General features: G+C 68.0%; 44 protein-coding genes and 1 pseudogene (1 of these 45 running past the window's edge). 16 read left to right on the top strand and 29 right to left on the bottom strand.

The window, feature by feature from the left end; all coding sequences use genetic code 11:
• The 5 genes from ACSFBE_RS17990 to ACSFBE_RS17970 form a co-directional block, all read right to left on the bottom strand.
• Positions 1-470, bottom strand: partial view of a TetR/AcrR family transcriptional regulator gene (locus ACSFBE_RS17990; protein ID WP_435491774.1) — the 5' portion only. Its footprint begins 106 nt before the window's first position; only the first 470 of its 576 coding nucleotides appear in the window; the start codon lies at positions 468-470; the stop codon falls past the left edge of the window.
• 62 nt (positions 471-532) lie between these two features.
• Positions 533-1,525 carry a Bug family tripartite tricarboxylate transporter substrate binding protein gene (locus ACSFBE_RS17985; RefSeq protein WP_435491773.1) on the bottom strand — a complete coding sequence of 331 codons (993 nt, stop codon included), beginning with the start codon at positions 1,523-1,525 and terminating at the stop codon, positions 533-535.
• 31 nt (positions 1,526-1,556) lie between these two features.
• Entirely contained in the window at positions 1,557-2,306 is a 750-nt protein-coding gene (locus tag ACSFBE_RS17980; protein WP_435491772.1) for a DUF72 domain-containing protein, read from the bottom strand.
• Between the two features lie 3 nt (positions 2,307-2,309).
• Positions 2,310-3,245 (bottom strand): site-specific tyrosine recombinase XerD, encoded by a 936-nt coding sequence (gene xerD, locus ACSFBE_RS17975; RefSeq protein WP_435491771.1) that lies wholly within the window; start codon positions 3,243-3,245, stop codon positions 2,310-2,312.
• 65 nt (positions 3,246-3,310) lie between these two features.
• Complete coding sequence (locus ACSFBE_RS17970; RefSeq protein WP_435491770.1) at positions 3,311-4,285, bottom strand: tripartite tricarboxylate transporter substrate binding protein BugE; 975 nt, start codon at positions 4,283-4,285, stop codon at positions 3,311-3,313.
• A 97-nt stretch (positions 4,286-4,382) separates the two neighbouring features.
• On the opposite strand from ACSFBE_RS17970, the gene ACSFBE_RS17965 reads away from it, so the two are divergent.
• The 5 genes from ACSFBE_RS17965 (at position 4,383) to ACSFBE_RS17945 (ending at position 10,420) form a co-directional block, all read left to right on the top strand.
• Complete coding sequence (locus tag ACSFBE_RS17965) at positions 4,383-5,300, top strand: AEC family transporter (RefSeq protein WP_435492001.1); 918 nt, start codon at positions 4,383-4,385, stop codon at positions 5,298-5,300.
• A gap of 128 nt (positions 5,301-5,428) precedes the next feature.
• Positions 5,429-5,950 (top strand): hypothetical protein, encoded by a 522-nt coding sequence (locus tag ACSFBE_RS17960; RefSeq protein ID WP_435491769.1) that lies wholly within the window; start codon positions 5,429-5,431, stop codon positions 5,948-5,950.
• A gap of 115 nt (positions 5,951-6,065) precedes the next feature.
• Positions 6,066-8,732 (top strand): DNA mismatch repair protein MutS, encoded by a 2,667-nt coding sequence (gene mutS / locus ACSFBE_RS17955; protein WP_435491768.1) that lies wholly within the window; start codon positions 6,066-6,068, stop codon positions 8,730-8,732.
• 28 nt (positions 8,733-8,760) lie between these two features.
• Positions 8,761-9,600, top strand: a complete 840-nt coding sequence (locus ACSFBE_RS17950) for a proteasome-type protease (RefSeq protein ID WP_435491767.1) — start codon at positions 8,761-8,763, stop codon at positions 9,598-9,600.
• Between the two features lie 13 nt (positions 9,601-9,613).
• A complete protein-coding gene (locus ACSFBE_RS17945; protein WP_435491766.1) occupies positions 9,614-10,420 on the top strand; it encodes an alpha/beta hydrolase in 807 nt (268 codons plus the stop codon).
• Between the two features lie 91 nt (positions 10,421-10,511).
• On the opposite strand, the gene ACSFBE_RS17940 is transcribed toward ACSFBE_RS17945, so the two are convergent.
• From ACSFBE_RS17940 to ACSFBE_RS17920, 5 genes are all read right to left on the bottom strand, one after another.
• Complete coding sequence (locus ACSFBE_RS17940) at positions 10,512-11,336, bottom strand: undecaprenyl-diphosphate phosphatase (protein ID WP_435491765.1); 825 nt, start codon at positions 11,334-11,336, stop codon at positions 10,512-10,514.
• Between the two features lie 87 nt (positions 11,337-11,423).
• Positions 11,424-12,836, bottom strand: a complete 1,413-nt coding sequence (locus ACSFBE_RS17935; RefSeq protein ID WP_435491764.1) for an efflux transporter outer membrane subunit — start codon at positions 12,834-12,836, stop codon at positions 11,424-11,426.
• A gap of 21 nt (positions 12,837-12,857) precedes the next feature.
• A complete protein-coding gene (locus ACSFBE_RS17930; RefSeq protein WP_435491763.1) occupies positions 12,858-16,127 on the bottom strand; it encodes an efflux RND transporter permease subunit in 3,270 nt (1,089 codons plus the stop codon).
• Positions 16,124-19,264 (bottom strand): efflux RND transporter permease subunit, encoded by a 3,141-nt coding sequence (locus ACSFBE_RS17925; protein WP_435491762.1) that lies wholly within the window; start codon positions 19,262-19,264, stop codon positions 16,124-16,126. The genes ACSFBE_RS17930 and ACSFBE_RS17925 overlap by 4 nt, the downstream gene beginning before the upstream one ends.
• 15 nt (positions 19,265-19,279) lie before the next feature.
• Complete coding sequence (locus ACSFBE_RS17920; protein WP_435491761.1) at positions 19,280-20,584, bottom strand: efflux RND transporter periplasmic adaptor subunit; 1,305 nt, start codon at positions 20,582-20,584, stop codon at positions 19,280-19,282.
• Positions 20,585-20,818: 234 nt separating this feature from the next.
• Here ACSFBE_RS17920 and ACSFBE_RS17915 point away from each other — a divergent pair, with 234 nt between their 5' ends.
• From ACSFBE_RS17915 to ACSFBE_RS17905, 3 genes are all read left to right on the top strand, one after another.
• Positions 20,819-22,573 carry an alkaline phosphatase D family protein gene (locus ACSFBE_RS17915; RefSeq protein WP_435491760.1) on the top strand — a complete coding sequence of 585 codons (1,755 nt, stop codon included), beginning with the start codon at positions 20,819-20,821 and terminating at the stop codon, positions 22,571-22,573.
• 169 nt (positions 22,574-22,742) lie between these two features.
• Positions 22,743-23,780: a VWA domain-containing protein gene (locus ACSFBE_RS17910; protein ID WP_435491759.1), complete on the top strand. Its 1,038-nt coding sequence runs from the start codon at positions 22,743-22,745 to the stop codon at positions 23,778-23,780.
• The gene (locus ACSFBE_RS17905) at positions 23,777-24,163 is read left to right on the top strand and encodes a YkvA family protein (protein ID WP_435492000.1); all 387 of its coding nucleotides are present in this window, start codon (positions 23,777-23,779) and stop codon (positions 24,161-24,163) included. Before ACSFBE_RS17910 ends, ACSFBE_RS17905 begins: the two co-directional genes overlap by 4 nt.
• A 72-nt stretch (positions 24,164-24,235) precedes the next feature.
• Here ACSFBE_RS17905 and ACSFBE_RS17900 read toward each other — a convergent pair whose 3' ends face one another.
• The 7 genes from ACSFBE_RS17900 to ACSFBE_RS17870 form a co-directional block, all read right to left on the bottom strand.
• Positions 24,236-26,329, bottom strand: a complete 2,094-nt coding sequence (locus ACSFBE_RS17900; protein ID WP_435491999.1) for a TonB-dependent receptor family protein — start codon at positions 26,327-26,329, stop codon at positions 24,236-24,238.
• A 95-nt stretch (positions 26,330-26,424) separates the two neighbouring features.
• A complete protein-coding gene (locus tag ACSFBE_RS17895) occupies positions 26,425-28,704 on the bottom strand; it encodes an outer membrane protein assembly factor BamB family protein (protein ID WP_435491758.1) in 2,280 nt (759 codons plus the stop codon).
• Between the two features lie 90 nt (positions 28,705-28,794).
• Positions 28,795-29,832, bottom strand: coding sequence for a ThuA domain-containing protein (locus ACSFBE_RS17890; protein ID WP_435491757.1), 1,038 nt, complete (start codon positions 29,830-29,832; stop codon positions 28,795-28,797).
• Between the two features lie 381 nt (positions 29,833-30,213).
• Complete coding sequence (locus ACSFBE_RS17885) at positions 30,214-31,494, bottom strand: TRAP transporter large permease (protein ID WP_435491756.1); 1,281 nt, start codon at positions 31,492-31,494, stop codon at positions 30,214-30,216.
• Positions 31,491-32,075 (bottom strand): TRAP transporter small permease, encoded by a 585-nt coding sequence (locus ACSFBE_RS17880; RefSeq protein WP_435491755.1) that lies wholly within the window; start codon positions 32,073-32,075, stop codon positions 31,491-31,493. Before ACSFBE_RS17880 ends, ACSFBE_RS17885 begins: the two co-directional genes overlap by 4 nt.
• A gap of 21 nt (positions 32,076-32,096) precedes the next feature.
• Positions 32,097-32,540 (bottom strand): type II 3-dehydroquinate dehydratase, encoded by a 444-nt coding sequence (locus tag ACSFBE_RS17875; RefSeq protein ID WP_435491754.1) that lies wholly within the window; start codon positions 32,538-32,540, stop codon positions 32,097-32,099.
• 34 nt (positions 32,541-32,574) lie between these two features.
• Entirely contained in the window at positions 32,575-33,576 is a 1,002-nt protein-coding gene (locus ACSFBE_RS17870; protein ID WP_435491753.1) for a TRAP transporter substrate-binding protein, read from the bottom strand.
• A 163-nt stretch (positions 33,577-33,739) separates the two neighbouring features.
• On the opposite strand from ACSFBE_RS17870, the gene ACSFBE_RS17865 reads away from it, so the two are divergent.
• Positions 33,740-34,525 carry an IclR family transcriptional regulator gene (locus tag ACSFBE_RS17865; protein WP_435491752.1) on the top strand — a complete coding sequence of 262 codons (786 nt, stop codon included), beginning with the start codon at positions 33,740-33,742 and terminating at the stop codon, positions 34,523-34,525.
• Positions 34,526-34,558: 33 nt separating this feature from the next.
• Here ACSFBE_RS17865 and ACSFBE_RS17860 read toward each other — a convergent pair whose 3' ends face one another.
• From ACSFBE_RS17860 to ACSFBE_RS17810, 11 genes are all read right to left on the bottom strand, one after another.
• The gene (locus ACSFBE_RS17860) at positions 34,559-36,439 is read right to left on the bottom strand and encodes a family 2A encapsulin nanocompartment cargo protein cysteine desulfurase (protein WP_435491998.1); all 1,881 of its coding nucleotides are present in this window, start codon (positions 36,437-36,439) and stop codon (positions 34,559-34,561) included.
• Between the two features lie 83 nt (positions 36,440-36,522).
• On the bottom strand, positions 36,523-37,455 hold the full coding sequence (locus tag ACSFBE_RS17855) for a family 2A encapsulin nanocompartment shell protein (RefSeq protein ID WP_435491751.1): 933 nt from the start codon (positions 37,453-37,455) through the stop codon (positions 36,523-36,525).
• Between the two features lie 69 nt (positions 37,456-37,524).
• Positions 37,525-37,806, bottom strand: coding sequence for a helix-turn-helix domain-containing protein (locus ACSFBE_RS17850; RefSeq protein WP_435491997.1), 282 nt, complete (start codon positions 37,804-37,806; stop codon positions 37,525-37,527).
• Positions 37,807-37,844: 38 nt separating this feature from the next.
• A complete protein-coding gene (gene epsC, locus ACSFBE_RS17845; RefSeq protein WP_435491750.1) occupies positions 37,845-38,753 on the bottom strand; it encodes a serine O-acetyltransferase EpsC in 909 nt (302 codons plus the stop codon).
• A gap of 42 nt (positions 38,754-38,795) precedes the next feature.
• Positions 38,796-39,275: a rhodanese-like domain-containing protein gene (locus ACSFBE_RS17840; protein WP_435491996.1), complete on the bottom strand. Its 480-nt coding sequence runs from the start codon at positions 39,273-39,275 to the stop codon at positions 38,796-38,798.
• A 173-nt stretch (positions 39,276-39,448) separates the two neighbouring features.
• A complete protein-coding gene (locus ACSFBE_RS17835) occupies positions 39,449-40,393 on the bottom strand; it encodes an ABC transporter ATP-binding protein (protein WP_435491749.1) in 945 nt (314 codons plus the stop codon).
• Positions 40,390-41,403, bottom strand: a complete 1,014-nt coding sequence (locus tag ACSFBE_RS17830) for an ABC transporter ATP-binding protein (protein WP_435491748.1) — start codon at positions 41,401-41,403, stop codon at positions 40,390-40,392. The genes ACSFBE_RS17835 and ACSFBE_RS17830 overlap by 4 nt, the downstream gene beginning before the upstream one ends.
• Before the next feature lie 4 nt (positions 41,404-41,407).
• Positions 41,408-42,316, bottom strand: coding sequence for an ABC transporter permease (locus ACSFBE_RS17825; protein WP_435491747.1), 909 nt, complete (start codon positions 42,314-42,316; stop codon positions 41,408-41,410).
• Complete coding sequence (locus ACSFBE_RS17820; protein ID WP_435491746.1) at positions 42,313-43,326, bottom strand: ABC transporter permease; 1,014 nt, start codon at positions 43,324-43,326, stop codon at positions 42,313-42,315. The genes ACSFBE_RS17825 and ACSFBE_RS17820 overlap by 4 nt, the downstream gene beginning before the upstream one ends.
• Entirely contained in the window at positions 43,323-44,966 is a 1,644-nt protein-coding gene (locus ACSFBE_RS17815) for an ABC transporter substrate-binding protein (protein WP_435491745.1), read from the bottom strand. Before ACSFBE_RS17815 ends, ACSFBE_RS17820 begins: the two co-directional genes overlap by 4 nt.
• Before the next feature lie 51 nt (positions 44,967-45,017).
• Complete coding sequence (locus ACSFBE_RS17810; protein WP_435491744.1) at positions 45,018-46,643, bottom strand: ABC transporter substrate-binding protein; 1,626 nt, start codon at positions 46,641-46,643, stop codon at positions 45,018-45,020.
• Positions 46,644-46,915: 272 nt separating this feature from the next.
• On the opposite strand from ACSFBE_RS17810, the gene ACSFBE_RS17805 reads away from it, so the two are divergent.
• Entirely contained in the window at positions 46,916-47,743 is an 828-nt protein-coding gene (locus ACSFBE_RS17805) for a MetQ/NlpA family ABC transporter substrate-binding protein (protein WP_435491743.1), read from the top strand.
• A 57-nt stretch (positions 47,744-47,800) separates the two neighbouring features.
• Here ACSFBE_RS17805 and ACSFBE_RS17800 read toward each other — a convergent pair whose 3' ends face one another.
• Complete coding sequence (locus ACSFBE_RS17800; protein ID WP_435491742.1) at positions 47,801-50,821, bottom strand: PAS domain-containing protein; 3,021 nt, start codon at positions 50,819-50,821, stop codon at positions 47,801-47,803.
• A gap of 379 nt (positions 50,822-51,200) precedes the next feature.
• Between ACSFBE_RS17800 and ACSFBE_RS17795 the strand changes: the two genes are divergently transcribed.
• From ACSFBE_RS17795 to ACSFBE_RS17770, 6 genes and pseudogenes are all read left to right on the top strand, one after another.
• Complete coding sequence (locus tag ACSFBE_RS17795) at positions 51,201-53,147, top strand: AMP-dependent synthetase/ligase (RefSeq protein ID WP_435491741.1); 1,947 nt, start codon at positions 51,201-51,203, stop codon at positions 53,145-53,147.
• Between the two features lie 151 nt (positions 53,148-53,298).
• Positions 53,299-54,084, top strand: a complete 786-nt coding sequence (locus ACSFBE_RS17790; protein WP_435491740.1) for an ABC transporter ATP-binding protein — start codon at positions 53,299-53,301, stop codon at positions 54,082-54,084.
• Between the two features lie 2 nt (positions 54,085-54,086).
• On the top strand, positions 54,087-55,016 hold the full coding sequence (locus ACSFBE_RS17785; protein WP_435491739.1) for a branched-chain amino acid ABC transporter permease: 930 nt from the start codon (positions 54,087-54,089) through the stop codon (positions 55,014-55,016).
• Positions 55,017-55,025: 9 nt separating this feature from the next.
• Positions 55,026-56,090 carry a branched-chain amino acid ABC transporter permease gene (locus ACSFBE_RS17780; RefSeq protein WP_435491738.1) on the top strand — a complete coding sequence of 355 codons (1,065 nt, stop codon included), beginning with the start codon at positions 55,026-55,028 and terminating at the stop codon, positions 56,088-56,090.
• A gap of 67 nt (positions 56,091-56,157) precedes the next feature.
• Complete coding sequence (locus ACSFBE_RS17775; RefSeq protein ID WP_435491995.1) at positions 56,158-57,474, top strand: ABC transporter substrate-binding protein; 1,317 nt, start codon at positions 56,158-56,160, stop codon at positions 57,472-57,474.
• An 11-nt stretch (positions 57,475-57,485) separates the two neighbouring features.
• A pseudogene (locus ACSFBE_RS17770) lies at positions 57,486-57,671 on the top strand (ABC transporter ATP-binding protein); the annotation flags it as partial.

The following is a 57,671-nucleotide window of genomic DNA, read 5'->3' as shown; positions in this document are numbered from 1 at the left end:
TAGCCGGCCAAGGCACCGGCCGACACCGGGGGCTTCGCTTCGTGCACCAGCGCACCGAGCACGCCGGTGAGCCACATCACCTGCGTACTGCGCAACTCGCGCACGGTCTGGCGCAAATCTTCATTGATGCAGTCCCAACCCGGTGCCAGCGCCCCCGCGGGACAAACGGCCGCGCCGGCATTCAGCGCGTGCCGGTACATGCGGAAATAGGCGTCGAGCGCGGCATCGGCCGCACGCGGCTTGGCCGCCCAGTCACGAAAGTCCTGCACCGCCTCGCGCAGCACCTCGACGCCCAACGCTTCCTTGGTCGGGAAGTGGTGGTACAGGCTGGCCTTGCGGACGCCGACCTGGTCCGCCAGGTCCTGGAAGCTGAAGCCGAGGTACGAGCGCGTCTGGATCAGTCGTCGCGCGATGCGCAGGATCTGCTCGCGGGTGGATTCGGCCGGAACGGCCGGGGAGGCAATGGGCATGAACCTACTATAAGGTAGTCTGACGCCCTTGACCAGCCTGCGCCGGCGGATGCCCCTGCGCCTCAGTCGGCCTTGATGCTGGATGCGCGGATGATGCGGCCGTCGCTTTCGTACTCGGCGGCAATCGTCTTGGCGAAATCCGATGCGGCACCACCGGTCGGCACGTTGTCGGTGGCGGTCAGCTTGGCGCGCAGATCGGGCGCGGCCAGCGCCTTGTTGACCTCGGCGTTGTAGCGCGCGGCCAGCGGTTGCGGCAGGCCGGCCGGCGCGAACACGCCGAACAGCGACGACAGGTTGGCGGCCGGATAGCCCAGCTCGGCCAGCGTCGGCACGTCGGGCAGGCTGTCGAGCCGCGCCGGGGCGCCCACCGCCAGCGGCCGCAGCTTGCCCGCCTTGACGTGCTGCGACAGCGTGGCCGACGCGTTGGTCGACAGCACCTCGAACTGGCCACCGAGCGCGTCGTTCATCTGCTGGCCACCGCCCTTGTAGGGCACATGCGTCACGTCGATGCGCGCGGCGCTTTTCAGCTGCTCGAGCATGATGTGGCCGAGCGAGGCTTGGCCCGAAGTGGCCCAGCGGATGGCGCCCGGCCGTGCCTTGGCATCGGCCAGCAGCGCGGCGAAATCGCGGGTGCCGGTGGCCGAGGTCGCTACCAGCAGCACCGGCGAGTACATGACGCTGGCGATCGGCTGGATGTCCTTCAGCGGATCGAAAGGCGAGCGGCCCAGGTGCGGGTTCAGCACCAGCGGGCTGATCGCAGAGAAGCCCAGCGTGGCGCCGTCGGGCGCGGCCTTGGCAATCGCGTCCATGCCGATGCTGCCGCTGGCACCGGCCTTGTTCTCGATCACCACCGCGATGTTCATCTGCGCCGCCAGCTTGTCGGCCAGGGCCCGCGCCACCGCGTCGCTGACGCCGCCCGCGGGGTAGGCCACGATGATGCGCAGCGTCTTGGGCAGGGCCTGCGCCGAAGCGACGCTACTGCCTAGCGTGCCTGCGAACAGGGTGGCGGCGACGGAAAAAGCGAGCGCGTCGCGACGCGAAATTCGGGAATTCATTCGATCTCTCTGGGGAAGTGCCAACGTTGGTTCATGCGGATTTTGCTTCCATCCTCTGGAGCACGAGCGCGTTGCCCACCGCCGCGCCGCTGGCGGTGTTGTCGAACACGCACCAGCATTCGGCGCCCTCGTCCCGCGCCCGGCGCAATCGCTCGGCGAGACGCGCGAGCAGCGCGTCGTCGTAGGCCGACCAGTACACCCGCGGCGAGCCGTGCAGGCGCAGGTACACCAGCCCAGGCCAGCCGCCGGGTGCGACTGCGCTGTCGTGCAGCACCGGGTCGGCCAGTACCCGCGCGGCTCCGAAGCGCAACAGCAGCGCATCGGCTTCGGGCGTGAACCAGCTGGCATGCCGCGGCTCGATCGCCAGCCGCCCGTCGTAGCGGCGGCGCAGGTCCGCCAGGAAGCGCCGCGCCACCGCCACGTCGAAGACCAGGCGCGGCGCCAGTTGCACCAGCAGGCAGCCCAGCTTGTCGCCCAGCCCTGCGACCTGCGCGAGGAAGTCGTCGAACGGCAGCATGGCGTCGATCAGTTGGCGCTCATGCGTGACGGACTTGGGAAGCTTGACCGAGAAGCGGAAGTGCGCCGGCGTACTGGCCGCCCAGCGCGCATAGGTCTCGGTACGGTGCGGGCGATAGAACGAGGTGTCGATCTCCACCGCGTCGAAACGCGCCGCATAGCGCTCCAGGTGCGAGCCCTCGACCGGAAAGTGCGGCCACTGCTCGCGCGGCAGGCTCCAGCCGGCGCAGCCGATGCGCAGCGGTACAAGGGGCGTCGCCTTCATGGCTCAGCCGCGCGGATGGTGCTGCGCATGCAGCTGCTTGAGCCGTTCGCGCGCCACGTGGGTGTAGATCGTCGTGGTCGAGATATCGGCGTGGCCCAGCAGCAGCTGCACCGCGCGCAGGTCCGCGCCGTGGTTGAGCAGGTGCGTCGCAAAGGCGTGTCGCAGCGTGTGCGGCGACAGCGGCACGCGGATGCCCGCGGCCTCCGCCTGCTTCTTCACGATGATCCAGAACATGACGCGCGTCATGCCCGCGCCGCGCGCCGTCACGAACAGGTCGGGCGTCTGCTGGCCGCCCAGGATCTCCGGCCGTGCCTCGTCCATGTAGCGCTCGATCCAGCGACGCGCCTCGCCGCCGAAGGGCACCAGCCGCTCCTTGCTGCCCTTGCCCATCACGCGCAGCACCCCGTCGTTCAGGCTCAGCTCGAAGACCTGGAGCGTGACCAGCTCACTCACCCGCAGGCCGCTCGCGTACATCAGCTCGAGCATGGCGCGGTCGCGCAGGCCCAGCGGCGTGCTGACATCCGGCGCATTCAGCAGGTCGTCGACCTGCTTCTCCGACAGCAGCTTGATCGCGCGCGGTTGCTGCCGCGCGGGGGCGAGCCGCAGTGTGGGGTCGGCCGTGATGCGGTTCTCGCGCAGCGCCCAGCGGTAGTAGCGCTTGAAGACGGTCAGCCGCCGGTTGGCGGACGTGGCCTTGCCGGTCTTGCCTTCGCGCCCGCCTTTTTCGAGGCGGGTGGCCATGTAAGCCAGCATGTCGTGCTCGGCGGCGCGGTCGAGCCCGGTATGGCGCTCGGCCTGCAGCCATTGCGCAAACAGGGCCAGGTCGCGCCGGTAGGCCGCCAGCGTGTTCTTCGAGAGCCCGTCCTCCAGCCACAGTGCATCCACGAAATCATCGATCTCGGGCGTGGCAGGCGCGGCGGATAAAACAGGCTCGGACATCGTTCACAAGATAACAAAACGAGAAAGCCGCCCGAAGGCGGCTTGGCGCGAACGGTCGGCGCCGATTATTCGAGCTTGAGCTTCTGCTTGGCCACGACCTGCTTGTAGATCTCGTACTCGGCCTTGATCTGCGCGGCGAACTGCTCGGGCGTGTTGGCCACCACCACCGAATCGGTGTCTTCGATGCGCTTCTTCACCGCCGGGTCGGCCAGCGCCTTGCGCGTGCCTTCGCTGATCTTGTCGACGACCTCCTTCGGCAGGCCCTTCGGGCCGAGGATGCCGTAGTAGGCCATGCGGTTCACAGGCTCCAGGCCGACTTCCTTGAAGGTCGGCACGTTCGGCAACGCGGCCACGCGGTTGGGCGCGCTCACCACGATCGGAATCAAGCGGCCGGCCTTGATGAAGGGCAGCGCCGACGGCAGGTTGTCGAAGATGATCGGCACCTGGCCGGCCACCGTGTCGTTCAGCGCCGGGCCCGCGCCGCGGTAGGGAATGTGCGTGACGAAGGTGTTCGTCAGGCTCTTGTACAGCTCCATCAGCAGGTGGCCGATGCCGCCAGTACCCGACGACGAGTACGAGTACTTGCCGGGGTTCTTCTTGAGTTCGGCGATGAATTCGGCGTAGTTCTTGGCCGGGAAGCTCGGGTTGACCGCGATGATGTTCGGCGTCGCCGCGATGTTGATGATCGGCGTGAAGTCGTTGATCGGGTCGTACGGCGTCTTCGGGTTGATGGCCGGGTTGGCGGCCGTGCTCGACACGGTGGCGATGCCCAGCTTGTAGCCGTCGGGCGTGGCTCGCGCCGTCTCGGCCGCGCCGACGATGCCGCCGCCACCGGCGCGATTCACCACGATCACGGGCTGACCCAGCACCTTGCCCAGCGGCTCGGCCACGACGCGCGCGACGATGTCGGTGGTGCCACCGGGGGCGAAGGGCACGCTCAATTCGATCGGCTTGTTCGGATAGCCCTGGGCCAGCGCCGGGCCGGCGAAAGCGACCAGCGCAGCAGCACCCGCGAGGGCACTCCATTGACGACGTTGCATCTGCAAACTCCTGGTAAGTCGAGAAAGAGGAAAACCCTGATGCTAGCGGGTGGATCCCGCCGACCGAGCCCTGGATTACCCACGAAATCCACGGTTTATCCTCAAAGCGGTGAACTACGCGCAACTCCTCTTCCCCGACTTCTCCCTCATCGCCTGCGGCTGGCTGCTCTGCCGCTACACCGCGCTGGACCGCCGCGTGTGGGACCAGGTCGAGTCGCTGGTCTACTACTTTCTCTTTCCTGTGCTGCTGTTTCATTCGATCGTGCGCAGCCCGATTGACTTCGGTGCCACCTCGAACCTGCTGGCCGCGGGCCTGGGCGTCAGCGTGATCGGTGTCGTGCTGTCGTACGCCCTGCCGCACCTGCCGTGGCTCGGCCGGCACATCGACCGGCGCGAACACGCGGGCGGCGCGCAGATCGCCTTCCGCTTCAATTCCTTCATCTGTCTGGCGATGGCCGACCGGCTGGCCGGGCCGCAGGGCCTGCTGTTGATCGCGGTGCTCATCGGCGTGTGCGTGCCGCTGATGAACGTCGCCGCGGTGTGGCCGATGGCGCGCCATGCGCAGACCGGCTTCGTGCGGCAGCTGCTGCGCAACCCGCTGATCATCGCAACCGCCTCGGGCCTGGTGGTCAACCTGCTCGGCATCACGGTGCCGAGCTGGATGGAGCCAACGCTGAACCGCATCGGTGCGGCCTCGCTCGCACTGGGCCTGATGGCCGCCGGCGCGGGCATGCAGTTCGCGACGCTGGCGCAAGGCAAGGTGCTGGCGACGTCGCTGCTGGCCATTCGCCACCTGATCCTGCCTCTCGTCGGCTGGGTGCTGTCGCGCGCCCTCGGGCTCGATCCGGTGCAGTCGGCCGTGCTGATGGCCTTCGCGGCGGTGCCAACCGCGTCGAGCGCCTATGTGCTCGCGGCGCGCATGGGCTACAACGGGCCCTATGTGGCCGGACTGGTCACGCTCTCCACCATCCTCGGCGTACTGAGCCTGCCCTTCGCCCTGGCATTGCCGCGCTGAGATCGTGCGGCGGCGCACGGTCGGCCTACACCGTTTCGCCAATGGTCGACTGAGAACCAAAAGCCTACCATCGTGTGCCAACGGCAGGGGAGTGGCGCGGGTCGGCGCAGGTGCGCATCGGAGATGGCATGGGTCTGGGTCTCGACGAATTTCAGACAAGGGCGGCCGTGTGGACGGGAGGCCTGCTGCTGCTGATCGCCGTTTGCTGGGCGCTGTGGCACCGCGTCGCTGCGCGTCGGGAGGCCCACCGGCGCATCGAAGCGGCGCGAGTGCGCTCCGGCCACGTGCCGCTCGAGATCCCGACCGTGCGCGGCAACCTCGGCAGCGGCCAGGAAGATGGTGCGCCCGACACGCTGCCGGAGTGGTTCATCCAGGGCAAGGGCGAGCATGCGGTGGTCGACGAACACCCGCGCATCCACCTGCGCTACCGCGATCCGCAGGGCCGCAAGGCCGAATGCACGATGAAGGTCGAGAAGATCGATCTGCGCAAGCGCTATCTGGCCGGCTACGGCGACCTGCCGGGCGAACAGCATGTCGTGCCGCTGCATGCCATCAAGGCGGCCCGCATCGCCGACACCGGGCAGCGCTTCAACGTCGATTTCTGGGTCGACGCAGTGAAGGTGGCACGCCGGCGCCGCGGCGAAGCCTAGTCAGCCCTCCCCGTCTCGCCTCCCTCGTCGGTCGCAGCCCGGATAATCGCTCCGGACGCCGGCCTGCGACGCAGTCCGTCCACAGGGCCGCGGACCGATGGAGAAACGAGAAAAGATGTTGATCGAGAAGGGAAAGTCCGAAATCCCCGAGAAGAATGCCGAGGACTTTGCGGGCCACACGCCGATGATGGTCCAATATTTCCGCCTCAAGGCCGACCATCCGGACACGCTGTTGTTCTATCGGATGGGCGACTTCTACGAGCTGTTCTACGGCGACGCCGAGAAGGCTGCGCGGCTGCTCGACATCACGCTGACGCAACGCGGCCAGTCCGGCGGGCAGCCGGTGGTGATGGCCGGCGTGCCCTTCCACGCCGTCGATGCCTACCTGGGCCGGCTCATCAAGCTGGGCGAGTCGGTCGCCATCTGCGAACAGGTCGGCGAAGTCGGCGCCAGCAAGGGACCGGTCGAGCGCAAGGTGATGCGGGTGGTTACGCCCGGCACGCTGACCGACGCGGAACTGCTCAACGACAAGAGCGAGTCGCTACTGCTGGCGGTGCAGGCCAGCGGCCGCAACGCTGTCGGCCTGGCCTGGCTGAGCGTGACCGGCGCCGAGCTGCGGCTGGCCGAATGCCCGGCCGACACGCTGGAAGCCTGGATCGTCCGCATCGCGCCGAGCGAGCTGCTCTACAGCGCCGAAGTGACGCCGGCCTTCGAGAACCGGCTGAAGGCGGCGCGCGCAGCGCAACCCTTCACGCTGTCGGTGCGGCCGGCCTGGCAGTTCGACGGTGCGCTGGGCGAACGCAAGCTGTGCGAGCAGTTGGGCAGCGCCAGCCTCGCCGCCTGGAACGCCGAGGGGCTGCCGAACGCGCACGCCGCCGCCTCGGCCCTGCTGGGCTACGCCGAACATACGCAGGGGCGCGCGCTGTCGCACGTGCAGCGGCTCACGGTCGAGCGCGACGGCGACCTGATCGAGCTCCCGCCCGCGACGCGGCGCAACCTGGAGCTGGTGCAGACGCTGCGCGGCGAGGATTCGCCCACCCTCTTCTCGCTGCTCGACACCTGCATGACCGGCATGGGCAGCCGCGGGCTCAAGCGCTGGCTGCTGTCGCCCCGGCGCGAGCGCAGCGAAGCGCAGGCCCGGCTCGACGCCATCGGCGCGCTGCAATCGCACGCGCCCGGCGCGGCGGTGGCGCCGTGGCGCGCTCTGCGCGACGCGTTGAAGAACACCAGCGACGTCGAACGCATCGCCGCGCGCATCGCGCTGCGCCAGGTGCGCCCGCGCGAACTGGTCGCACTGCGGCTGGCGCTGGCCAAGGCCGAGCAGCTGTCACCCTTGCTGCCCGCCGGGGCCGCGCTGCTCCAGCAGATCGCGCAGACGCTCGCGCCGCCGGCCGGCTGCGTCGAGTTGCTGGTGAGCGCGATGAAGCCCGACCCGGCCGCGCTGGTGCGCGACGGCGGCGTGATCGCCACCGGGCACGACGCCGAGCTCGACGAATTGCGCGCCATCAGCGACAACTGCGACGACTTCCTGCTCAAGCTCGAGGTGCAGGAACGCGAGCGCACCGGCATCTCCAACCTGCGCGTGCAGTTCAACCGCGTGCACGGCTTCTACATCGAGGTGACGCAGAGCGCACTCGCCAAGGTGCCCGACAACTACCGCCGCCGCCAGACGCTGAAGAATGCCGAGCGCTTCATCACGCCTGAGCTCAAGACCTTCGAGGACAAGGCGCTGAGCGCGCAGGACCGCGCCCTGGCCCGCGAGAAGTGGCTGTACGAACAACTGCTCGACGCGTTGCAGCCGCATGTCAACGCACTCACGCGCCTGGCCGCGGGCATTGCCACGCTCGACGCGCTGTGCGCGCTGGCCGAGCGCTCGCACACGCTGCACTGGAAGGCGCCTGGCTTCGTGGCGCACCCCTGCATCGAGATCGCTCAGGGCCGCCATCCGGTGGTGGAAGCGCGGCTGGCCGAGAAATCCTCGGGCGGCTTCATCGCCAACGACACGCAGCTCGGCCCGCAGCAACGCATGCAGGTCATCACCGGGCCGAACATGGGCGGCAAGTCGACCTACATGCGGCAGATCGCGATCATCGTGCTGCTGGCGTCGATCGGCTCGCACGTGCCGGCGACCGCCTGCCGGCTCGGGCCGATCGATGCGATCCACACGCGCATCGGCGCGGCCGACGACCTGGCCAATGCGCAGTCGACCTTCATGCTGGAGATGACCGAGGCCGCGCAGATCCTGCACAGCGCCACGGCGCAGTCGCTGGTTCTGATGGACGAGATCGGCCGCGGCACCAGCACCTTCGATGGCCTGGCGTTGGCCGCCGGCATCGCGGCGCAGTTGCACGACCGCACCAAGGCCTTCACGCTGTTCGCGACGCACTACTTCGAGCTGACCGAGTTCCCGGCCACGCACCACGGCGCGGTCAACATGCACGTGAGTGCGACGGAATCCGGCCGCGACATCGTCTTCCTGCACGAGATGCAGCCCGGCCCCGCCAGCAAGAGCTACGGCATCCAGGTGGCGCGGCTGGCCGGCATGCCGGCGGCGGTCGTCAACCACGCGCGCCAGGCGCTGGACGCGTTGGAGGCGCAACAGACCCAGACGCGAGCGCAGGTCGACCTGTTCGCACCGCCGCCGGCCGCCGAGGCGCCGACGGTGAGCGCCGTAGAATCCGCTCTGGCCACGCTGGACCTCGACGCGATGAGCCCCCGGGAGGCGCTCGAAGCGCTGTACACACTTCAAAAACTCAACCAGCGCGAAGGCGGTCGAGCCTGAGCCGGCCCGATTCGTGCGAGACCATCCCATGACTTACTGCGTAGGCATCAAACTCAACGCCGGGCTGGTGTTCCTGTCCGACTCGCGCACCAACGCGGGCGTGGACCACATCAGCACCTTCCGCAAGATGATCGTCTACGAGCAGCCGGGCGACCGGGTCATGGTGCTGCTGTCGGCCGGAAACCTGAGCATCTCGCAGTCGGTGCGCGAGATCCTGCAGATCGAAGAACTGCGCGAGACCCAGGAAGACGGCGAGCCGGGCCCGCCGATCTCCATCTGGAACGCCAAGAGCATGTTCGACGCGGCCCGCGTGCTGGGGTCGGCGGTGCGCCATGTGTACGACCGCGATGCCGAAGCGCTCAAGCACGCCGGGCTGGACTTCAACGTCTCCTTCATCTTCGGCGGTCAGGTCAAGGGCGAAGGCATGCGCCTCTTCCTCGTCTATTCGGCCGGCAACTTCATCGAGGCGACCAACGAGACGCCCTACTTCCAGGTCGGTGAATCCAAGTACGGCAAGCCGGTGCTCGACCGCGTGCTCACGCCCGACACGCCGCTGGACGAAGCCGCCAAGTGCGCGCTGGTGTCGATGGATTCGACGATGAAGTCCAACCTCTCGGTGGGCCTGCCGCTCGACCTGGTGGTGTACGAGGCGAACCGCCTGGAAACCGACAAGATCGTCTGCCTGGACGCCAATAACGCCTACTACCAGATGATGCACAACAGCTGGGGCCAGAAGCTGCGCGAGGTATTCGACAGCATCGAAGACCCGGTCTGGGACGGCAGCGAAAGCGCCCACCCGCTGATGATGCCGGCGGCCCGCCACAGCCCGCTGCGCAAGATCTCGACGCCGGACGAGAAACTGATCTAGCGCCGGCGCGCCCGTGACCCTGCCGCCTGTCGTCTTCTCGCACGGGAACAGCTTTCCGGCGAGCACCTACCGCCTGATGCTCGACAGCCTGCGCCAGCGCGGCTTCGACGTTCATGCGATCGAGAAGTTCGGGCACGACCCGAAGTACCCGGTGACCAACAATTGGCCCCACCTGGTGGAGCAGTTGGCGGACTTCACGCGGGGCCTGGTGAAACAGGCCGGGCAGCCCGTCTTCCTGGTCGGCCATTCGCTCGGCGGCTTTCTCAGCCTGATGTGCGCTGCCCGCCATCCGACGCTCGCGCGCGGCGTCGTGATGATCGATTCGCCGCTGGTCGGTGGCTGGCGCGCCAACACGCTGAGCCTGGTCAAGCGCACGCCGCTGATGAAGAGCGTGTCCCCCGGTTCGGTGAGCCGCAAGCGACGCAACAGTTGGGACGACCGCCAGGCCGCCTTCGAGCACTTCCGCAGCAAAAAGGCCTTCGCGCGCTGGGACGAACAGGCGCTGCGCGACTACGTCGAGCACGGCATGTCCGACGGCACCGGCAGCATCGCACTCAGCTTCGATCGCGACGTCGAGACCGCCATCTACGACACGCTGCCGCACAACCTCGGTCCGCTGCTGCGCGCCACGCCGCTGCAGTGCCGGGCCGCCTTCATCGGTGGACGCCAGTCGGTCGAGATGCGCCGCGTGGGCCTCGCGATGACCGAGCGCGTGACCCGCGGGCGCATCGCGATGCTCGACGGCACGCACCTGTTCCCGATGGAGAAGCCGATTGCGACCGCTGCGGCGGTCGAGGCGGCGCTGCGCAACCTGCTGTGATTGCAGCGGGACAGGCTGCGTCACGTCATTGATCGCTACGCGCTCATTGCTCTGTTTGGAAACTAAGCGGTAGATCTGAGCGGCCGCAGTCTCACTCCGCCCACACCACCATCCCCGTCCACGCCGTGACCAGCACCACGATGCCGAACACGATGCGGTAGTAGGCAAAGGGAACGAAGGTGTGCGTGCTGATGTACTTCAGCAACCAGCGCACGCACAGCCAGGCACTCAGGAACGAGAACACCAGGCCGACCGCGAACAGCGGGATGTCGGCGACCGACAGCAGCGCGCGCTCCTTGTAGAGGCTGTACGCACCGGCGCCGATCAGCGTCGGGATGGCGAGGAAGAAGGAGAAGTCTGTGGCGGCCTTGCGGCTCAGGCCGAGCAGCATGCCGCCGATGATGGTCGAGCCGCTGCGGCTGGTGCCGGGGATCATCGCGAAGCACTGCACCAGGCCGACCTTGAGCGCGTCCCAGGGTGTCATGTCATCGACGTTCTCGATGCGGATCGAACCCGGCGGCCGCTTCTCGGCCCACAGGATGATGAAGCCGCCGACGATGAAGGTGGTGGCGACCACCACCGGCGTGAACAGATGTTCCTTGATCGCCTTGCCGAACAGCAGGCCCAGCACCACGGCCGGCAGGAAGCCGATCAGCACGTTGAGCGCGAGCCGGCGGGCCTTGGCCTGGCGCGGCAACGCAACGACGGTCGAACTGATCTTCTGCCAATACACCAGGATGACCGCGAAGATCGCGCCGGTCTGGATCGCGATGTCGAAGACCTTGGCCTTGGCATCGTCGAAGCCCAGCAGGGAGCCAGCAAGGATGAGGTGGCCGGTCGACGAGATAGGAAGGAACTCGGTGAGCCCCTCGACGATGCCCATGATCGCGGCCTTGGCCAGCAAAACGATATCCACGCGTGCTCCTTTGAAAGAGCCTGGATTATCGCGAGCGCGCGAGTCAGGTGACGTTCAGGCGGCCTTGAGGCTGTGCGCCGCGTCGATTCAGTCCGCTGCCTGCCAGCCGCCGCCCAGGCCCTGGATCAGTCCCACCGCCGCAACCTGCCGATTCACCTGCAGCTGCAGCACCGTGCGCCGAGCGCTCAGCGCCGAGGCCTGCGCGGTGACCACTTCGGTGTAGCTCACCTGGCCGGCGCGGTAGCGGTTGAGGATTTGCTGCTCGGTGCGGTCGGCCGCGGCCGAGGCCTCGCGGCGCAGCGCCTCCTGCTCGGCCAGGCTGGCAGTGGCGGTAAGCTGATCTTCGACGCCCTGGAAGGCGGTCAGCACGGTCTGGCGATAGCGCGCCACCGCGGCGTCGTGCGAGGCCTTGGCCGCATCCACCTGCGCGCCGATGGCCCCCGCGTCGAACAGCACCTGCGCCGCCGACAGGCCGATCGACCAGAGCGTGTTCGATGCGCTGAACAGGTCCGACACCCGGCTGGCCGAGCGCCCGAGCGACGCGCTGAGACTGAAGCTGGGGTAGTACGCCGAGCGCGCGATGCCGATCTGGGCGTTGGCCACGGCCACCGCACGCTCGGCCGACGCGATGTCGGGCCGGCGTTGCAGCAGCGTCGACGGCACACCCAGCGGCACGGCCGGCACGATGGGCGTCCAGGCGGCCTCTGCCGGCAGCTTGAAGTCGGCGGGCGCGGCGCCAACCAGCACCGCGATGGCGTGTTCGAAGGTATCGCGGGTGCGCTGCAACGCCACGCGCTCGGCGCGCGTGTTGACCAGTTGCGTCTGCGCCTGCAGCACGTCGCTCTGCGCCGCGATGCCGGCTTCGTAGCGGTTGCGCGCGATGGTGTACGAGCGTTCGTAGCCTTCGAGCGTGGCGGCCAGCAGGGCGAGCTCGGCGTCGGCCTCGCGCAGCGAGAAGTAATTGGACGCGAGCTCGCCCTGCGCCGACAGGCGAGCCGCCGCCAGGTCGGCCTCGCTCGCCTGCGCCTGCGCGCGCGCGCTGTCGACGTTCTGGCCGAGCCGGCCCCACAGGTCGGGCGCCCAGTCGGCACCCAGCGTGGCACTGGCGCTGCCGCGCACATCGCCCGCACCGCGCGTGCCGTTGCGCCCGGCGCTGCCCGACAGCGACACCGTCGGGAACAACGACGCACGCGCCTCGCGCACCAGCGCCTGGGCCTGCGCGTAGTTCGCGACGGCGATCGCGATGTTCTGGTTGGACACCTGCACCCGCTCGGCCAGGGCATTGAGCCCCGCATCGCCGAAGCGCTGCCACCACGGGCCGCGGTCGAACGCATCGGCCGGCGCGGCCGGCAGCCAGCCTTCGGCCGCGGGCGCCTCCTTCCAGGCATCGGGCGACACCATCGCCGGGCGTTCGTAGGCCGGCCCCACCGCGCAGGCCGTGAGCGAGGCGGCAGCGGCCAGCGCCATCAAGGTGGGCAGGAAGGACAATCGGGAACGCATGGCTTCTCTTCTTCTCGGGGTTCAGGCCGCCGCGGCGCCACCTTCGGCGTCGCTACGAGCTAAGTGTTTTTCGTTCGGCGGACGGCGGCGCAGCTTGTCCATCAGCACGTAGACCACCGGCGTGGTCAGCAGCGTGAGCAGCTGGCTCGCGATCAGCCCGCCGACGATCGCCACGCCCAGCGGCTGCCGCAGCTCGGCGCCCTGGCCGAAGCCGATGGCCAGCGGCACCGCACCCAGGATCGCCGCCAGCGTGGTCATGAGGATGGGGCGGAAGCGCAGCATGCAGGCCTCGCGCACCGCCTCGGTGGCCGACAGCCCGCGCGAACGCTCGGCCTCGAGCGCGAAGTCGATGATCATGATGGCGTTCTTCTTCACGATGCCGATCAGCAGGAACAGCCCGATCAACGCGATGATCGACAGCTCCATGCGAAACAGCAGCAGCGCCAGCACCGCGCCCACGCCGGCCGAGGGCAGTGTGGTCAGCACGGTGATCGGGTGGATCAGGCTTTCGTACAGGATGCCCAGCACGATGTAGATCACGACCAGCGCGCCGACGATCAGCAGCATCTGTTGCGCATTCGACTGCTGGGCCGCACGCGCCGTGCCCGAGAAGCTGCCGCGCACGTTGACCGGCATCGCGATGTCGTTCTCGGCCTGCTTCACCAGGCGTTGACCCTCGGCCAGCGTCACGCCATCGGCCAGGCTGAACGACACCGTGCTCGCCAGTTCGGTGTCTTCGTGGCTGATCGAACTGGGCACGGCGCGCTCGCTCAGCTTCGCGAAGGCGGCGAGCGGCACCATGTTGGTCGTGCTCGCCGCCAGCGCCTGGCCGGCCGACGAGTTGCGCGCGCCGGGGTTGGCCGAGGTGGTGGTCGAGGTGCCGGTGGCGGCGTCGGTGGTGTTCTGCAGCGAACTCACCGAAGTGCTGCCGCCGGCCGTGGTGGTGGCGGTCAGGGTCGAGGGCACGTACAGGTCGCGCAGCACGATCGGCCCGGCCTGGAAGCGCGGTGCCCATTCCATGATGACCGAGTACTGGTTCAGGTCGTTGTAGATCGTCGCCACCGATCGCTGGCCGTAGGCGTTGTAGAGCGCGTTGTCGACCGCGCTCGACGTCACGCCCAGGCGCGTCGCCGCGTCGCGGTCGACCTCGACGAAGGTCTCGACGCCGTTGTCCGACGATTCGCCGTCCACGTCGGTCAACTGCGGAATCTCCTTGAGCCGTTCGGCCAGCTTGTTCGACCAGCTGCGCAGGTCGCTCAGGCTGTCGCTCTTGAGCGTGTACTGGTAGGCCGAATTGCTCTGCCGCCCGCCCATGCGCAGGTCCTGCACCGGGCCGAGGAACACCCGCAGCCCGACCAGCTCGTTGAGCTTGGGCCGCAGCCGGTCGATCACCACCTGGGTCTTGACCTTGCGCTCGGCCAGCGGCTTGAGGTTGACGAACATGAAGCCGCCACCCGCGCGAGAGCCGCCGGCGAAGCCCACCACCGTGTCGACCGCCGGGTCGGCGTTGATGATGTCGACCGCCTCCTTGAGCTTGGCGGTGAGCGCCGCCGACGAGATGCTCTGGTCGGCCCGCAGTCCGGCGTTGAGCTGGCCGTTGTCCTGCTGCGGGAAATAGCCCTTGGGCACCGCGATGAAGAGGTACACGTTGAGCGCGATCACCGCCAGCAGTACCGCCACCACCACACCCTTGGCCGCCAGCGCCCAGTCGAGGCTGCGGCCGTACACGCGCAGGCTCCACTGCCACAGGCCCTCGGTCCAGCGCATGAAAGGCCCGCTGATGCGCCCCGGTGGCTTGCGGGCGTAATAGCTCTCGGCGCGCAGCAGCATCGCGCACATCATCGGCGTGGTGGTGAGCGAGATCACCAGCGAGATCAGGACCGACGCCGACAGCGTGACCGCGAATTCCCGGAACAGCCGCCCCACCTGCCCGCCCATGAACAGCAGCGGGATGAACACCGCCACCAGCGACAGGCTGATCGACAGCACCGTGAAGCCCACCTCGCGTGCACCGCGCAGCGCGGCCGACACGCGGTCCATGCCGTTCTCGATATGGCGCTGCGTGTTCTCCAGCACCACGATGGCGTCGTCGACCACGAAGCCGGTGGCGACGGTCAGCGCCATCAGGCTCAGGTTGTTGAGCGAGAAGCCCAGCAGGTGCATCACGCCGAAGGTGCCGAGCAGCGACACCACGGTCGCGACCGCCGGAATGACCGTGGCCCGCGCGCGCCGCAGGAAGACGCCGACCACCAGCACCACCAGCACGACCGAGATCACCAGCGTCAGCTCGACCTCATGCAGCGAGGAGCGGATGGAATTGGTGCGGTCCGACGCCACCTGCACCTCGATGTCCTTGGGCAGTTGCTCGCGCAGCTCGGGGATCAGCTTGCGCACGCCGTCGACCGTCTCGATGATGTTGGCGCCCGGCTGCTGCGTGACCAGCACGATCACCGCCGGCTGGCCGTTGAAGAGGCCCAGCGTGCGGGTGTTCTCGACACCATCGATCACCTCGGCCACGTCGCGCAGGCGCACCGCCGCGTTGTTGCGCCAGGCGATCACCAGGTCACGGTAGTCGGCCGCACGCAGCCCCGGCGCCGGGGTGTAGACCTGCAGCCGCCGGTCGCCGCTCTCGACGGCGCCCTTCGGCCGGTTCGCGTTGTTGGCCTGGATGGCGGCGCGCACGTCCTCGGTGCTGATGCCCAGGCGGTTGAGCGAATACGGCTCCAGTTCCACCCGCACCGCCGGCAGCGAACCGCCACCGATCTCGACGTCGCCCACGCCCTCGACCTGCGACAGGCGCTGGCTCACGATGTTCGACACCGCGTCGTAGATCTGGCCCGGCGTGCGCGTCTTCGAGGTCAGCGCCAGGATGACCACCGGCGCAGCCGTCGGGTTGGCCTTGCGGTAGGTCGGGTTGCTGCGCAGCGTGGTCGGCAGGTCGGCGCGCGCCGCATTGATGGCGGCCTGCACCTCGCGAGCCGCCGCGTCGATGTTGCGGCTGAGGTCAAACTGGAGCGTGACCCGGGCCGAGCCGTTGGAACTGGTCGACGTGAGCTCGTTGACGCCGGGAATCACGCCCAGCCGGCGCTCCAGCGGCGTCGCCACGCTCGAGGCCATGGTGCTCGGGCTGGCACCGGCCAGGGTGGCCGACACCGAGATGGTCGGGAAGTCGACCTGCGGCAGCGGCGACACCGGCAGCACGAAGAAGGCCATGATGCCGGCCAGCGCGATGCCGACGGTCAGCAGGACGGTCGCGATCGGGCGTTCGACGAAGGGCTTCGACAGGTTCATGGCGCCTCGGCCACGGCCTCGGGGTCGTCCGCTTCACGACGACGCGAGAAGCGGCGCCCCAGGCGGTCGAAGGCCAGGTAGATCACCGGCGTGGTGAAGAGCGTGAGCATCTGGCTCAGCACCAGCCCGCCGAAGATGGCCAGGCCCAGCGGCCGGCGCAGCTCGGCGCCCTCGCCCCAGCCGAGCATGAGCGGCACCGCGGCGAAAAGCGCAGCCAGCGTGGTCATCAGGATCGGGCGGAAGCGCAGCAGCGCGGCCTGGTGGATCGCCTCCTGCGGCGACTTGCCCTGGCGCCGCTCGGCGTCGATCGCGAAGTCGATCATCATGATGGCGTTCTTCTTGACGATGCCGATCAGCAGGATGATGCCGATGATGCCGATCACGCCCAGGTCGTTGCCGGTGACCATCAGCGCCAGCAACGCGCCGACACCGGCCGAGGGCAGCGTCGACAGGATCGTGAGCGGGTGCACATAGCTCTCGTACAGCACGCCCAGCACGATGTAGACGCAGATCACCGCCGCCAGGATGAGCCACAGCTGGCTGGAGAGCGATTTCTCGTAGGCACCCGCGGCACCGAGGAAGTTCATGGTGATGCTGGGCGGCAGGCCGATCTCCTGCGCGGCGGCACGGATGGCCGACACCGACTTGCCCAGCGCCACGCCCGGCGCGGTGTCGAAGCCGACGGTCGCGGCCGGGTACTGCGCCACGCGTGTGACCTGCAGCGGCGCCAACTGCTCGCGCACGGTTGCGAAGGCCGACAGCGGCGTGGCCGTGCCGGCGCCGGTGCGCAGCTGCAGCGTGCCCAGCCCCTGGATCGACGACAGGCCTTCGCGCTGCGCTTCGAGGATCACGCGGTACTGGTTGGTCTCGGTGAAGATGGTCGAGACAATGCGTTGGCCGAAGGCGCTGTAGAGCGCATCGTCGACCGAGCTGGCCGTCACCGACAGGCGCGAGGCCGTGCTGCGGTCGATGTCGACGTAGGCGGCCAGGCCTTGCGCGCCGGCATCGGTGGTGGCATTGCGCACCAGCGGCTCCTTCGCGAGGCGATCGACCAGTTTCTTCGCCCAGCCGTTGACCGTCGCGGTATCGACGCCTTCGAGCGACACCCGGAATTCCGTCGGGCCGGTCTCGGCGTCGATGGTCAGGTCCTGCGTCGGCTGCAGGTAGAGCTGCACGCCGGCCACCTCGTGGCGGACCTGCTCGCGCAGCCGCGTCATGACGGCCTGCTGATCGCTGCGGCCTTCTCGCAGGTTGATCAGCACGCTGCCGGTGTTGAGGGTGGTGTTGTTGGCCGCATCCACGCCGGCCACTGCACTCACGCTGCGCACGTCCGGGTCGCGCAGGATCACCTGGGCCGCGGCCTGTTGCAGCTCGGCCATGCGCAGGTACGACACGTCCTGCGCGGCCTCGATGCGGCCCTTGAACTGGCCGGTGTCCTGGGTCGGAAACAAGCCCTTCGGAATGGCGACGTAGAGCAGCACGGTGAGCACCAGCGTGGCCAGCGCCACCAGCAGCGTCAGCGGCTGGTGCCGCAGCACCCATTGCAGCCAGATGTCGTAGCGCGCGATCACCCGGTCGAAGAAGGCCTGCACCTTGCCGGCCAGCCCGCGTGTCGCGTTGTGCGGTTCGCTCTTGAGCCACCGTGCCGACATCATCGGCACCAGCGTGAGTGACACGACCGCCGAGATCAGGATGGTGATGGCCAGCGTGACGGCGAACTCGCGGAACAGACGGCCCACCACGTCGCTCATGAAGAGCAGCGGGATCAGCACCGCGATCAGCGACACCGTGAGCGAGATGATGGTGAAGCCGATCTGCGTCGCGCCCTTGAGTGCCGCGGCGAAGGGCTTCTCGCCCTCCTCCAGGTAGCGCGCGATGTTCTCGATCATCACGATCGCATCGTCGACCACGAAGCCGGTCGCGATGGTGAGCGCCATCAGGCTCAGGTTGTTGAGCGAATAGCCCAGCAGGTACATCAGTCCGCAGGTGCCGATGAGCGAGATCGGCACCGCGATGCTGGCGATGACCGTGGCGCGAATGTTGTGCAGGAAGAAGAAGATGACCAGCACGACCAGCACGACGGCCAGGACGAGTTCGAGCTGCACGTGGTGCACCGAGGCGCGGATGCCGGTGGTGCGGTCCGACAGGATCTCGACCCGCACCGCGCCGGGCAGCGAGGCCTGCAGTTCGGGCAGCTGCTTGCGGATGGCATCGACCGTGGCGATCACGTTGGCGCCGGGCTGGCGCTGCACGTTGAGGATGACTGCGGGCCGCAGTGTCCCCTCGGCATTCGCCTCTTCACCCTTCAATGCCGCCCAGGCGCCGAGCTGCGAGTTCTCGGCCCCGTCGACCACGCGCGCCACGTCGGTCATGCGCACCGGCGCGCCGTTCTTCCAGGCGACGATCAGGTTCCTGTAGTCGGCCGCGGTGACCAACTGGTCGTTGGCGTTGATGGTGTAGGCGCGCTTCGGGCCGTCGAAGCTGCCCTTGGCGCTGTTGGCGTTGGCCGCGGTGATGGCGCTGCGCAGCGTGTCCAGCCCGATGCCGACCGACGCCAGCGCGTTGGTGTCGGCCTGGATGCGCACGGCGGGCCGTTGCCCGCCCGACAGCGTGACCAGGCCCACGCCGGCCACCTGGCTCATCTTCTGGGCGATGCGCGTGTTCACCAGGTTCTGCACCTCGGTGAGCGGCATCGTCTCGGAACTGATCGCCAGCGTGAGGATGGGCGAATCGGCCGGATTGACCTTGGCGTACACCGGCGGCGCCGGCAGGTCGGCCGGCAGGAAGGAGCCGCCCGCGTTGATGGCGGCCTGCACCTGCTGCTCGGCCACGTCGAGGGTCTCGTTCAGGTCGAACTGCAGCGTGACGATCGACACCCCGGCAGCGCTGACCGAGCTCATGCGGTTGAGCCCCGACATCTGGCCGAACTGGCGTTCCAGCGGTGCGGTGACGGTGCGGCTCATCACCTCGGGGCTGCCGCCCGGGTAGAGCGTCTGCACCTGAATGGTCGGGTAGTCGACCTGCGGCAATGCGGCCAGCGGCAGGAAGCGCAGGCCGACGAGGCCGGCCAGCACGATGGCGAGCATCAGCAGCCCGGTCGCGACTGGGCGTTCGATGAAGGGACGGGAGGGGCTCACGGGATGCGCCTCCGGTCAGGGAGGCGGCCCGCCGCCTTCGCGGCGGCGACGCTCGCCCTGCGGACCCGACCCGGCGCGGCGCGGGCCCGAGGCACCGGCGCGCGGGCCGGCCGCCGGGCGCTCGCCCTGCAACTGCACGCGCGAGCCTTCGCTGAGGCGGTCGCCGCCTTCGGTCACCACCAGCTCGCCGGCCTTCAGTCCCTCGGTGATGGCGACCACATCCACCGTCGACTCGCCGCGCTTGACCGTGCGCATCTGCACCGTGCGGTCGTCGCCGATCACATAGACGTACGGCCCTTTCGGCCCGGTGCGCACCGCGGTCACCGGCACCACGATCGAATCGAGCGTGCGCAGCGTGAGGCGCACATTGACGAACTGGCTCGGGAACAGTGTCGCGGCCGTGTTCTCGAAGCGCGCCTTGGCCTTCACGGTGCCGGTGGTCGTGTCGACCACGTTGTCCAGCGTGGAGAAGGTCCCGGTGTCGAGCGTGGCGCTGCGCGTGCGGTCGAAGGCAGTCACGGCCAGTGGCTTGCCTTGGGCGAGCTGCTGCTGGATCTCGGGCACCCGGTCCTGCGGCACCGAGAACTGCACGTCGATCGGATTCATCTGCGTGATGACGGCAATGCCGGTGGTCGAATTGGCCGTCACCGTGTTGCCTTGGTCGACCGCCCGCAGACCGATGCGGCCGGTGATCGGCGCCGTGATGCGGGTGAACTCGACGTTCACGCGGGCTGCGGCTTCCGACGCCTTGTCGGTGATGACCGTGCCTTCGAGCTGCTTGACCAGTGCGGCCTGGGTGTCGACGTCCTGCCGCGCGATCGAGTCCTGGCCGAGCAGCGTGCGGTAGCGCGCCAGGGTGACGCGCGCCGCTTCGAGCTGCGCCTCGTCGCGCACCCGCGTGCCCTGGGCCTGCATCAGCGCCTGCTCGTACGGCCGCGGGTCGATGCGGGCCAGCAGTTGGCCCTTCTTGACGGTCTGGCCTTCGGTGAAGAGCACGTCGGTGAGCACGCCGCCGACCTGCGCCTTGAGCGTGATGGTGGCCAGCGGCGTGACGGTGCCCAGCGCATCGAGCGTGATCGGCAGCTCGGCCTGACGGGCCGCGGCGCTGCCGACGGTGACCATGCCGCCACCGAAGGCGCCGAACCCGCCCGTCGGGTCCGCCGGCGGCCGCTTGATCAGGTACCAGCTGCCGGCCGCCAGCAGTCCAACCGCCAGCAGCGCCACCAAGCTGCCGACCCAGCGCCGCCGGCGCGGGGGCGACGGGTCCGGCACGGGTTGAGGATCGGCATGGGCGGTGGCGTGTGGGTGGGGGTGGTCCATGGAGGGCAGCGTCGGCACAAGTCGGGTGCGAGTAGAGCCCGGCATCGTAGCTGGCATCACTTCCGCCCCGTAAACGCCACGTAAAGGGGCGCCGGCGCACCGTGCGCTGCCGGCTGACGCGGGCATCGGCGGCAACCTACCGACAGAAGTGAAAACGTCACATCCAATGCCGCCACGTCGAGACGGAGCGACCGCGCAGTGCGGCTCGCCGCCGGCGGAGAAGGATGCCCTCCCATGCGACCCCACGATGACAAGAAGAAGCTCGAGACAATCCCGACGGCCGATTCGGGCGCCTGCGAAGCCTGCACGCTGACCGGCACCAGCCGTCGCTCGCTGCTGCGAAGCGCGGTGATGTTCGCGATGTTCGCCGGCAGCGGCGTTGGCCTGACGGCCTGCGGCGGAGGCGGAGGCGATGACGGCGGCAGTGGCAGCCCGCCCGACAGCAGCGGCTCGGTCTTCCAGCACGGCATCGCGAGCGGCGACCCGCTGCCGGGCCGCGTGATCCTCTGGACCCGCGTCACGGCCGCTGCGCCGGGCACGATCAACGTGGTGTGGGAGGTGGCGAGCGACGAGCGCTTCGGCGCCATCGTCGCCCGCGGCACCACCAGCACCGGCCCCGAGCGCGACTACACGGTCAAGGTCGACGCCACCGGCCTTCAGCCTGGCAGCAGCTATTACTACCGCTTCTTCATCGGCAGCGACACCTCGCCCGTCGGGCGCACCAAGACGCTGCCGGTGGGCGGCGTGGCACAGGCCAAGCTGGCGGTCGTGTCCTGCGCCAATTTCCCGAGCGGCTACTTCAATGCCTATGCCGACATCGCGCGGCGCACCGACATCGACGTGGTGCTTCACCTGGGCGACTACATCTATGAGTACGGCCGGCTGGGCTACGCCTCCCAGCTCGCCATTGCCATCGACCGCGTATCGACGCCCGACCATGAGATCCTGACGCTGCAGGACTACCGTCAGCGCCATGCGCAGTACCGCACCGACGCCGACCTGCGCACCCTGCACGCGCGGCTGCCCATGATCGCGGTGTGGGACGACCACGATCTGGCCGACAACGCCTGGTCGGGCGGTGCCGCCAGCCACGACGAAGCGACCGAGGGCAGCTTCGCAGCCCGGCGCGCCGCGGCCGTGCAGGCCTACCACGAGTGGCTGCCCACACGCCTGCCCGACCCGGCCAACCCGCTGCAGATCTACCGCTCCTTCGACTTCGGCACGCTGGCGTCGCTGCACATGCTCGACACCCGACTGGTCGGGCGCGAGAAGCAGCTGACGCTCGACCAGTACATGGCCGGCGAGGCCGCATCGCCGACCCGGCAACTGCTCGGGCAGCCGCAGCTCGACTGGCTGGCGGCCCGCATGGCGGCGTCCGCCGGCACCTGGCAGGTGCTCGGCCAGCAGGTGCTGATGATGCGCATGGCCGTCCCGCTGAGCGTGGCCACCGCCATCACCGTCGAGACCCTCACCGCCTACGTGGTGGCGCAATCGACGCCGGAGGTCGCGCGCAGCGACAGCCAGCGCGCGCTGCTGGCGCAGGAGAAGGCGCCCTACAACATGGACGCCTGGGACGGCTACCCGGCCGCGCGTGACGCCGTGCTGGCGCTGGCGCGCAGCCAGGGGAAGAACCTCGTCTCGCTGGCCGGCGACACGCACAACGCCTGGGCCGGCAACCTGACCGACACCAGCGGCCAGCGGGTCGGGGTCGAGTTCGCCACCGCCTCGGTGTCCTCGCCGGGCTTCGAGCGCGCACTGCCGCTGGTCGCGAACGATCTGCTGTCGGATGCCTTCCGGCGCATGGTCGACGACCTGCGCTACGCCGAGACCAGCAAGCGCGGCTATGCCGTGCTGACCCTGACGCCGGCCGAAGCCCGCTGCGAATTCATCGAGGTGAGCACGGTGCTCAGCCGTGACTATTCGGTTCGGACGGCCGCGACGCTGCGCGCGCTTCCGGGCACCGGCCATCTGCAGGTGCTGACCGCCTGAGCGGGCCGCAACGGCAGAGTCGCGCGTTCCCCAGCGCAGCGACGCGCCACCGGTTGCGCAACGAAGCGGTCACAGGCACGATGTTGCTGCACTGCAGAGAACCTCGTGCGCCCGCGTCGCGGCGCTTGGCCGTGCGGCCGAGTTGCACGAGGACCACCACGCGCCGCCGATGATCTTCCTTTGGCCCGAGTCCCTCTGGATCCTGCTGGCGCTGGTGCCGCTGCCGGCGCTCTACCTCTGGTTGCTGCGGCGGCGCGCCCGGGCGGCCCTGCGCTACAGCAGCTTGGGGGTTGCGCGCGCAGCGACGGCCGGCCGCCAATGGCGGCGGCACCTGCCGCCTGCCCTGCTGCTGCTCGCCTGCGCAGGCCTGCTGCTGGCGGCGGCGCGGCCGGTGGCGCGGGTGCCGCTGCCCTGGGCGCGCTCCTCGATCATGCTGGCGATGGATGTGTCGCTCAGCATGCGGGTGAGCGACGTCAAGCCCACCCGGCTGGTCGCCGCACAGGAGGCCGCGAAGTCCTTCCTGCAGGAACTGCCGCGGAACATCGAGGTCGGGCTCGTCACCTTCGCCGGCAGCAGCCAGGTCGCGCAGCGCGCGACCCTCGACCGGGCGGCGCTGGTCGCCAGCATCGACGCCTTTCAGATGCAGATCGGCACGGCAGTCGGCAATGCCATCGTGCTGTCCCTGGCGGAGCTGTTCCCGGAACAGGGCATCGCGCTGGACGACCTGGGCATCGGCAACAAGCCGGCCGGGCGCAGCCTGGACGAGAAGCCCAAGGCGCGCCCGCCACCGATCACGCCGGTGGCACCCGGCTCCTACGACGCCGCCGCGATCATTCTTCTGAGCGACGGCCGCCGCACCACCGGCGTCGACACGCTGGCCGCGGCGAAGATGGCGGCCGACCGCGGCGTGCGCATCTACGTGGTCGGACTGGGCACGGTGGACGGCCCCGCAGCCACGCCCGAGGGGATGGAAATCTACATGCGGCTGGACGAGCCGACACTGCGCGAGGTGGCGCGCATGACCGGGGGCGAATACCACCACGCCGGCAGCGCCGAAGCGCTGCGCACCGTCTACGAACGCCTCGGTTCGCGCCTGCAGGTGACGACGCGCGAGACCGAACTCAGCGCTGTGCTGGCGCTGCTGTCGGCGGTGGTGGCCATGGCAGCAGCCGCGCTGTCGTTGCTGTGGTTCGGCCGCATCGCCTGACGATGCAACCCCAGCTGAGCGCCTGGGCCCGGCGCGTCAAGCGGGACGGAGTGACGCTGTGGTTCGCGATCAAGCACCCCGGCACGCCCTGGTACGCCAAGGCCCTGGGCGCCTTCGTGGTCGGTTATGCCTTGAGTCCGATCGATCTCATTCCGGACTTCATTCCTGTCCTGGGCTACCTGGACGATGTTCTGCTGCTGCCCGTGCTGATCTGGCTGACCGTCCGCCTGATTCCTGCGGCGGTCCTTGCCGAGTGCCGCAGCGAAGCCGACGCGTGGATGCAGACCGCAGGCGCCAAGCCGGTCAGCCGGGTCGCGGCGGTCGTCATTGTGGGCCTGTGGATCGCCATCGCCGGGCTGGCGTGGTACGGATGGACGCACTGAGAGTCGATGCCGACGGGTGAGCATGGCGTGGCTTCCAGGCCCCTCCGAACTGCGGGATCGAGGACCCCGCGTTCAGAAGGCATAGGTCGCGCCCGCCCCCACCGTCCAGTTGCGCCCCGGTGCCGGCTCGAAGTAGCGGGCGTTGCCTTCGTTGACGATCACCGAGCCGACGGTGCGACGGTCGAACAGGTTGTCGACGCGGGCGAAGGCGTTCCACTCCCAGCCGGCCCAGCGCTGCACATAGCCCGCCTGCAGGGCCACGACGACGTAGCCCGGCGCACGCGCGGTGTTGGTGTCGTTGGCCTCGATACGGTGCAGCGCGCGCAGCTCGGCGCCCGCGCGCCAACCCAGCGGCGGCGCATAGCCGAACGATGCGAAGAAAGATTGTCGCGCGATGCCGGGGATGCGGTTGTCCGGCGCGACCGCATTGCCGCCGGTGCAGGGCGCGGGCGAACAGAAGCCGTCGCGGTAGCGCGCATCCAGCCAGGTGTAGGCCAGCTGGGTGCGCCAGTGGCTGCGCGTCTCGTGCAGCCAGGCGAGTTCGACGCCGTCGCGCCGCGTGCGGCCCGCGTTCTGGAAGGTGGCGCGACCGCCGCTGTTGGTGGCGGTCACGATCTCGTCGTCGGTGCGGGTCTGGAACAACGCGGCGGTCAGCAACCCGTCGGCCACACGCGCCTTGGCGCCGACTTCCAAGCTGCGGTTGACCGACGGCTGCAGCGCGAAGTTGAGCCCGCCGACATTGCCCGGGCGGTACGAGAGTTCATTGAGTGTCGGCGTCTCGAAGCCGCGCCCGCCGCTCAGGTAGAGGTTGAGGTCGCGTGTGGCCGCGAAGCGCACCGCGGCCGCCGGCAGCAGCTTGCGGTAGCGCGCGTCGCCGCTGTCGTCGCCATTGATGCCGCGCTGGTAGCGGTCGTTCGAGTCGAAGCGCACGGTGCTCTGGCGCAGGCCGGCTTCGAGCGACCAGCGCTCGGCGAAGTCCCAGCGCGTCTGCACATAGGGGTCGACGTTGCCGACCTGGTTGCGTTCGTCGCGCCGCAACGCGCCCTGCACGCCCAGTCGCTGCCCGGCGCCGGTGCCCATGAAGTTCTCGTAGCCGCGGCGGGTCTCGTGCAGCGTGTCGTAGGCCAGGCCGGTCGACAGCTCGAAGGGCCGGCCGGCCAGCGCGGTGCGCAGCGTCCAGCGCGCGTCGAAACCGGCATAGCGGCGCTGCAGGTCGATCACGCCGCCGGCGCTCAGGGCGCTCGCCTGCGCCGACGGAGGGATCGACTGGAACTGCGTGGTGCGGCGGTCGCCGCCGTAGAGCATCAGCCGCAGGTCCTGGTCGGCATCGATGCGGCGTTCGTACAGCAACCCGACCTGCGTCTGATCGACCGTCTTGCGGGTGTCGTACTGGGTCGCGAGCGGCGCCGCGCGCGGGTCGGCGTCGCGTTGCGCCTGCGTCAGGCCCAGCGGGTCCTGTGCATCGATGCGCACGCTGTTGGCAATGAGCGTGAGCCGGCTGCCGTCGTCGAGCTGCACGCCCAGCTTGCCGTTGGCGATGTCGCGTGTGGCGGCGCTGTGGTCGCGGTAGCCGTCGGTGCGGAAGCGACTCGCGCTCAGCACGTAGTCGACGGCGCCGTTGGCGCCCGAGGCCTTGGCGCCGATGCGCGTGCTGCCGAAGCTGCCGCCTGCCACCGAGAAGCCCAGGCGCGGCGGCGCTTCACCGTCTTCGGTGAAGACCTGGATCACGCCGCCCGACGAATTGCCGTACAGCGCCGAGAACGGCCCGCGCAACACCTCCACGCGGTCGGCCGAGCCGAGGTCGATGTTGGTGCTCTGCCCTTGCCCGTCGGGCAGCGTGGCGGGAATGCCATCCACGTAGAGCCGCACGCCACGCAGGCCGAAGGTCGAACGCGCGCCGAAGCCGCGGATGGAAATCTGAAGGTCCTGCGCATAGTTCTGCCGGTTCTGCACCTGCAGGCCGGGCACGCTGCCCAGGCTCTCCGACAGGTTGACCTGCAGTTTGCCGTCGCGCAGTTGCTGGCGGTCGACCCGGTCGACCGAGCCCGGCATGTCGAAGGGCACGACCTCGCCGCGTGGGGTCGAGACGGTGACTGCGCGCAGGCTCGGGGTCGCGTCGTCGGGCGCAGGATCCGGCGGGGCCGGCGACGGCGTCTGCGCATGCAGCGCGGCGGCAAACAAGGTGCCGGCCAGCCCGACCGTCCGCCGCCCGCCGACGCGAAAGACAGCGGGCCGACGGGTGTGTTTCAAAGGTGCTCTTCTCAAGGCGGGTTGCTCGCTCGATACGCGATTGAATCTGCTTCAGTGCCGCTGGCCCCGGCTCGGCGCCCGTGCGTACGGGGTACCTCACTCAGGCCCAGCGGCGCTGCCTCAGTACACCACGATCTTCCCGGTGGGGCGCGGACTGTGGCAGTCGTTGAGAAGTACTCGCCCGGCGTCGTGAAGGTGTGGTTGGCCGAAGCGCCGGGGTTGAGCCTGAAATTGAAAGCCCCCTCGAAGAACTGGGTCGCGCAGTGGGCGTTGGCATTGTCGGCCGGGTTGCGGAAGGTCACGGTGGTATTGACCGGCACCCGCATGAAGGTCGGCGTCATGGCATTGACCGCGGTCGACTCCGTCGTGCCGGGCTGGTTGGCGGCGGTCTGCACGCGTGCGAGGAAGACGGTGTTGGGCGTCGGCAGCGCGGCGCCTTCCACCGCCGTGCCGGACACCGGGCGGCGCACGATCGGCGGCTGCGGCGTCGCTGCCGGCGGCACCGTCCCGCCGACCTTGAAGGCCCACAGGAAGTCGCCGCGCGCGGCCGAGTCACCGTAGGGAATGCCGGTGCCGCCGGCGTACACGGCGACGTACTGCTCGCCGTCGATCTCGTAGCTCACCGGACTGGCGCTGATGGAGGCACCGGTCTGGAAGCGCCAGAGCTCGTTGCCGTTGTTGCCGTCCATCGCCAGCAGGTTGCCATCGGGCTGGCCGATGAACATCAAGCCGCTCGCCGTGGTGAGGATGCCGTTGCCGTGCGCCAGCGAATACGGCATGTACTTCTTCCACTTGACCAGGTTGGTGCCGGGGTCGACGGCCACGATGCCGCCGGTCATGTACTCGCCCGGCGGGCGCAGACCGTTCGCCGCCTCGGTGAGCGAATGCGCCGCGGCGACATAGCCGGTGCCGGTGTAGACCAGGCCGGTGGCGGGGCTGAAGGACTGATGGTTCCAGTTCGCGCCGCCGCCATGGCCCGGTGTGGAGAGCGTCGGGATGTCCCAGTGCGGATCGTAGAGGCAGCCCAGCGCGTAGTTCGGCACCGCCCGGTTGGGGTCGCCGGGGATGGCCGTGCCGAGTGGCTGGTTCACCACGCAGGTTTCCGTCCAGGCCCCCTGGCGCGGGATCGGCTGGGTGGGCCAGGTGGCCTGCCGGGCGTCCTGCTTCACCGGCACTTCGTCGATGCCCAGCGGCGCGCTGCCGTCCTTGCGATCGAGGATGTAGTACATGCCGGTCTTGCTGCCGTAGATCACGACCTTGCGGTCTTGCCCATTGATCTTCACATTCGCCAGCACCGGCGACATCACGTTGTCCATGTCCCAGATGTCGTGGTGGACCGACTGGAAGTGCCACTTGTACTCGCCGGTCTTCAGGTCCAGCGCGACGATCGAGTTGGCGAAGAGGTTCATGCCGGGGCGGGTCGAGCCGTTCTGGGACGAACCGCCACGTGCGTTGCCGAAGGTCCAGTACACCATGTTCAGCTCGGGGTCCACGGCCGGATGGATCCACGGCGTGGCGCCGGTGCGGTCGGATTCGGGGGCATTGCCCCAGGTGTCGTAGCCGCGCTCGCCGGGACGCGGCACGCCCCAGAACACGGTGAGGACCTTGCCGTCGGTCGCATCGGCAGAGAACGCCGCGCCGCGGTTGCCGTCGTTGGTGCCGATGTACAGCCGCTTGTCGTGGTAGACCAGGGCGACCTTCTGGACGGCACCCACGAACTGCGGGTCGGCGCTGGTCGGATATTCCTTGATCCATGCGACCTCGCCGGTGTCCTTCTTCAGCGCAACCAACCGGTTGCCGTTGGCCACCGTGTAGACCAGTCCGAGGTCCTTGGCGACGGCGACCCCGCGGCGGGTGATCACGCCGTAGGGCGTGGTCCACTTCCACTTGGTGGCGCCGGTCTTTCCGTCGACCGCGATCACGTTGCCCACGGCGGACTCGATGTAGATCACACCGTCCACCACCACCGTGGTGCTCTGGTTGGTTCCAGTCGTGAGGCCGCCCTCGATGCGGTTCAGCCAGGCACCGCCAAGCTGGCCGACCTGCGCCTTGTCGATCTTCTTCAGGCTCGAGTAGTTCTGGTTGCCCAGGTTGCCGCCCACCTTGGGGAAGTCCTTGTCGCCGGGGGTACAGCAATCCTTCAGGTCGGCCGCCGTCGGTGCCGGTGCCGGTGCTGGTGTCGGTGCCGGTGCTGGTGGGCGGTCGTCTCCGCCGCCGCAGGCGTTGAGCAGGAAGGGCGAGGTGATCACGCCACAGGAAAGCAGCAGCGCTGCCAGTGATTTGCGTTGCATGGTGTCTCTCTCGAAAGAAGATGAGAAGGCGGCGCTCACCGCCCTGCCCTGCAGCGCGGGCGGTACGGCCGAACGCTGGGCAGGAAGGACCTATTCGGTGCAGAAGGGGGTCAGGCCCATGGCGGACTTCACGCCCTGGACGACCAGCTTCTGGAAGGCAGCGGAACCCGGCCCGGTCGAATTGGCTTCGAACGAGTGGGTGTTGTGGCCAAGGGTGGAGAGCCAGGCCCGTCCGCCGTCGTAGTACTGGCACCAGGCGACCGGATGGAAGTCCCTGTGGCCCGGATGCGGTGCCGCCGTCAGCGGCAGCAGCGTGGATGTGTCCACCTTCGCCAGGAACTTCACCTTCGTCGGGAAGGGCTCCAGGTTGTACCACTCGTCCTGGAAGGTGAAGCGGGCCGGCACGCCCTCGGTGGACGGGTCCTTCGCCATGATCTCGACGTCGCCGGCGCGGTTCGGCGCGTGGTTGTAGAAGTTGGCGTTGCCCAGCAGGCCCTCGTAGTAGGGCCAGTTGTATTCCGCGCCGAAGGCGTTGTGCAGTCCGACGAAGCCACCGCCGCGGCGCATGTAGTTCCTGAGCGCGGTACGCGCCGCGTCGTTGCTGGTCGCCACATCGGCGTTCCACAACGTGTCGCGGTTGGAGCTGGCGAAGATGACCGCCTTGTAGTTGTTGACCCGGCTGCCCAGCACCGCCACGTCCTCGGTCCAGTCCACGGTGATGCCCTCGGCACTGAGCATCCGCACCAGACCCGCTTGCATCACGTTGTCGGGGTTCATGGTCGGGTTCAATCCGGCGCCCATGGGCGTGCCCAGGTTGGCATGCCGGGGCCCGGCGGTGCGCGAGTAGACGAGCACACGGTTGGGCGTGGTCGCGAAGGCGCCCCAGTCGTGATAGCACTTCGGGTCGGTGCCGCGGCAGACGTTGTAGTAGGTGTCGAAGCTGGTGTCTGCTTCGACCGGGTCCGGCACCGGTGCAGGCGTGTTGACGGGCGCCGTGGACGTTGGCGGCGGCGTGGTGCCGCTGCCGCCCCCCGAATCATTGCCGCCGCCGCCACCGCAGGCGGTGAAAGCCAGGGTGAGAGCGATCGCGAACAGGATCTTGACTTTGTGCGAACCGGCAACTTCCATGAATGTCTCCTTCTTGGGTTGAAGCAAGAGCCACCGCGACCCAGGTGGCTCGTGTCTGGCAGACGGACAGGCAGGCGGACAGGCAGGCGGACATCGATCGCCGCCACACCGAACAGATCGGACCGCCTGACTTCTGGCTGACGAAGTCCATGCTAAGTTTTTTGGAAAGTGTTTTCACTATGGAAATCCCTTCCTTTTTTCTCGTTGCAGGCGTTTTTCTTTTCGGATGCGTTGCGCAAGCCGCCTCGCAGGTGGCTTTCGCGGCACGAAGGGTCGGGGTCGTGAGCCGCGCGCAAGGGGCGATGGGTTCAGTGACTGGAAAGGCGGCTGCGCGGCGGCCGCCCGCGTGGCGGGCAGACGCATTCGCCAATGCGGGTGGCGCTACCCGTGGAAGAAGCGCGCGGGGCCGGTCACCAGCCAGGGGAACAGCACCATCAGGAACATGACGGCGAACTCCGCAAGCATGAAGGGCACGACGCCGCGGGTGACGTCGTCCATTTTCATGCGCCCCACGCCGGCCACCACGTTCAGCACCGTGCCCACGGGCGGCGTGATCAGGCCGATCGAGTTGTTGATGATGAACATGACGCCGAAGTAGACCGGGTCGATGCCCGCGGCCTTGACCACCGGCATCAGCACCGGCGTCAGGATGAGGATCGTCGGCGTCATGTCCATGGCGGTGCCGACGATCATCACCAGCACCATGATCGCGACCATCAGCAGGATCTTGTTGTCCATGAAGGGCTGCAGCAGGCCGATGACTTTCGCGGGCAGGTCGGCGACGGTGATCAGCCAGGCGCTCACCATCGCCGCGGCAATCAGGAACATCACGATGGCGCTGGTCTTGGCGGCGCTGACGAACACGGCGTACAGCTCGCGCCACGACAGCTCGCGGTAGATCGCCGTCGACACGAAGAGCGCGTACACCGCGGCCACCACTGCCGCCTCGGTCGGCGTGAAGACGCCCAGGCGCAGGCCGACCAGGATGATCACCGGCAGCATCAGGGCCCACAGCGCCTGGCGGAAGGCGGTGGCGATCTCGGCGCCCGACTTGCGCGGCGGCGGCACGATCTTTTCGCGCCGCACCAGCCAGGCCCAGGTGACCCACAGCGCGCCGCCGATCAGCAGGCCGGGCACGATGGCCGCGAGAAAGAGCTTGGAGATCGACACGTTGGCGGCCACGCCGAAGATCACCAGCCCGATGCTCGGCGGAATGACCGGCCCGATCACACCGGTGGCGGCGATCAGCCCCCCGGCGCGCGCCTTGTCGTGGCCCGCGCTCACCATCATCGGCAGCAGCAGCGCCGTCAGCGCGGCCGCATCGGCGACGGCCGATCCGGACAGCGCCGACAGCAGGCAACCCGCCATGATCGTGACGTAGCCGAGCCCGCCCTTCACATGGCCGACCAGCGCCAGTGCGAAGTCGACGATGCGCTTGGAAAGCCCACCGGCGTTCATGATCTCGCCGGCCAGCATGAAGAAAGGCACTGCCAGCAGCGGGAAGCTGTCGGCACCGCCGATGACGTTCTGCGCCAGGATCTGCGCGTCGAACAGGTCGAGATGCCACATGAGCGCGACGCCGCTCGCCAGCAGGGAGAACGCGATCGGGATGCCGATCGCCATGGCCAGCAGCAGCGCGCCGACGAACACGAGAATGGTCATGAGGACACCTTGGGCTGCGCCGGGGCGGGCGGGGATTGTGCGGCGACTTCACCCAGGATCTGCTGCAGCTGCACCGCCTCTTCCGACTCCTGCACCATCACCAGCTCGGCATCGGCCAGCTGGCCGCTGAGCATGCGGTACAGGTCGAGCAGCAGGATCAGCCCGGCCAGCACGGCGAACACGATGCCCGCGGCGTAGACGATCGCCATCGGCGCCCCGGTGGTCGGCGCGGTCACGTCCCAGTTGATGCGGGCCTGCGCGACGCTGCCCTGGAACAGCAGCCAGACGATGTAGAGCATCACGACGTGGCCGGCCAGCAGACAGGCCTTCTTGCCGGCCCGCGGCAGACGCTGCACCACCATGTCGACGCCCAGGTGGCCGTGCTCGCGCAGCGCCACCACCGCGCCGAGGAAGGTCATCCAGATGAAGAGCCAGCGCGATACCTCTTCGGACACGGTGATGCCCGAATTGAAGCCGTAGCGCAGCACCACGTTGCCGAAGACAAGCACGACCATCACGGCCAGCATGAAGGCGATCACCGCCTCGATCGCCCGACACGCGCCATCGATCCCGCGGTTCATGTTCCTGCTCCTTGCTACGGCTCAGGCGGCGGGCGCGCGCAGCGTTTCGACCAGCGCGCGCAGCGCGGCCAGGTACGACACCGGTCCGAGGCCCTGGATGGTGGCCTTCACCGCCGGCGAAATGATCGAATGCGCCCGCCAGGCCTCGCGCGCCGCGATGTTCGACATGTGGACCTCGATGGTTGGAAAGGGCATGGCCTTGATCGCGTCGTGCAGCGGCACGCCGTGCTGCGTGAGGCCGGCCGGGTTCACCAGCGCGCCCTGCGCAGTGTCGATGTTCTCGTGCAGGAAGTCGACCAGTGCGCCTTCATGGTTCGACTGCAGGATCGCCAGCTCGACCTGGAGTTCGCCGGCCAGGCGCTCCAGCCGTTCGTTGATCTGCACCAGCGTCGTGGTGCCGTAGATGTGGGGTTCGCGGCGCCCGAACAGGTTGAGGTTGGGGCCGTGGAGGACGAGGATCTTCATGGGGGATGCGGGGCTCGGTTGGGCGGTTCGCTCGTCACTTGCGGATGCGCGCCAGCTCGTCGTTGTAGAGCTTGACGGTCGCGGGGTCGTAGCTGGCGGCGAACTTCTCGGTGACCGGCTTGGCGATCTGTCGCATGCGGGCCTGTTCGGCGGGCGCCAGTTCGTTGTACTGCAGGCCCTTGGCCTGCAGGTCGCCGACGGCACGCTGGGCCGCGGCGCGGCTCACCTGCCGCTGGTAGCCGCGGGCTTCGTTGGCGGCATCGTTCATCATCTTCTGTTCCGCGGGCGTGAGCGAATCCCAGAACTTCTTGCTCACCAGCACGATGTTGGCCGCATACACATGGTTGGTCGCGCTGACGAACTTCTGCACTTCGAAAAACTTGTTCGACAGGATCACCGCATACGGGTTCTCCTGCCCGTCGACGGCCTTGGCCTCCAGCGCGCCGTACAACTCGGCGAAGGGCATCGGCACCGGGTTGGCCTTGAAGGCCTTGAAGGTCTCCAGGAACACCGGGTTGGGAATGACGCGGATCTTCAGGCCTTCCAGGTCTTCCGGTTTGGTGATGGGCCGTTTGCTGTTGGTCACGTTGCGAAAGCCCAGGTCCCAGTAGCCGAGGGCGACCAGGCCCTTCTCGGGCAGCTTGGCGATCAGCGCCTGGCCCAGCGGCCCGTCGAGCAGCGCATCGGCCTGCGCGAAGCTGCTCACCGCGAAGGGAAAGTCGACCAGACCGAACTCCTTCACGATGCCCGCCAACGAGGTCGTGGCCGGCGCCGACATCTGCTGCACCCCGCCCTGCAGTGCCGACTGCTGCTGCATTTCGTTGCCCAGTTGCGAGGCTGGGAACTCCTGCACCTTCATCTTGCCGCCGCTCTTGGCAGCGAGCAGTTCGGCAAAGCGCTTCACGCCGAAGCTCACCGGATGGTCGGCATTGTTGAGGTGGCCGAAGCGAATGACGCGCTCCTGCTGGGCCAGCGCGGGCGTCGCGAACAGGACCACAGCGCTCATCGCAGCCAACCAGCGGAGGGTGGATTTCATGGAGACTCCTTCATGCGTATTAACAATGGCATTCACCAAAGCGTCGATCCTATGGGTTTCATGGAAATCTTTTCCATAGTGGAAACCCTGTCCGGTTGTTGCTACAGTTCACCCATAGTCGGGCTGAGTTGCCCCACTGCGTCCCTTCCCGCGAGATCCCGACATGAGTGCCATCCTCGAGCGCAGCTTCAAAGTCCTCGAACACCTCGCCGCCAGACCCGACGGCCAGGCGCTGTCCCTGCTGGCCTCGGAGCTCGACATGCCCCTGAGTGCCACCCATCGCCTGTTGTCGGAGCTCGTGCGCTGCGGCTACGTGCGACAGGAGCAGAGCCATGGCAATTACGTGCTCACCATCAAGCTCGTGTCTCTGGGCCTGGGATTTCTGAGCGCCAGCGGCATCGTCGACGTCGCCCAGCCGCTGCTCGACCGCCTGGCGGCCGAGTCCGGCGAGCTGGTGCGTCTTGCGGTCGTCGATGGCGAGGAACTCACCTTCGTCGCCAAATCTCAGGGGGCGACGAGAGGATTGCGCTATGACCCCGACATGGGCCTGTCGGTCAACCTCTCCTGCAGCGCGGCGGGCCATGCCTGGCTTGCGACCATGAGCGACGAGCGGGCGCTGGAGCTGGTCTCTCGGCAAGGCTTCGGCAGCCCCGAGGATTTCGGCCCCCGAGCCGTCACGTCGGTGAAGTCCCTTCTCAACTATCTGAAGGCCACCCGAAGCCGGGGCTTCAGCATGATCGTGGAAGTGTTTGCGCCGGCCATGGCATCGATGGCCGCACCGGTTCGCGACAGCAGCGGCGCCGTGATCGGCGTGGTGACGATCGCCGGGCCGCTCGTGCGTCTGACCGAAGACCGAATGCTTGCGGTGGCACCGGCCTTGCTGGCATCCACCGAGCAGCTTTCGCTGGCCAGTGGTGCATCGGCTTTGCTGAAGAAGCGGGCCGCCTGAGACGCCCCGCCGCCCCGCCGTCTCGCCGTCCCTTCAGCCGACGCGCCGCTGGCTCGAGAGCCGCCGGACCACCGCGACCAGGCGGTCGATCTCGTCGAAGGTGTTGTAGAAGGCCAGCGAGGGCCGCACCGTCGTCTCGACACCGAAGCGGCGCAGGATCGGCTGCGCACAGTGATGGCCCGTACGCACCGCGATGCCCTCCTCGTTGAGCGCGTGGCCCACCTCTTCGGTGCTGTAGCCGGCCAGCACGAAGGACATCACGCTGGCCTTGTCGTCGGCCGTACCGATCAGCCGCACGCCGGGCACGGTACGCAGCTTCTGCATGCCGTACACCAGCAGCTCGTGCTCGTAGCGCGCGATGTTCTCGATGCCGACCTTGTTCACGTAGTCGATCGCCGCGCCCAGGCCCACCGCATCGGCGATGTTGCCGGTGCCGGCCTCGAACTTGTTCGGGATCGGCTGGAACACGGTCTTCTCGAAGGTCACGTCGGCGATCATGTTGCCGCCGCCCTGCCAGGGCGGCATGTCCTCGAGCACGTCGCGCTTGCCCCAGACCACGCCGATGCCGGTCGGCCCGAAGACCTTGTGTCCGGAGAACACGAAGAAGTCGGCACCGAGGTCCTGCACGTCGACCCGCATGTGCGACGCCGACTGTGCGCCGTCGACCAGCGCCTTCGCGCCGGCGCGGTGCGCCAGCTCGACGATCTCCTTGACCGGCACCACCGTGCCCAGCGCATTGGAGACCTGCGTCACCGCGACGATCTTGGTGCGGTCGTTGAGCAGCTTGCGGTACTCGTCGAGCAGCACCTGGCCCGAGTCGTCCACCGGAATCACCCGCAGCTTCGCGCCCTTGGCGGCGGCGAGCTGCTGCCACGGCACGATGTTGGCGTGGTGCTCGAGGTTCGACACGATGATCTCGTCGCCCTCGCCCACGTGCTGGCCGCCCCAGCTCTTGGCCACCAGGTTGATGGCCTCGGTCGTGCCGCGCATGAAGATGACTTCTTCCACTTCGGGTGCGTTGATGAATTTGCGAACGCGCTCGCGCGAGCCTTCGTAGGCATCGGTCGCGCGCGCCGCCAGCTCGTGCGCGGCGCGGTGGATGTTCGAGTTCTCGTGTTCGTAGAAGTACGCGATGCGGTCGATCACCGATTGCGGCTTGTGGGTGGTGGCGGCATTGTCGAACCAGACCAGCGGCTTGCCGTTGACCCGCTCCTGCAGGATCGGGAAGTCGCGGCGCACGGCGTGCACGTCGAAGGGCGGGTGCTGGCCGCTGCCGGCCAGCGGCACCGCCTCGGGTGCGCGCGCGCCGGGCTTGGCCGGCGTGACAAAGCCATTGGTCAGGCGTACCGCGTCGACGAAGTAGAACTGCGCGTCGCTTCCGGGCGCGGCCGAAGGCGGGCTGGGTGGCGATGCGGATGCGGCGGTCTGCGGCCGGGCCAGGCCTTCGAGCGGATCGTGGATCGCGATGGCATCGCTCGCGCCGGCCGATGGGTGGCCGTAGTGGCTGCCGACGAAGTAGAAGGGCGAAGCGGCCGTGGACGGCGTCACGGGTGCATTCGCCTGCGGCACACCGAGCAGCGTGCCGCCCGAGCGCGGCTCGAAGGCCGGCGCCACCGACAGCGCGAGGTCCGGCACGCCGTTGCCGGCCACCGCGTGCGGCAGCAGCGCGGGCGCCCGGTTCGCGAGCGAGGGTAGCTGGGTCGGCGATGCGGGCATCAGGTTGGCGCCGGGGATCTGTCCCTGCGGGATCGGCGTGCCCGGCACGCTGGGCCCGAAGCCGGCCGGGCTCACCAGCGGCGAGCCGGGCGGCGCGACGTTGGCCGGAAACTGCGCGCCCGGCGTCAGGCCGTTCGCCACGCCCGGCAAGGACGTGGGCGGCGTGCCCGGCAACGCAGCGAACATGGCGCTCGCCATGCGCGCGAGGAGCGCCGGATCGAATGGCGCCTCACCCGCTTGCGACGGCAGGCCGCCTGGAGTCAGTGGGGTGCTCACTGCGTTTACTTGTAGGTGTCGGCGTAGTCGTGGTACTTGCCGATTTCCACGTCGTCGAGCACGGCGAGCGCATCGGTGGTCAACACCGCCAGCGAGCAATACAGCGAAATGAGGTACGAGGCGATCGCATGGTTGTTGATGCCCATGAAGCGCACCGACAGGCCCGGCCCCTGCTCGCCCGACAGGCCCGGCTGGAACAGCCCGACCACGCCCTGGCGCTTGTCGCCCACGCGCAGCAGCAGGATCTTGCTCTTGCCGTCGGCCACCGGCACCTTGTTCGACGGGATCAACGGGATGCCGCGCCAGGTGATGAACTGCGAACCGAACAGGCTCACGGTCGGCGGCGGCGTGCCGCGGCGGGTGGCTTCGCGGCCGAAGGCGGCGATCGCCAGCGGGTGGGTCAGGAAGAAAGCCGGCTCCTTCCACACCTTGGTCAGCAGTTCGTCCAGGTCGTCGGGCGTGGGCGCGCCGGTCAGCGGGAAGATGCGCTGCTCATCGGTCACCTGGGCCAGCAGGCCGTAGTCGGGGTTGTTGATGAGCTCGCTCTCCTGGTTCTCCTTGATCGTCTCGATCGTCAGGCGCAGCTGTTCCTTGATCTGGTCGTGCGGACTGCTGTACAGGTCGGAGATGCGGGTGTGCACGTCGAGCACGGTGCTCACGGCATTCAGGAAGTATTCACGCGGGTTTTCTTCGTAGTCGACGAAGGTGCGCGGCAGCTGGTTCTCGCTCTCCTTGGCGGTGCACACCACCTGGATCGACTCCGGGTTCTTCACCTTGTTCAGGCGATAGATGCCGGCCTCGACCGGCACCCACTGCAGCAGGTGCGTGAGCCAGCGCGGGCTGATGGTCTCGAGCTGGGGGACCGTCTTGGTGGCGTTGGCGAGCTGGCGTGCGGCGCTGTCGCCGAGAGCGGTCGTTCCGCCCACTGTTGCTGTCATGAAAACTCCGTGGAAGGCTGAAGGGAGGGGTGAAGTGCCGCGGAGTGTCTGTCGGGGGAGGGTTTCCCCTCAACAGGCTATAGCCGCCAAGTTGATGCGGCGCACCGTGCGCTGCCGCTCGATCTGATCGCAGCGCGTGAGAAGCGACGCAATGTCGATGTCCAGCGCACGCGCGAGCTTCTGCGCCGTCAGGATCGACGCAATGACGCGACCGCGCTCCACCTCGCCGACATAGGAGCGGTTGAGGTTCGATCGCTCGGCCAGCTGCTCCTGCGACCAGCCGCGCACCTCGCGCAGTTGACGCACGGCGATACCGAAGGTTTCGATCAGGTCCTCGACGGGGGGCGACATCGCGGGCAAGTCCACGCGTGCCGCCTCGGCCGCCCGGCTCATGCGATGGGCCTGGCGTTCTGCAGGCTAGCCTGGGTCACGCTGGCGCCGGCCGGCACGTGATCGGTGATCCACACGTTGCCGCCGATGGTCGCGCCCTGCCCGATCGTCACGCGACCGAGGATCGTGGCGCCGGCGTAGATGACCACGTCGTCTTCCACCAGCGGATGGCGCGGCAGGCCCTTCTGCAGGTGGCCTTCGGTGTCCAGCGGAAAGCGCTTGGCACCGAGCGTGACCGCCTGGTAGATGCGCACCCGGCGCCCGATGACCGCGGTCTCGCCGATCACGACACCGGTGCCGTGGTCGATGAAGAAGCCCGGCCCGATCTGTGCGCCGGGATGGATGTCGATGCCGGTCTGCCCATGCGCCAGCTCGGCCACGATGCGCGCCAGCAGCGGCAGGTCCAGCGTGTAGAGCGTGTGCGCGAGGCGGTGGTGGATCATCGCCAGCACGCCGGGGTAGCACAGCAGCACCTCGTCGACGCTGTGCGCCGCCGGGTCGCCCTGGTAGGCCGCGAGCACGTCGCTGTCGAGCAGGCGCCGAACGTCGGGCAAGGCGGCGCCGAAGGCACGCACCGCCGCGGTGGCGAGCGCCTCGACATCCACCTCCGGCCGCGGATCGCGGCGCGCGTAGTAGTTCAGTTCCAGCAGTGCCTGGCCATGCAGCGCATGCAGCGCCGCGTCGAGCGTGTGGGCGACGTAGACATCCTCGCTCTCCTGGCGCAGCTCGATGGGCCCCAGGCGCATCGGGAACAGCACCCCCTGCAGCGCGAGGACGAACTGCGCCATCGCGTCGCGCGACGGGAATTCGCGCCCGAGAGGTTCGCGCGAGCGCCCCTGCGCGTCGCGCCACTCGTTGCGGGCCGCGTGCAGCGCACCGGTGATCTCCGCGATGTCGAATCTGGCCATCCGTTCACCCTCTGCGTGTGTCGTCGCTTGCGCTCGGCACGATCAGTCCTGCACCCAGGGCAGATCGTGAAAGCGCCAGCCATCGGCGGTGCCGCGGTGCTGGTGCGCATCGATCTCGCCCTCGAAGCCTTCGCGAACATTGAACACGCGCGTGAAGCCGGCCTTGGCAGCCGCTTCTGCCGCGAGGGCGGAGCGCTTGCCGCTGCGGCACAGCAGCAGGACAACCGCGTCCTTGCCGCCGGCCTTCGCCACCTTGGCTTCGAGCTCACGGACGAAGCGCGGGTTGCGCGTGAGCGCGGTGCCCGTGGCCCACGGCACGTGCAGGCTCTCGGGCACATGGCCGACGAACTTCCGCTCTTCGGCCGAGCGCACATCGACCAGCACGGCGGCCTGTTGCTGAACCAACTGCCACGCCTCGGGGGGACTGACACCGCCGGCGTAGGACAGGTTCTGTTCGACGGCTTCCGCATGCGCGCGCTCGAGGGCTTCGGGCAAGGTGATCTCTTCGACTTCGATGGACATGGACATGGACAACGGACTCCTGGATGCGTCGGCGGCCTTCTGGATGGCCATAGGCATCAATCTAGGTGGAAGCGTCCGGCTTACCAACGAATAAAAAGTGGAATCCAAACAACCGGTACGTCTTTGCAGCCGGCCGCGGCGGGCGTATGGTCGCCTCCCCTCAAGCAGCCCCCTTAGGCGAAGTGGCAGGCCACCCACTGGGCGGCCACCGGGCGCAGCGCCGGCGCCTCCTGCCGGCACCGGTCGGCGGCCTGCGGGCAGCGCGGATGAAAGCGGCAGCCCACGGGCGGCTGCAGCGGATCGGGCAGGTCGCCCTTCAACACCGTGCGCGCGCGGTGCGCCGCACCGGGCTGCGTGCGAGGAATGGCGGACATCAACGCGCGCGTGTAGGGATGCAGCGGCGCGCGCCACACCGCGTCGCTCGGCCCCTGCTCGACCACCAATCCGGCGTACATCACGGCAATGCGGTCGGACATGTGCCGCACCACCGACAGGTCGTGCGAGATGAAGAGGTAGGACACGCCGAACTCCTCGCGCAGCCCGAGCAGCAGGTTCAGCACCTGCGCGCGCACCGACACGTCGAGCGCGGACACCGCCTCGTCGCAGACGATCAACTCCGGCCGCAGCATGAGCGCACGCGCGATGCCGATGCGCTGCCGCTGCCCGCCCGAGAACTCGTGCGGGTAGCGCGTGGCCATCTCGGGCCGCAGGCCGACCCGCGCCAGGGCCCAGGCCACATGCTCGCGCCGCTCGGCCGCGGTGCCGCGCTGCTGCACGACCAGCGGTTCTTCGAGTGCGCGGCCGACATTGACGCGCGGGTTGAGCGAGGCATACGGGTCCTGGAACACCATCTGCAAGCGGCTGCGCACCGCCTGCAGGGCCTTGCCTTCCCGCTTCGTCACGTCCTCGCCGTCGAAGTCGATCCGGCCCGCGGTCAACGGCGTCAGCCGCAGCGCGACGCGCGCCACGGTCGACTTGCCGCAGCCGCTCTCGCCGACCAGGCCCAGCGTTTCGCCGCGCCCGACTTCGAGGTCGACCCCGTCGAGCGCGTGCACCGTGCCGGCCTGGGTGGGGTAGTGCTTGATGGCCTTTTTGAGGCTCAGCAGCGGGGTGCTCATGCGACCTCCCGCAGCAACTCGCGCGGCGCGGCCGCATCCGACAGCGGCAGGAAGCAGGCAACGCGGTGCGCACCGCCCGGCCCCACCGCATCGAGCGCGGGCCGCGCGCTGAGGCAGGTGGCGCGCGACTGCGGGCAACGCGGCGCGAAGGCACAGCCGGGCGGCATGTCGAGCAGTGACGGCACGGTGCCGGCGATCTCGGGCAGCCGGCTGCCCGGCACCAGGTCACCCAGCGCCATCGACGCGAGTAGGCCGGCCGTGTACGGGTGCGCTGGCGCATCGAACAACTGGGCGACGCTGCCCTGCTCCACCACGCGCCCGGCGTACATGACCGCGGCGCGGTCCGCCACCTCGGCCACCACGCCCAGGTCGTGCGTGATCAGCAGCAAGCCCATGCCGCGCTCGGCCTGCAGTTCCTGCAGCAGCTCGAGGATCTGGGCTTGCGTCGTCACGTCCAGTGCCGTCGTCGGTTCGTCGGCGATCAGCAGCTCGGGCTCGCAGGCGAGCGCAATCGCGATGACCACGCGCTGCCGCATGCCGCCCGAGAGCTGGTGCGGGAAATCGTCGGCGCGGCGCCGCGCCATCGGGATGCCGACGCGGTCGAGCAGCTGCACCGCCTGGTCCCACGCCGCGGCACGGTCGACCGGGCGGTGCAGGCGGATCGCCTCGGCGATCTGGCTGCCGATGCTCAGCACCGGGTTGAGCGCCGACAGCGGCTCCTGGAAGATCATGGAGATGCGGTTGCCGCGCAACGCGCGGATGCCGGCCTCGGGCAGCGTCACGAGGTCGGTGCCGTCGAAGACGATGCGCCCGCCCGCGATGCGCCCTTGCGTGCGCGGGATCAGCCGCAGGATCGAATAGGCGGTGACGGACTTGCCGCTGCCGCTTTCGCCCACCAGCGCGACGGTCTCGCCGCGGTCGACGCTGAGCGAGACGCCGTCCACCGCCTTGACCACGCCGGCGCGGGTGTCGAACCAGGTCTGCAGTTCATGGATGTCGAGCAGTGCCATGCGTCTACCTCCGCCGCAGGTGCGGGTTCATGGCGTCGTTCAGCCCTTCGCCCAGCAGGTTGAAGGCCAGCACCGTGATGACGATCGCGAGGCCCGGCAGGCCGCAGATGTACCAGGCGTCGGTGACCTGCTCGCGGCCACTGCCGATGATGGTGCCCCAGCTCATCACGTTGGGGTCGCCCAGGCCGAGGAAGGCCAGCGCGGCCTCGGTCTGGATGGCATGCGCCACGGCCAGCGTCGACACCACGACCACCGGCGGCAGCGCGTTCGGCAATATCTGCGTGAGGATCAGCCGCGCATGGCTCATGCCCGCCGTGCGCCCGGCCAGCACGAACTCGCGCTCGCGCAATTGCAGGAACTGCGAGCGCACCAGCCGCGCGGTGGGCGGCCACGACACGATGCCGATGGCGAACACCACGGTCGCCACCGAGGGCTTGAAAAGCGCCACCAGCACGACGGCCAGCACGAAGCTCGGCACCGTCTGGAACACCTCAATCACGCGCAGCAGCACCGCGTCGACCCGGCCTCGGTAATAGCCGGCCAGCGCACCGATGGTGATGCCGACGAAGGCGGAGATGAAGGTGCTGACCAGGCCGATCAGCAGCGAGACGCCGGCGCCCGACACCAGCCCGGTCGCGAGGTCGCGGCCCATGAAGTCGGTGCCCAGCGGATGGGCGGCTTCGTCGCCGGGCCACAGCATCGGCGCGCCAGCCATGTCCCACGGGTCGCCGGGGAAGAACCAGCGGCCCAGCGTCGCGGTCGCGACCACGAGCAGCATCAGCACCAGGCCGACCAAGGCCGGACGGTTGCGTGCGACCTCACGGGCGAAGTCCACCGCACGCGCGAGGCGGCCGCCGTCGTAGCGCACCGCGGTAACGGCGCCGTTCGTGCCGTTCACCAGGACGGGCTTCATGCGTGCGCTCCCGACGACGACAGCTGCACGCGCGGGTCGAGCCACGCATAGAGCACATCGACAAGGATGTTGATGAGCGTGACCAGGATCGAGCTCAGCAGCAAGATGCCCAGCAGCAGGTTGAAGTCGCGCGCCAGGATCGCCTCGAAGGCCAGGCGCCCGAGCCCCGGCCAGCTGAAGACCGACTCGACCAGCACCGCGCCGCTCAGCAGCGAGGCGATCTGGAAGCCCAGCATGGTCACCAGCGGCAGCAAGGCGTTGCGCAGCGTGTGCACGAGGGTGATGCGCGTCTCGCCGGCGCCCTTGGCGCGTGCGGTGCGGATGAAGTCGGCGCCGTACAGCTCCAGCATCGAGGAGCGCACCAGCTTGGCGTAGACCGCCAGGTAGAAGGTGGCGAGCGTGGTCGCGGGCAGCACCGCATGGGGCGCCACGTCGACCACCCAGGCGAAGCCGGTGTGGTTCGCGCTGATATCCACCATGCCGCCCGAGGGCAGCCAGCCCAGCCGCGCCGAAAACAGCACGATCGCCATCAGGCCGAGCCAGAAGGTCGGCATCGCGTAGGCGGCCAGCACGAACAGCGAGGCGAGGTTGTCGACCCAGGTGTGCACCTTGAGCGCCGACAGCACGCCCAGCGTGACGCCGAGCACCAGCGCGATGACGATGGCCGCGACCATCAGCAGCAGCGTGGCGGGCAGCCGGTCGATCACCAGGTCGAACACCGGCATGTTCTGGCGGAACGAGAAGCCGAGGTCGAGCGTCGCGATGTTCCAGAGGTAGTGGCCGAGCTGCAGGTACAGCGGCTGGTCGAGCCCGAAGCTCGCCCGAAGCTGCGCCATGTACTCCGGCGTCGCCGCACCGGCCTCCCCGGCCATCACGTCGACCACGTCGCCGGGTGCGACCTGCAGGATGAGGAAGTTGAGCAGCGCGATGCCGAACACCACCGGCAGCACCTGCAGTAGCCGCTTCTTCAAAAAACCCCAGAGCGGCGCCGATGCCTTGCGCGCACTCATTTCTTCGCGTCGAGCCAGGCGTCGCCGTACGACGCGAAGAGGCCGTCGCCCTGCAGCACCTGCTTGTGCAGGCGCGCGGTCGACACCGTGACCCAGGTCTGCTCGACCAGATCGAGCACCGGCAGGTCTTCCTGCACGATCTGCTGCCACTCCTTGATGAGTGACTTGCGCTTGCCCACGTCGGCCTCGCCGCCGGCCGCTTCCATGATGCGGTCGAGCGCCGGGTTGGAATAGCCCGAGCCGTTGGTCCACGGCGCGCCCTTGACGATGTTCTTGGTCCAGAACAGCCGCTGCACGCCCAGCGTCGGGTCGGGCAGGCGGTGCAGGCTGGAGATCATCAGGTCGTAGTCCTGGTCGTTGAAGATGCGGCGCAGATAGGTGGCGGTGTCGCCTGCGCGGAGCTCCACGTCGACGCCCACGCGCGCGAGCGACCGCTTGATGAACTCCGCCGGGCGGGTCGCCGTGACGCCGCCGCCGGCGTCGTAGTCGAGCGTGATCTTCAGCCGCTTGCCGTCCTTGCCGGGCTTCAGGCCCGCCTCGTCGAGCAGCGCCGCCGCCTTCTTGAGGTCGTACGGGTACTGCCGGGTCTCGGGCGAGTAGTAGTTGACGACCGACGACGGCACCGGGCCGGTGGCCGCCTTGCCGTAGCCGAGGAACACCACCTTGAGCAGCGCGTTGCGGTCGATGGCATGCGCGAAGGCCTGGCGTACGCGCTTGTCCGACAGGGCCGGCCGACGCACGTTGAACTGCGTGAGGAAGATGGTCGCGAGGTAGCGGCCGTCGTCCAGGTTGATCGTGTACTTCGACTTGTCGGCGAACTTGTTGAGGTTCGACAGCGGGATGCTCGAACCGAGCGCGACGTCGATCTCGCCGGCCTCCAGCGCCACGGTGCGCGCGGCGGCGTCGGGGATGAACTTGAACACCACGCCGTCGAGGTAGGGCTGCTGCTCGCCGCTCGGTCCGCGGCCCCAGTAGTTCGGGTTGCGCTCGAGCCGCACATGGCTGCCCTTCACCCATTCCTTGAACACGAAGGGACCAGTGCCGACCGGCGCGTTGTTCGCCGGGTTCTTCAGCACGTCGGTGCCTTCGTACACGTGCTTGGGCAGGATCTGCGCGCCGTAGGTGTTGATGTAGTTGAGCAGGTACGGCGCCGGCGATGACAGCCGCACGATCACCGTGTGCGGGTCCGGCGTGTCGACCGCCGTCACGTTGGCGAAGGCCGCGCGGCCGAAGGGATGCAGCGGCTTCCAGACTTCGAGCAGCGTGTACTTCACGTCGGCCGCGGAGAAGTCCTTGCCGTCGTGCCACTTCACCCCCTTGCGCAGGTGGAAGGTCACCGTCAGGCCGTCGGGCGCGACCTCCCACGAAGTCGCGAGTTCGGGCACCGGCTGCAGCTTCAGGTCGTAGCTCAGCAGTCCTTCGAGCACCTTGCTCGACACCTGGCCGATGTTCATCGTGGTGATGAAGGCCGAGGTCAGCAACGTCGGCTCGGGCGAGACCGCGACGTTGAGGATGCCGCCGCGCACCGGCTTCGTGCCGGTCGTCTGTGCGAAGGCCGAGAGGGCGAACAGGCTGTCGGCCAGCGCGATGGCGCCGAGCGTGGCGGTGGAATGAATGAAGTGTCGTCGGTTCGAATGCATTGGGAATCGGTCGCAGCAGAAGGTCGAGGGAGAAATTGACAGGAACGCGGCTCAGTCGGCCGAGACGAGATAGGCATCGGCCAGCGAGGCATAGAGCCCGTCGCCCTGCGCCCGCACCTTGCGGTAGCGGCTGCTGGAGACGGTGGTCCAGTCGAGCTCGATCAGGTCGAGGATCGGCACCTCTTCCTGCACGATGGCCTGCCACTCGTCGATGAGGCCTCGGCGCCTGGCCGGGTCGAGTTCGATGGCGGCCGCTTCCATGACGCGATCGAGCTCGGGGTTGACGTAGCCGGAACCGTTGGTCCAGGGCACGCCCTTGGCGATGTTCCTGCTCCAGTACCAGCGCTGCACGCCCAGGCTCGGGTCCGGCAGGTTGTGCAGGCTGGTGAGGAACAGGTCGTAGTCGCCGTCGCCGAACACGCGGCGGATGTACACGCCGGCGTCGGACGCGCGCAGTTCGAGGTCGATGCCTACGCGGCCGTAGTACTGCTTCATGAACTCGGCGGTGCGCGTGGTCTCGAGCGAGCCGCTGCCGTAGTCGAGCGTCAGGCCGAGCCGCTTGCCGCCGGCCTTGCGCGGGAAGCCGGCGGCCTCGAGCAGCGCTTCGGCCTGCTTGGGGTCGTGCTTGTACTGGCGGCCCTTGGCGCTGTGGAAGGCCGGCACCGTCGACGGGATCGCGCTGCCCGCGACCTTGCCGTAGCCGCCGAACACCACGCGCAGCAGCGCTTCGCGGTCCAGCGCATACATCAGCGCCTGCCGCACCCGCTTGTCGGCCAGCGCGGGCTTGCGCACATTGACCGCGGCCAGTTGGATCGACGCGAGGTAGCTGCCGTCGGTGGTGTTGATGTTGAACTTCTTCTTGTCCGAGAACTGCTTCAGGTTCGACACCGGGATGTTCGACGCCAGCGCCACCTGCACCTCGCCGCTGGCCAGTGCGACCGAGCGCGCGGCGGCATCCGGGATGAACTTGAACACCACGCCGTCGAGGTACGGCAGCCCCGGGCGCCAGTAGTTCGGGTTGCGCTCCAGCGCGATGTGGCTGCCGCGCACCCACTCCTTGAAGCGGAACGGGCCGGTGCCGATCGGCGCCGTGTTGGCCGGGTTCTTGAGGAGGTCGGTGCCTTCGTAGAGGTGCTTGGGCACCACCTGCGCGCCATACACGTTGAGGAAGCTCAGCAGGTAGGGCGTCGGGCGCGACAGCCGGAGGATGGCGGTGTGCGGATCGGGCGTGTCGACCGCCTGCACCGACGCGTAAGCCAGCCGGCCGCCGGGATGGATCTTCTGCCACACGTTCAGCAGCGAGAAGGCCACGTCGGCCGAGGTGAAGTCGTGCCCGTCGTGCCACTTCACGCCGCGGCGCAGGCGCAGCCTGAGTGACAGGCCGTCCGGCGCGAAGGCCCACGACTCGGCGAGCTCAGGTTGTGGCTGCAGCTTGTCGTCGAACCACACCAGGCCCTCGCTGATCTTGCCGGCGATCATCGTGACCTGCATGGTCGTGAGGAAGGCCGCCGTGATGATCTGCGGCTCGGGCGCCAGCGAGATCACCAGCGTGCCGCCGCGCTGCGGCGATGCAGACGAGGACTGCGACTGCTGCGCATGGCCCGTGCCGAGCATCGGCAAGGTGGCGGCGGCAAGGCTGCCCTGCAGCAGCAGACGCCGATTCAATGAGGACACCATGGCGTCGAGATCTCCGTGGACATGCTGAGCCCACCGGGACAGCGATCGTGAAAGCGCCGAAGGTTAGGGGCGGCGACGGCCACGCCCAAGCCAGAAAAACGAGGATCGTTATGCGTGCGGCGCACCCACGAGCAAGTGCATAAGCAAGCGCGCAAATCTTCTTTCGCCGCAGGTCCCGCGCCTCTTAGAGTGCGCACGCCGCAGGCTCACGAACGCGGTCCTCTTTTTTTCTCTTGCGCTTTCAGTCGCGCTTTCTGCCGGAGTTCCCCCCCTTGCTTTCCCTTTCACCCCGCACACCCGGCCGCCGGCCTTCCCGCCTGGCACTCGCCCTCCTCTCGCTGCTGGTCGCTGGGGTGGCGCAGGCCGCGGACCTCAGCGTCGGCTTCATGCCCGGCCCCTACCGCGACGCCTTCGCCAAGGGCATCGAGCCGCTGCTCAAGCAACAGGGCTACACGATCAAGTACGTCGAGTTCAGCCAGGGCGTGCAGCCCAACGATGCGGTCGAGCGCGGGCAGATCGACGCCAACATCTTTCAGCACACGCTCTACCTGGAGGCGACCAACCAGCGGCAGGGCTTCAACCTGGTGCCGGTGGTTCATGTGCCCACGCCGCCGATGGGCCTGTACTCGCAACGCCACAAGACACTCGATGCAGTGCCCGACGGCGCCACCGTCACGCTGCCGGCGGACCCGGTCAACGCGGCGCGTGCGCTCAACATCCTGGCGGCGCTCGGATGGGTCCAGCTCAAGCCCGGCGTGAGCCCGCTGAGCGTATCGGAGCGTGACATCACCACCAACCCCAAGCGCCTTCGGCTGGTGTCGCTCGACGCCGCCCAGGCACCGCGTTCGCTGGCCGATGCCGACCTGGCGGCGGTGCAGGGCAATTTCGCGGTCGCGTCCGGCCTCAAGCTCACCGATGCGCTCAAGCTCGAAGACATGACGCTGCCCTACGTCAATGTGGTGGCCGTCAAGCGCGGCAACGAGAACGCGCAGTTCGCCAAGGACATCGTGCGGGCCTACCAGTCGCCCGAGTTCCAGACCGTCTTCAAGGCCAACCCGGTGTGGGCCGGCTACCGGCTGCCGGACTACTTCGCCAGGTAGGGCCATGGCCGCTTTCGACCCCGATCCCACCGACCCGTGGGTCGAAACCCGCGAGGACTAGGACGGATCGCCTTCGATCGGCAGCGCTGCTGTCTGGACGTTGTTGCGCCCCGCCCGCTTGGCCCGATAGAGCATCTCGTCCGCCTGCTTCACCAATGCGGCGGCCGTCGCAGCGCCACCCTGGTAGAACGCCAGACCGATGCTCGCGGTGACCTTGATCCTTCGCTGCTCGATGGCGAACGGCGTCTGCATGGCCCTCACGAGCTTGGCGGCGGCTGAGACGGCGATGTCGGCGTTGGACAGCCCTTCCATGACGACCGTGAACTCATCGCCACCCAATCGCGCACGCATATCGCTCGAACGCAGGCCCTGAGACAACCTGCTCGAGAAAGCCTTCAGCAGCTCGTCGCCCGCCTGGTGCCCGAACTGGTCATTGATCTGCTTGAAACCATCGATGTCCAGATACATCAGCGCCATCAGCGCAGCTGCGCTCCGGCTGCGGTCCATGGCCTCGCTCAGCCGCACGTCGAAACCCGCGCGATTGGCAAGGCCCGTGAGCGGATCGATCTGCGCCAGATTCAGCAGGCGCTTCTCCTCGAGCTTTTGTCGCGTGATGTCGGTGATCACGGCATGGAAGCCAACGACGGCTTCTGTATTGGCGGCCGTCTGGGGAATGTACTGAGCCTCGTAGCAGTTGTACCTGTCGCTGTGGCTGATCTCGCTCTGGAAGGTGACGGGCTCGCCAGCCAAGGCCGCGCGGATGTGGGCTTGCACGGACTGGTACGCAGGCTCTCCCAGGAGCTCCTTGACGGTATGCCCCTGGATCTGATCCCGGGAGAGCCCGAATTCGCGTTCGTAGGCCAGATTGTTGAATCGGTAGCGCTCGTCCGAATCGATGTAGGCCACGCGCATCGGCAGCGCGTCGGCCACCGTGCGCAGGCGGGCCTCGCTTTCCTGCAGTGCTTCCTCGGCCTCGTGATGCTCGGTGATGTCGCTGTCCAGGGTGTAGAGGCCCATCACCTCCCCCTGTTCGTTGCGCTCCGGGACCAGCGTGGTCTGGATATCGCGACGGCCACCGGGCGCCGCCACCCTGCGCTCGTAGGTCATCTGGCGCCCGGCCAGGGCCGCCCGAATGTATGGCTCCATCTGTGCCCATGCCTCGTCGCCGTAGAACTCGCGCACGCTCACGCCGAGCAGCTGCTGGGGTTCGACGTCGAACCAGTCCTGATAGGCCTTGTTGACGAACCGGAAACGCAGGTCTCGGTCCAGGTAGGAGATCAGTGCCGGTAGGTGGTCCGTCACCATGCGCAGGCGATGCTCGCTCTCGCGCAGTGCCTGCTCCGCGGCCTTGGCCGCGGAGATGTCGCGCATCAGCCCCGAGAAGTACTCGACCTTGCCGTACTTGTCGCGGTGTGCGATCACCATGTGGCTGACCGGAAACTCGCGCCGCCGGTTGTCCCACACCAGCGACTCGCCGACCCAGACGCCGGCGGCGACCGCGGTCGGCACCATCTCCGAGCTGAATCGCTCCAGCGTTTGCGGTGGACTGAAGTCGGACACGCTCAGCGTCTCTATCGGGGCATCGAGGTCCACACCCGTGCGACGGCGCGCGGCCGGATTCATGTAGATGAGCCGCCCCTTCGCATCGCTCTGGATGATGTAGTCGGTCGTCATGTCGAAGATGGCCGTGAGCGTACGAAGGGCCCGCTCGGCGCGGGTGCGCTCGGTGATGTCGGTCACCGTTCCCACGTGGCCGAGAACGCGGCCGCCGACGAGCACGGGCCGGCTTCGCAATGCCACCAGCACCTGGGTGCCGTCCTTGCGGTGCAGCCGGCGTGTCGCGTTCAGCGGCTCGGCCGCGCTGGCGACGTGAGTCCAGTCCTGGCGGACTTTCTCGCGGATCTCCTCGCGTACGAGCGTGAGCCAGCCCTCTTGCGCTTCCTCACGCTCGAGTCCGTGGATGGCCAGGTACTCGTCGTTCACGTAGGTCATGCGACCGCCACTGTCGCAACGGAACAAGCCCACCGGCGATGCGTCGGTGACCGCCGCCACCTCGAGCCGCTGCTCGCGCAGCTCGGTCATCAACCCGTCGAACTCGCGCGCCAGATCGCCGCGCTCGTCGTTGGCGATGACATCGAGCCTGACCTGGCTGTCCGGCGAGCGGCGCAGGATGCGGATCGCATTGCTCAGCGCTTCCAGCGGACGCATGACCCAGGCCGTGCCCAGCCAGACCAGCAACGCGCAGCCCAGGCCCAGCCAAAACAACTGCAGCAGGAGGTTTCGCCTCGCCTGCTCGAGCGGTGCATAGGCGGCACGGGCCGGCACGATCAGGCGCAGATCCCAGTCGGCGCTGCTCACGGTGGCGTGGGTGGCCAGGTCGTTCTCGGTGCCGCCGGCGAAGGCGACGGCGGCTGCGGCGGCGGGCTTGAGCAGCAGCTCCGAATCGGGATGCATGACGACCCGCGGCGACTCGCCGCGCGTAACGATCTCGTAGTAGCCCGCGCGGCCGACCGTGGTGCGGCTGAGATCGCCGAGCACATTGGCCCGCTGCAAGTTCAGCGCCGCACCCAGCACGCCGACCAGCTGGCCATCCGGTCCTTCGACGGGGACGGCCATGACCACGGCTGGCTCCAGGCGGCCTTTGGTGAGCAGGGGCGCCGAGATAGCCGGCTCGCGCCGGTCGCGCACCCGCTTGAAATAGTCGCGATCGGCCACGTTCGGCGGCTGGCCCGCAGGCGGGTGGATGGCAACGATATCGCCGTCCAGCGCCGCCAGCGCGGCGTTGTCGAACATCGCGCGCAAGTCCCTGTCCGCCAGAAACCGCCGCCGGGCCGCGGGATCTGCAAAGCCGTCCGCGCCGAGTTCGCGGGCTGCACGCGCCAGGGCAGCCAAGTGAACGCCCAGCTTGTAGTCGAGGTCCGCCGCGGCGCTGTCTGTCAACGCCTGCTGCTGCTCGCGCATCAAGCCGACGTACTCGCTCGACAGGCTCCGGTACTGCCACCAGCCCGTTGCACCCACCAGCGCGAGCAAGAGCGAGGTGATGAGCAGCGCCGTCTTCGTTCTCAGCTTGAGCCGCACGGGCTTTCCTTCTCGCGCACGGCGGCGGCGGTGGTTCGGGGCTGCATTTTCTGATGATAGCAACGGCTTTCATAGGCCGCGGCCTCGCGATGGAGGCAGTTCAGGCAACCGTTCGCGCGACGGTGACTCCGTGCGCGCCGCGCCCGTACAGCGAAAATTTGCCTCGATACCGGCGCTCCTGGGGGCAAACCCCTAAATGTCATGACCAAGACATTGGCCGTTCTCCAACAAAGCAAGACTGCGAGCAACCGGCCAGTTGACATGCAGCCATGGCCCCAAAACGGAGACAGCAGTGAACCAAACGCAGGCGCCGCAAGCATCACGGGGAGACGCCAACCCACAAAAGGCAGACCGGAACGGGTCGCCCCCCAGCCAGACCTTGGCCACGACATTTCCGTCCCTGCTCAGACAGCTCGCCGCCACGCAGCCTGCGAAAGTCGCTCTGCGTGAGAAGAAGCTGGGCATCTGGCAAACATCGTCTTGGAAGGACTTCGCGGATCTCGTGCAGGTCCTCAGTTGCGGCTTGGCGCAAGCAGGCGTCGCTCGGGGCGACCACGTGGCCCTGATCGGTGGCAACAGGCCGCGGCTGCAAGCGTCGCTGGCGGCCGTGCAGGCGTTGGGGGCCATCCCGGTACCGCTCTACCAGGAGGCGCCGAGTTCTGAATACGTCCACCCTCTGAACAGCGCGCGCGTCGCCTTTGCCATCGTGGAAGAGCAGGAGCAGGTCGACAAGCTTCTTGAAATACAGCCGAGGTGTACGGGCCTGCGCGCCATCTGGTTCGACGACCCTCGCGGCCTTCGGGCCTATCCGCAGGCGCACATCCGGTCGCTCGATGCCCTCGTCGAAGAAGGTCGCCGCCTCGACGCGTCGGACCCTGCTTTCTATGACAAGAAAAGCTCGCTCGTGCAGCCCGATGACGTGGCCGCGATGTTCTTCACCTCCGGCACCACCAGCCTGCCGAAAGGCGTCGTGCACACGCATCGATCGTTGATCAGCAGCGCGAGGTCGGGGGCTGCATTCGACCAGATATCCGACAGCGAGGAAGTGCTCGCATTCCTGCCTCCGGCATGGCTCGGGCAGAACATCTTCTCGTATGCCATGTGGCTGGTTTGCGGCTACACGATCAACTTTCCGGAGTCCCAGGAGACGGTGGCCATCGACCTCAAGGAGATCGGCCCGACCTACTACTTCGCACCGCCCCGGACCTTCGAAGACATGCTTACCTCGGTGACGGTCCGCATGTCGGATGCGAGCAGCCTCAAGCGGCGCGGCTTCGACGCGCTGCTCGGCCTGGCTCGGCGCGTCGGTCCGGCGATCCTTGCCGGCGAGCCGGTTCGCTGGGTGGACCGCGCCGCCTATTTCGTCGGTGACCTGCTGCTCTTTCGCCAGCTCCGCGCGCAGCTCGGGCTCAGCCGGCTGCGCCTGGCCTACACCGCCGGCGAAGCCATCGGCCCGGATCTCTTCACCTTCTTTCGCTCCGTCGGCATCAATTTGAAGCAGCTCTACGGCACCACCGAAACCGCGGTGTTCGTGTGCATGCAGCCCGACGGCCGAGTCAAGCCGGACACCGTGGGCGTCCCGGCTCCCGGCGTGGAGATCCGCGTTTCCGACAGCGGCGAGTTGCTCGTCAGAACCCCGGGCGCGCTGAAGGAGTACTACCAGAACCCGCAGGCGACCGAAGAAGTGATGGATGCCGCTGGCTGGTACCACACCGGCGACGCCGCCCTGCTCGATCCGGAAGGCCAGGTCCGGATCATCGACCGCCTCAAGGACGTGGGGCGCCTGGCAGGCGGCCCCCACGACGGCGCGACCTTCGCACCGAAGTACGTCGAGAACAAGCTGAAGTTCTCGGCCTTCATCAAGGAGGTCGTGGCGTTTGGCAATGGGCGCGACCGCGTGTGTGCGTTCATCAACATCGACTTCGAGTCCGTGGGCAATTGGGCCGAACGGAAGAACCTGTCTTATGCCGGCTACCAGGACCTGGCGCAGAAGGAAGCGGTCGCCGACCTGATCCGGAACTGCGTTGAGACCGCCAACGCCGAGCTGGCACAGGACAGCCTCGTCGCAGGCAACCAGGTTGCGCGCTTTCTCATCCTCCACAAGGAGCTGGACCCTGACGATGAAGAGCTCACGCGAACGCGCAAGGTCCGCCGAGGCTTCATCGCCGAGCGCTATCGCGTGCTCGTCGATGCCCTGTTCGACGGCCGCTCGTCGCAGTACGTCGAGACGGAAATCGGCTTCGAGGACGGCCGCAAAGGCGTCGTGGCGGCAACCGTGGCGGTGCACGACGCGAAGACCTTCCCTGCGTTGAAGCGCGCCGCGTGATGGCGCTTCGCACACCCGAACAACGACACAAGGAAACAGCGTGCTCTCAACAATCAAGCGCGAGATGACGACGGCGGCAGGGGCCGCTCTGGCGCCGAACCCGGACGCAGGTCAGCGGTCTGCGACGGCCCCCCAGATCGACAACCCGGCCATGGACGCCAACACAAAGCCCTTGCTCGACGTGCGCAACATCACCTTGCGCTTCGGCGGCGTGAAGGCGCTGACGGACATCAGCTTCGACGTGCGCGAGCATGAGGTCCGCGCCATCATCGGCCCGAACGGCGCGGGCAAGAGCTCGATGCTCAATTGCATCAATGGCGTGTATCAGCCGCAGGAAGGCGCGATCACCTTCGAGGGTCGAACCTTCCGCCACATGAATTCGCGCCAGGTGGCGGAGATGGGCATCGCGCGCACCTTCCAGAACCTTGCGCTGTTCAAAGGCATGAGCGTGCTGGACAACCTGATGACCGGCCGCAACCTGAAGATGACGGTCAATCCGCTGCTGCAGGCCGTGCGCTGGGGACCGGCCGCGCGCGAGGAACTGGCACACCGCGAGCGCGTGGAGGAAATCATCGATTTCCTCGACATCCAGCCGTACCGCAAGACGGCCGTCGGCAAGCTGCCTTACGGACTGCAGAAGCGCGTCGACCTCGGCAGGGCGCTGGCCATGGAGCCCAGGGTGCTGCTGCTCGACGAACCGATGGCCGGAATGAATGTCGAGGAGAAACAGGACATGTGCCGCTTCATCCTCGAAGTCAACCAGGAACTTGGCGTGACGGTGGTGCTGATCGAGCACGACATGGGGGTGGTCATGGACATCAGCGACCGCGTCGTCGTTCTCGACTACGGCAAGAAGATCGGCGACGGATCGCCCAGCGAAGTCATGGCGAACGAAGACGTCATCCGCGCCTATCTCGGCGCACAACAGGAAGCATAGACATGGCATTTTTTCTGGAGACCGTCATCGGCGGCCTGATGGCTGGCATGCTGTATTCGTTGGTCGCCATCGGCTTCGTGCTGATCTACAAGGCCTCGGGCGTGTTCAATTTCGCGCAGGGTGCGATGGTGCTCTTCGCAGCGCTCGCGATGGCGCGCTTCTCGGCGTGGTACCCGCTGTGGTTCGGGTTCGAGAGCCTGCTCCTCGCGAACCTGCTGGCCTTCCTCACCGCCATGGTGATCATGGTTGTCGTGGCATGGCTCATCGAGCGCCTGGCGCTGCGCCACCTGGTCAACCAGGAGGGCGTCACCCTGCTGATGGCCACGCTGGGCATCGCCTACTTTCTCGACGGGCTCGGTCAAACGCTCTTCGGCAGCGACATCTACAAGATCGACGTGGGCATGCCGAAGGAACCGCTGATGGCGTTTCAAGGCACCTTCGAAGGCGGGCTGCTTGTCAGCCAGGAGGACCTCGTTGCCGCGGGCATCTCGATCGTGCTGGTGATCCTGCTGGCGCTGTTCTTCCAGAAGACCGACACGGGCCGCGCCCTGCGCGCCGTGGCCGATGACCACCAGGCTGCGCAGTCGATCGGCATTCCGCTGAACCGCATCTGGGTGATCGTCTGGTCGGTGGCAGGGTTCGCGGCGCTCGTCGCAGGCGTCATCTGGGGCTCGAAGCTCGGCGTCCAGTTTTCGCTCTCCCTGGTCGCACTCAAGGCGCTGCCGGTGGTGATCCTCGGCGGGCTCACCTCGATACCTGGCGCGATCGTCGGCGGCCTGCTGATCGGCGTGGGCGAGAAGGTCTCCGAGATCTACCTCGGGCCGCTGCTGGGCGGCGGGATCGAGATCTGGTTCGCCTACGTGCTGGCGCTCCTCTTCCTGCTGCTGCGCCCGCAAGGGCTGTTCGGCGAAAAAATCATCGACCGCGTCTGAGGCTCCGCAATGATCTACAACGAAAACGGTCAGTTCAAGACCAGCTACCGGGCGGACCAGCAGATCTTCACGCTCTCGCAGGACCGGGCGTTCATGTTCTGCGTGTTGGCACTGGTGTTCGTCGCCGTGCCGCTGGTCGCATCGGAATACTGGCTGCGCGCCATCCTCATCCCATTCCTGATCCTGTCGCTGGCGGCGATCGGGGTGAACATCCTGGTCGGCTACTGCGGGCAGATCTCCCTGGGAAGCGGCGCCTTCATGGCCGTGGGCGCCTATGCCGCCTACAACCTGCAGGCGCGCATCGAAGGGATGCCGCTGGTGTTCTCGCTGCTCGTCGGCGGGCTGTGCGCCACCATCGTGGGCGTGTTGTTCGGCATACCGAGCCTGCGGATCAAGGGTCTGTACCTCGCGGTCGCCACGCTGGCGGCGCAATTCTTCGTCGACTGGTCGTTCCTGCGCATTCGCTGGTTCACCAACTACTCCGCGTCGGGCTCGGTGAGCGTCGGCAATCTGCAGGTCTTCGGCATGCCCATCGAGACGCCGGTCCAGAAATACCTGCTGTGTCTCGTGATCTTGGCAACCTTCGCATTGATGGCGAAGAACCTCGTGCGCGGCGCCATCGGACGCGAGTGGATGGCCATGCGCGACATGGACGTCGCGGCGGCGGTGATCGGCATTCGCCCGGTGTACGCGAAGCTCACGGCGTTCGCGGCGAGCAGCTTCATCGTGGGTGTCGCCGGCGCGCTGTGGGGGTTCATCCACCTGGGGAGCTGGGAGCCGGCGGCGTTCAGCGTGGACCGCTCGTTCCAGCTGCTCTTCATGGTGATCATCGGCGGCCTCGGCTCGATCGTCGGCGCGTTCTTCGGCGCGGCGTTCATCGTGCTGCTGCCCCTGCTGCTGAGTCAGCTGCCCATGCTCTTCGGCGTGCAGATCCCGACCACGCTGGCCTCGCACCTCGAGGCCATGATCTTCGGCGCCCTCATCGTCTTCTTCCTGATCGTCGAGCCGCACGGACTGGCCCGCATGTGGGCGACGGTGAAGGAGAAGCTGAGGCTGTGGCCCTTCCCCCACTGACTGGATTCGCAAACACAACCGGAGACTGGAAATGTCGATCAAGAGAACCTTCACCCTCCCACTGGCCATGGCACTCGGGCTGCTCTGCGCAGCGCAGAGCCATGCCCAGCCGAGCGGCGCCGCAGCGCTGGTCAAAGAGCAGTTCATTCCGCTCCTCGTTTACCGCACCGGTCCCTATGCGCCCAGCGGCACGCCCTGGGCGAACGGCAAGCAGGACTACCTGAAGCTGGTCAACGAGCGCGACGGCGGCATCAACGGCGTGAAGCTCACCTACGAGGAGTGCGAAACGGGCTACGCGACGGACCGCGGCGTCGAATGCTACGAACGCCTCAAGGGCAAGGGCCCGACAGGCGCCACGGCCTTCGATCCGCAGGCGACCGGCATCACCTTCGCCCTCACGGACAAGGCGCCGCTCGACAAGATCCCGCTGATCACCCCGGGCTATGGCCGCTCGGAAGCGGCGGACGGCGGTGTGTTCCCGTGGAACTTCCCGATCGCCGGCTCGTACTGGACTGCGGCCGACATCCTGGTCCAGTACCTGGGGCGCAAGGAGGGCGGCCTGGAGAAGCTCAAGGGCAAGAAGGTCACCCTCGCGTACCACGACTCCCCGTACGGCAAGGAACCTATTCCGGTCCTGCAGGAACGCGCGCGGATGCATGGCTTCGAGCTGCAACTGCTGCCGGTCACCGCGCCGGGCGTGGAGCAGAAGGCGACCTGGCTGCAGATCCGCCAGTCGAGGCCCGACCACGTGATTCTCTGGGGCTGGGGCGTGATGAACTCGACGGCGCTGAAGGAAGCGCAATCCACCGGCTTCCCACGCGAGAAGATGATCGGCGTCTACTGGTCGGGCACCGAGCCCGACGTCAAGGACGTGGGCACGGGCGCGAAGGGGTACAGCGCCCTCAACATGCAGAACCTGCTGGGTGGCACGAAGGTCACCGAAGAGATCCTCAAGCACGTGCATGCCAAGGGCCAGGGCAGCGGCCCCAAGGAAGAGGTCGGCTCGATTCTCTACAACAACGGGATGATCATCTCCATGATCACGGTGGAGGCGGTGCGCCGCGCGCAGGAGCGCTTCGGCAAGGGCAAGCCGATGACCGGCGAGCAGGTCCGCTGGGGCCTGGAGAATCTCGCTCTGGATCAGAAGCGGCTTGAGGCTCTGGGCTTCGGAAAGCTCAAGAGCCCGATGAGCACGTCGTGCAGCGATCACATGGGCACGGCCTCCGCGCGGGTCCAGACCTGGGACGGCGCCAAGTGGTCGTTCATCAGCGACCCGATCGAGGCGGACATGTCCATCCTCCGTCCGATGATCAAGTCGGCCGCGGACAAGTACGCGGCCGAAAAGAAGATCACCCGACGCACGCCCGAAGCGTGCCAGAGCTGAAAGAGCGCCCCATGACGGTGATCGAGAGCGCACAAATGCACGGCTCCGGGCCGGCCGAACACGCCCACCCTCTCCTCGAGGTCAACGGCATCGAGGTCATCTACAACCACGTGATCCTGGTGCTCAAGGGCGTGTCGCTCACCGTGCCCGAAGGCGGCATCGTGGCGCTGCTGGGCGGCAACGGCGCGGGCAAGACC

The sequence above is a fragment of the Variovorax sucrosi genome (assembly GCF_051216635.1).
Lineage (GTDB): Bacteria > Pseudomonadota > Gammaproteobacteria > Burkholderiales > Burkholderiaceae_C > Variovorax.
Note: the sequence above shows the minus strand (reverse complement) of the source record. Positions and strands in the feature narration are given on the sequence as shown.

Coding starts and splice junctions, on each gene's coding strand:
- ACSFBE_RS17985 (WP_435491773.1), bottom strand. CDS start 1,525: ATGAATTCCCGAATTTCGCGTCGCGACGCGCTCGCTTTTTCCGTCGCC.
- ACSFBE_RS17980 (WP_435491772.1), bottom strand. CDS start 2,306: ATGAAGGCGACGCCCCTTGTACCGCTGCGCATCGGCTGCGCCGGCTGG.
- xerD (WP_435491771.1), bottom strand. CDS start 3,245: ATGTCCGAGCCTGTTTTATCCGCCGCGCCTGCCACGCCCGAGATCGAT.
- ACSFBE_RS17970 (WP_435491770.1), bottom strand. CDS start 4,285: ATGCAACGTCGTCAATGGAGTGCCCTCGCGGGTGCTGCTGCGCTGGTC.
- ACSFBE_RS17960 (WP_435491769.1), top strand. CDS start 5,429: ATGGGTCTGGGTCTCGACGAATTTCAGACAAGGGCGGCCGTGTGGACG.
- mutS (WP_435491768.1), top strand. CDS start 6,066: ATGTTGATCGAGAAGGGAAAGTCCGAAATCCCCGAGAAGAATGCCGAG.
- ACSFBE_RS17950 (WP_435491767.1), top strand. CDS start 8,761: ATGACTTACTGCGTAGGCATCAAACTCAACGCCGGGCTGGTGTTCCTG.
- ACSFBE_RS17935 (WP_435491764.1), bottom strand. CDS start 12,836: ATGCGTTCCCGATTGTCCTTCCTGCCCACCTTGATGGCGCTGGCCGCT.
- ACSFBE_RS17930 (WP_435491763.1), bottom strand. CDS start 16,127: ATGAACCTGTCGAAGCCCTTCGTCGAACGCCCGATCGCGACCGTCCTG.
- ACSFBE_RS17920 (WP_435491761.1), bottom strand. CDS start 20,584: ATGGACCACCCCCACCCACACGCCACCGCCCATGCCGATCCTCAACCC.
- ACSFBE_RS17915 (WP_435491760.1), top strand. CDS start 20,819: ATGCGACCCCACGATGACAAGAAGAAGCTCGAGACAATCCCGACGGCC.
- ACSFBE_RS17910 (WP_435491759.1), top strand. CDS start 22,743: ATGATCTTCCTTTGGCCCGAGTCCCTCTGGATCCTGCTGGCGCTGGTG.
- ACSFBE_RS17895 (WP_435491758.1), bottom strand. CDS start 28,704: ATGCAACGCAAATCACTGGCAGCGCTGCTGCTTTCCTGTGGCGTGATC.
- ACSFBE_RS17890 (WP_435491757.1), bottom strand. CDS start 29,832: ATGGAAGTTGCCGGTTCGCACAAAGTCAAGATCCTGTTCGCGATCGCT.
- ACSFBE_RS17885 (WP_435491756.1), bottom strand. CDS start 31,494: ATGACCATTCTCGTGTTCGTCGGCGCGCTGCTGCTGGCCATGGCGATC.
- ACSFBE_RS17880 (WP_435491755.1), bottom strand. CDS start 32,075: ATGAACCGCGGGATCGATGGCGCGTGTCGGGCGATCGAGGCGGTGATC.
- ACSFBE_RS17875 (WP_435491754.1), bottom strand. CDS start 32,540: ATGAAGATCCTCGTCCTCCACGGCCCCAACCTCAACCTGTTCGGGCGC.
- ACSFBE_RS17870 (WP_435491753.1), bottom strand. CDS start 33,576: ATGAAATCCACCCTCCGCTGGTTGGCTGCGATGAGCGCTGTGGTCCTG.
- ACSFBE_RS17865 (WP_435491752.1), top strand. CDS start 33,740: ATGAGTGCCATCCTCGAGCGCAGCTTCAAAGTCCTCGAACACCTCGCC.
- ACSFBE_RS17860 (WP_435491998.1), bottom strand. CDS start 36,439: ATGGCGAGCGCCATGTTCGCTGCGTTGCCGGGCACGCCGCCCACGTCC.
- ACSFBE_RS17855 (WP_435491751.1), bottom strand. CDS start 37,455: ATGACAGCAACAGTGGGCGGAACGACCGCTCTCGGCGACAGCGCCGCA.
- ACSFBE_RS17850 (WP_435491997.1), bottom strand. CDS start 37,806: ATGTCGCCCCCCGTCGAGGACCTGATCGAAACCTTCGGTATCGCCGTG.
- epsC (WP_435491750.1), bottom strand. CDS start 38,753: ATGGCCAGATTCGACATCGCGGAGATCACCGGTGCGCTGCACGCGGCC.
- ACSFBE_RS17840 (WP_435491996.1), bottom strand. CDS start 39,275: ATGTCCATCGAAGTCGAAGAGATCACCTTGCCCGAAGCCCTCGAGCGC.
- ACSFBE_RS17835 (WP_435491749.1), bottom strand. CDS start 40,393: ATGAGCACCCCGCTGCTGAGCCTCAAAAAGGCCATCAAGCACTACCCC.
- ACSFBE_RS17830 (WP_435491748.1), bottom strand. CDS start 41,403: ATGGCACTGCTCGACATCCATGAACTGCAGACCTGGTTCGACACCCGC.
- ACSFBE_RS17825 (WP_435491747.1), bottom strand. CDS start 42,316: ATGAAGCCCGTCCTGGTGAACGGCACGAACGGCGCCGTTACCGCGGTG.
- ACSFBE_RS17820 (WP_435491746.1), bottom strand. CDS start 43,326: ATGAGTGCGCGCAAGGCATCGGCGCCGCTCTGGGGTTTTTTGAAGAAG.
- ACSFBE_RS17815 (WP_435491745.1), bottom strand. CDS start 44,966: ATGCATTCGAACCGACGACACTTCATTCATTCCACCGCCACGCTCGGC.
- ACSFBE_RS17810 (WP_435491744.1), bottom strand. CDS start 46,643: ATGGTGTCCTCATTGAATCGGCGTCTGCTGCTGCAGGGCAGCCTTGCC.
- ACSFBE_RS17790 (WP_435491740.1), top strand. CDS start 53,299: ATGGACGCCAACACAAAGCCCTTGCTCGACGTGCGCAACATCACCTTG.
- ACSFBE_RS17785 (WP_435491739.1), top strand. CDS start 54,087: ATGGCATTTTTTCTGGAGACCGTCATCGGCGGCCTGATGGCTGGCATG.
- ACSFBE_RS17780 (WP_435491738.1), top strand. CDS start 55,026: ATGATCTACAACGAAAACGGTCAGTTCAAGACCAGCTACCGGGCGGAC.
- ACSFBE_RS17775 (WP_435491995.1), top strand. CDS start 56,158: ATGGCACTCGGGCTGCTCTGCGCAGCGCAGAGCCATGCCCAGCCGAGC.